The 57671-nt window shown below is 61.2% G+C and carries 53 protein-coding genes and 2 tRNA genes (1 of these 55 running past the window's edge); 30 read left to right on the top strand and 25 right to left on the bottom strand.

Annotation, left to right across the window (positions count from 1 at the left end; genetic code table 11):
* Nucleotides 1-92 precede the first annotated feature (92 nt).
* The 12 genes from rpsF (at nt 93) to AC1DON_RS13060 (ending at nt 13229) form a co-directional block, all read left to right on the top strand.
* On the top strand, nt 93-494 hold the full coding sequence (rpsF, locus tag AC1DON_RS13115; RefSeq protein WP_476935245.1) for a 30S ribosomal protein S6: 402 nt from the start codon (nt 93-95) through the stop codon (nt 492-494).
* Between the two features lie 11 nt (nt 495-505).
* Nucleotides 506-787, top strand: coding sequence for a 30S ribosomal protein S18 (rpsR, locus tag AC1DON_RS13110; protein ID WP_476935244.1), 282 nt, complete (start codon nt 506-508; stop codon nt 785-787).
* Between the two features lie 12 nt (nt 788-799).
* Nucleotides 800-1387: a 50S ribosomal protein L9 gene (gene rplI, locus AC1DON_RS13105; protein ID WP_476935243.1), complete on the top strand. Its 588-nt coding sequence runs from the start codon at nt 800-802 to the stop codon at nt 1385-1387.
* 221 nt (nt 1388-1608) lie between these two features.
* A complete protein-coding gene (locus tag AC1DON_RS13100; RefSeq protein WP_192619998.1) occupies nt 1609-1812 on the top strand; it encodes a cold-shock protein in 204 nt (67 codons plus the stop codon).
* 355 nt (nt 1813-2167) lie between these two features.
* Nucleotides 2168-4624 (top strand): TonB-dependent receptor plug domain-containing protein, encoded by a 2457-nt coding sequence (locus AC1DON_RS13095; protein WP_476935242.1) that lies wholly within the window; start codon nt 2168-2170, stop codon nt 4622-4624.
* A 266-nt stretch (nt 4625-4890) separates the two neighbouring features.
* Nucleotides 4891-6369 (top strand): replicative DNA helicase, encoded by a 1479-nt coding sequence (locus AC1DON_RS13090; RefSeq protein ID WP_476935241.1) that lies wholly within the window; start codon nt 4891-4893, stop codon nt 6367-6369.
* Between the two features lie 32 nt (nt 6370-6401).
* Nucleotides 6402-7463: an alanine racemase gene (alr, locus tag AC1DON_RS13085; protein ID WP_476935240.1), complete on the top strand. Its 1062-nt coding sequence runs from the start codon at nt 6402-6404 to the stop codon at nt 7461-7463.
* 53 nt (nt 7464-7516) lie between these two features.
* Nucleotides 7517-8887: a DNA repair protein RadA gene (radA, locus tag AC1DON_RS13080; RefSeq protein ID WP_476935239.1), complete on the top strand. Its 1371-nt coding sequence runs from the start codon at nt 7517-7519 to the stop codon at nt 8885-8887.
* A gap of 110 nt (nt 8888-8997) precedes the next feature.
* Nucleotides 8998-9498 (top strand): CvpA family protein, encoded by a 501-nt coding sequence (locus AC1DON_RS13075; RefSeq protein ID WP_476935238.1) that lies wholly within the window; start codon nt 8998-9000, stop codon nt 9496-9498.
* A 55-nt stretch (nt 9499-9553) separates the two neighbouring features.
* The gene (purF, locus tag AC1DON_RS13070; RefSeq protein WP_476935237.1) at nt 9554-11065 is read left to right on the top strand and encodes an amidophosphoribosyltransferase; all 1512 of its coding nucleotides are present in this window, start codon (nt 9554-9556) and stop codon (nt 11063-11065) included.
* 12 nt (nt 11066-11077) lie between these two features.
* Nucleotides 11078-11812 (top strand): SDR family NAD(P)-dependent oxidoreductase, encoded by a 735-nt coding sequence (locus AC1DON_RS13065; protein ID WP_476935236.1) that lies wholly within the window; start codon nt 11078-11080, stop codon nt 11810-11812.
* Between the two features lie 76 nt (nt 11813-11888).
* Entirely contained in the window at nt 11889-13229 is a 1341-nt protein-coding gene (locus AC1DON_RS13060) for an aminotransferase class III-fold pyridoxal phosphate-dependent enzyme (protein WP_476935235.1), read from the top strand.
* Here AC1DON_RS13060 and AC1DON_RS13055 read toward each other — a convergent pair.
* The 7 genes from AC1DON_RS13055 to AC1DON_RS13025 all read right to left on the bottom strand — a co-directional run bounded on the left by AC1DON_RS13055 (nt 13224) and on the right by AC1DON_RS13025 (nt 23038).
* Nucleotides 13224-13691, bottom strand: coding sequence for a GNAT family N-acetyltransferase (locus AC1DON_RS13055; RefSeq protein WP_476935234.1), 468 nt, complete (start codon nt 13689-13691; stop codon nt 13224-13226). The genes AC1DON_RS13060 and AC1DON_RS13055 overlap by 6 nt on opposite strands.
* Before the next feature lie 6 nt (nt 13692-13697).
* The gene (gene der, locus AC1DON_RS13050; RefSeq protein ID WP_476935233.1) at nt 13698-15305 is read right to left on the bottom strand and encodes a ribosome biogenesis GTPase Der; all 1608 of its coding nucleotides are present in this window, start codon (nt 15303-15305) and stop codon (nt 13698-13700) included.
* Between the two features lie 109 nt (nt 15306-15414).
* Complete coding sequence (locus AC1DON_RS13045; RefSeq protein ID WP_476935232.1) at nt 15415-16137, bottom strand: hypothetical protein; 723 nt, start codon at nt 16135-16137, stop codon at nt 15415-15417.
* A 114-nt stretch (nt 16138-16251) separates the two neighbouring features.
* On the bottom strand, nt 16252-17106 hold the full coding sequence (locus tag AC1DON_RS13040; protein WP_476935231.1) for an OmpA family protein: 855 nt from the start codon (nt 17104-17106) through the stop codon (nt 16252-16254).
* Nucleotides 17107-17279: 173 nt separating this feature from the next.
* Nucleotides 17280-19946, bottom strand: a complete 2667-nt coding sequence (ppdK, locus tag AC1DON_RS13035; RefSeq protein ID WP_476935230.1) for a pyruvate, phosphate dikinase — start codon at nt 19944-19946, stop codon at nt 17280-17282.
* A gap of 110 nt (nt 19947-20056) precedes the next feature.
* The gene (glyS, locus tag AC1DON_RS13030; protein ID WP_476935229.1) at nt 20057-22117 is read right to left on the bottom strand and encodes a glycine--tRNA ligase subunit beta; all 2061 of its coding nucleotides are present in this window, start codon (nt 22115-22117) and stop codon (nt 20057-20059) included.
* A gap of 3 nt (nt 22118-22120) precedes the next feature.
* Complete coding sequence (locus AC1DON_RS13025; protein WP_476935228.1) at nt 22121-23038, bottom strand: glycine--tRNA ligase subunit alpha; 918 nt, start codon at nt 23036-23038, stop codon at nt 22121-22123.
* Between the two features lie 310 nt (nt 23039-23348).
* Here AC1DON_RS13025 and AC1DON_RS13020 point away from each other — a divergent pair, with 310 nt between their 5' ends.
* Both AC1DON_RS13020 and AC1DON_RS13015 read left to right on the top strand, forming a co-directional pair.
* Nucleotides 23349-24662 (top strand): AmpG family muropeptide MFS transporter, encoded by a 1314-nt coding sequence (locus AC1DON_RS13020; protein WP_476935227.1) that lies wholly within the window; start codon nt 23349-23351, stop codon nt 24660-24662.
* Nucleotides 24663-24751: 89 nt separating this feature from the next.
* Nucleotides 24752-25165 (top strand): DUF6157 family protein, encoded by a 414-nt coding sequence (locus AC1DON_RS13015; protein WP_476935226.1) that lies wholly within the window; start codon nt 24752-24754, stop codon nt 25163-25165.
* Here AC1DON_RS13015 and AC1DON_RS13010 read toward each other — a convergent pair.
* The 3 genes from AC1DON_RS13010 to AC1DON_RS13000 all read right to left on the bottom strand — a co-directional run bounded on the left by AC1DON_RS13010 (nt 25162) and on the right by AC1DON_RS13000 (nt 29615).
* Nucleotides 25162-26082: a 4-(cytidine 5'-diphospho)-2-C-methyl-D-erythritol kinase gene (locus AC1DON_RS13010; RefSeq protein ID WP_476935225.1), complete on the bottom strand. Its 921-nt coding sequence runs from the start codon at nt 26080-26082 to the stop codon at nt 25162-25164. The genes AC1DON_RS13015 and AC1DON_RS13010 overlap by 4 nt on opposite strands.
* A complete protein-coding gene (locus tag AC1DON_RS13005; RefSeq protein WP_476935224.1) occupies nt 26079-27860 on the bottom strand; it encodes a tetratricopeptide repeat protein in 1782 nt (593 codons plus the stop codon). Before AC1DON_RS13005 ends, AC1DON_RS13010 begins: the two co-directional genes overlap by 4 nt.
* Before the next feature lie 63 nt (nt 27861-27923).
* Nucleotides 27924-29615 (bottom strand): electron transfer flavoprotein-ubiquinone oxidoreductase, encoded by a 1692-nt coding sequence (locus AC1DON_RS13000; protein WP_476935223.1) that lies wholly within the window; start codon nt 29613-29615, stop codon nt 27924-27926.
* A 109-nt stretch (nt 29616-29724) separates the two neighbouring features.
* On the opposite strand from AC1DON_RS13000, the gene AC1DON_RS12995 reads away from it, so the two are divergent.
* Together AC1DON_RS12995 and AC1DON_RS12990 are read left to right on the top strand one after the other, a co-directional pair.
* Nucleotides 29725-30555: a uracil-DNA glycosylase gene (locus tag AC1DON_RS12995; RefSeq protein WP_476935222.1), complete on the top strand. Its 831-nt coding sequence runs from the start codon at nt 29725-29727 to the stop codon at nt 30553-30555.
* Between the two features lie 182 nt (nt 30556-30737).
* Nucleotides 30738-33197, top strand: a complete 2460-nt coding sequence (locus tag AC1DON_RS12990) for a lytic transglycosylase domain-containing protein (RefSeq protein ID WP_476935221.1) — start codon at nt 30738-30740, stop codon at nt 33195-33197.
* A gap of 21 nt (nt 33198-33218) precedes the next feature.
* Here AC1DON_RS12990 and AC1DON_RS12985 read toward each other — a convergent pair whose 3' ends face one another.
* Both AC1DON_RS12985 and AC1DON_RS12980 read right to left on the bottom strand, forming a co-directional pair.
* On the bottom strand, nt 33219-33908 hold the full coding sequence (locus AC1DON_RS12985; protein ID WP_476935220.1) for a glycosyltransferase: 690 nt from the start codon (nt 33906-33908) through the stop codon (nt 33219-33221).
* 95 nt (nt 33909-34003) lie between these two features.
* A complete protein-coding gene (locus AC1DON_RS12980) occupies nt 34004-35236 on the bottom strand; it encodes a class I SAM-dependent RNA methyltransferase (protein ID WP_476935332.1) in 1233 nt (410 codons plus the stop codon).
* Between the two features lie 164 nt (nt 35237-35400).
* Here AC1DON_RS12980 and AC1DON_RS12975 point away from each other — a divergent pair, with 164 nt between their 5' ends.
* The 3 genes from AC1DON_RS12975 (at nt 35401) to AC1DON_RS12965 (ending at nt 37204) form a co-directional block, all read left to right on the top strand.
* On the top strand, nt 35401-35910 hold the full coding sequence (locus AC1DON_RS12975) for a hypothetical protein (RefSeq protein ID WP_476935219.1): 510 nt from the start codon (nt 35401-35403) through the stop codon (nt 35908-35910).
* Nucleotides 35911-36113: 203 nt separating this feature from the next.
* On the top strand, nt 36114-36560 hold the full coding sequence (locus AC1DON_RS12970) for a hypothetical protein (protein WP_476935218.1): 447 nt from the start codon (nt 36114-36116) through the stop codon (nt 36558-36560).
* 200 nt (nt 36561-36760) lie between these two features.
* Nucleotides 36761-37204: a glycine zipper domain-containing protein gene (locus AC1DON_RS12965; protein WP_476935217.1), complete on the top strand. Its 444-nt coding sequence runs from the start codon at nt 36761-36763 to the stop codon at nt 37202-37204.
* A 108-nt stretch (nt 37205-37312) separates the two neighbouring features.
* On the opposite strand, the gene AC1DON_RS12960 is transcribed toward AC1DON_RS12965, so the two are convergent.
* Nucleotides 37313-38497 (bottom strand): glycosyltransferase, encoded by a 1185-nt coding sequence (locus AC1DON_RS12960; RefSeq protein ID WP_476935216.1) that lies wholly within the window; start codon nt 38495-38497, stop codon nt 37313-37315.
* Nucleotides 38498-38721: 224 nt separating this feature from the next.
* Between AC1DON_RS12960 and AC1DON_RS12955 the strand changes: the two genes are divergently transcribed.
* Nucleotides 38722-39963, top strand: coding sequence for a hypothetical protein (locus tag AC1DON_RS12955; protein WP_476935215.1), 1242 nt, complete (start codon nt 38722-38724; stop codon nt 39961-39963).
* On the opposite strand, the gene AC1DON_RS12950 is transcribed toward AC1DON_RS12955, so the two are convergent.
* The 4 genes from AC1DON_RS12950 to AC1DON_RS12935 all read right to left on the bottom strand — a co-directional run bounded on the left by AC1DON_RS12950 (nt 39947) and on the right by AC1DON_RS12935 (nt 45941).
* Nucleotides 39947-42763, bottom strand: a complete 2817-nt coding sequence (locus AC1DON_RS12950; RefSeq protein ID WP_476935214.1) for a valine--tRNA ligase — start codon at nt 42761-42763, stop codon at nt 39947-39949. The genes AC1DON_RS12955 and AC1DON_RS12950 overlap by 17 nt on opposite strands.
* Nucleotides 42764-42856: 93 nt before the next feature.
* Complete coding sequence (locus AC1DON_RS12945) at nt 42857-43417, bottom strand: DUF2497 domain-containing protein (protein ID WP_476935213.1); 561 nt, start codon at nt 43415-43417, stop codon at nt 42857-42859.
* Nucleotides 43418-43611: 194 nt separating this feature from the next.
* Entirely contained in the window at nt 43612-45030 is a 1419-nt protein-coding gene (locus AC1DON_RS12940; RefSeq protein WP_476935212.1) for a TolC family outer membrane protein, read from the bottom strand.
* 281 nt (nt 45031-45311) lie between these two features.
* Nucleotides 45312-45941, bottom strand: coding sequence for a protein-L-isoaspartate O-methyltransferase family protein (locus tag AC1DON_RS12935; protein WP_476935211.1), 630 nt, complete (start codon nt 45939-45941; stop codon nt 45312-45314).
* Between the two features lie 236 nt (nt 45942-46177).
* On the opposite strand from AC1DON_RS12935, the gene AC1DON_RS12930 reads away from it, so the two are divergent.
* From AC1DON_RS12930 to AC1DON_RS12910, 5 genes are all read left to right on the top strand, one after another.
* Nucleotides 46178-46251: transfer RNA gene (locus AC1DON_RS12930), tRNA-Cys, on the top strand.
* 104 nt (nt 46252-46355) lie between these two features.
* Nucleotides 46356-47327, top strand: a complete 972-nt coding sequence (locus AC1DON_RS12925) for a glycerophosphodiester phosphodiesterase family protein (RefSeq protein ID WP_476935210.1) — start codon at nt 46356-46358, stop codon at nt 47325-47327.
* 275 nt (nt 47328-47602) lie between these two features.
* Nucleotides 47603-47678: transfer RNA gene (locus AC1DON_RS12920), tRNA-Asn, on the top strand.
* 118 nt (nt 47679-47796) lie between these two features.
* Nucleotides 47797-48099 (top strand): hypothetical protein, encoded by a 303-nt coding sequence (locus tag AC1DON_RS12915; RefSeq protein WP_476935209.1) that lies wholly within the window; start codon nt 47797-47799, stop codon nt 48097-48099.
* A 152-nt stretch (nt 48100-48251) separates the two neighbouring features.
* A complete protein-coding gene (locus AC1DON_RS12910; protein WP_476935208.1) occupies nt 48252-48470 on the top strand; it encodes a hypothetical protein in 219 nt (72 codons plus the stop codon).
* A 4-nt stretch (nt 48471-48474) separates the two neighbouring features.
* Here AC1DON_RS12910 and AC1DON_RS12905 read toward each other — a convergent pair whose 3' ends face one another.
* Complete coding sequence (locus AC1DON_RS12905) at nt 48475-48963, bottom strand: Lrp/AsnC family transcriptional regulator (RefSeq protein WP_476935207.1); 489 nt, start codon at nt 48961-48963, stop codon at nt 48475-48477.
* Between the two features lie 225 nt (nt 48964-49188).
* Between AC1DON_RS12905 and AC1DON_RS12900 the strand changes: the two genes are divergently transcribed.
* Nucleotides 49189-49827 (top strand): 2OG-Fe(II) oxygenase, encoded by a 639-nt coding sequence (locus AC1DON_RS12900; protein ID WP_476935206.1) that lies wholly within the window; start codon nt 49189-49191, stop codon nt 49825-49827.
* A gap of 103 nt (nt 49828-49930) precedes the next feature.
* Here AC1DON_RS12900 and AC1DON_RS12895 read toward each other — a convergent pair whose 3' ends face one another.
* A complete protein-coding gene (locus AC1DON_RS12895) occupies nt 49931-50710 on the bottom strand; it encodes a hypothetical protein (protein ID WP_476935205.1) in 780 nt (259 codons plus the stop codon).
* Between the two features lie 83 nt (nt 50711-50793).
* Here AC1DON_RS12895 and AC1DON_RS12890 point away from each other — a divergent pair, with 83 nt between their 5' ends.
* Nucleotides 50794-51390, top strand: a complete 597-nt coding sequence (locus AC1DON_RS12890; protein WP_476935204.1) for an LOG family protein — start codon at nt 50794-50796, stop codon at nt 51388-51390.
* 50 nt (nt 51391-51440) lie between these two features.
* Here the strand turns inward: AC1DON_RS12890 and AC1DON_RS12885 are convergent, their stop codons facing one another.
* The 6 genes from AC1DON_RS12885 to AC1DON_RS12860 form a co-directional block, all read right to left on the bottom strand.
* Complete coding sequence (locus AC1DON_RS12885) at nt 51441-51839, bottom strand: arsenate reductase family protein (RefSeq protein ID WP_476935203.1); 399 nt, start codon at nt 51837-51839, stop codon at nt 51441-51443.
* Entirely contained in the window at nt 51836-52579 is a 744-nt protein-coding gene (locus AC1DON_RS12880; RefSeq protein ID WP_476935202.1) for a 3-keto-disaccharide hydrolase, read from the bottom strand. Before AC1DON_RS12880 ends, AC1DON_RS12885 begins: the two co-directional genes overlap by 4 nt.
* Entirely contained in the window at nt 52576-53040 is a 465-nt protein-coding gene (locus AC1DON_RS12875) for a DUF6265 family protein (protein ID WP_476935201.1), read from the bottom strand. The genes AC1DON_RS12880 and AC1DON_RS12875 overlap by 4 nt, the downstream gene beginning before the upstream one ends.
* 16 nt (nt 53041-53056) lie before the next feature.
* Entirely contained in the window at nt 53057-54400 is a 1344-nt protein-coding gene (gene gltX, locus AC1DON_RS12870; RefSeq protein ID WP_476935200.1) for a glutamate--tRNA ligase, read from the bottom strand.
* Nucleotides 54401-54497: 97 nt separating this feature from the next.
* A complete protein-coding gene (gene dksA / locus AC1DON_RS12865; protein WP_476935199.1) occupies nt 54498-54923 on the bottom strand; it encodes an RNA polymerase-binding protein DksA in 426 nt (141 codons plus the stop codon).
* A gap of 224 nt (nt 54924-55147) precedes the next feature.
* Nucleotides 55148-55594 (bottom strand): flagellar assembly protein FliX, encoded by a 447-nt coding sequence (locus AC1DON_RS12860; protein ID WP_476935198.1) that lies wholly within the window; start codon nt 55592-55594, stop codon nt 55148-55150.
* Nucleotides 55595-55833: 239 nt separating this feature from the next.
* Here AC1DON_RS12860 and AC1DON_RS12855 point away from each other — a divergent pair, with 239 nt between their 5' ends.
* The 3 genes in view from AC1DON_RS12855 to AC1DON_RS12845 are tightly spaced (at most 4 nt apart) and all read left to right on the top strand, a layout consistent with a single transcriptional unit that may run on beyond the window.
* On the top strand, nt 55834-56970 hold the full coding sequence (locus AC1DON_RS12855; RefSeq protein ID WP_476935197.1) for a flagellar basal body P-ring protein FlgI: 1137 nt from the start codon (nt 55834-55836) through the stop codon (nt 56968-56970).
* On the top strand, nt 56970-57293 hold the full coding sequence (locus tag AC1DON_RS12850) for a rod-binding protein (protein WP_476935196.1): 324 nt from the start codon (nt 56970-56972) through the stop codon (nt 57291-57293). The genes AC1DON_RS12855 and AC1DON_RS12850 overlap by 1 nt, the downstream gene beginning before the upstream one ends.
* Nucleotides 57294-57297: 4 nt before the next feature.
* A protein-coding gene (locus AC1DON_RS12845; RefSeq protein WP_476935195.1) for a flagellar basal-body protein FlbY crosses the window boundary here: on the top strand, nt 57298-57671 show its 5' portion. The gene runs 64 nt beyond the window's last position; the window shows 374 of its 438 coding nt (coding positions 1-374); its start codon is at nt 57298-57300; its stop codon lies beyond the right edge, outside the window.

Genomic DNA, 57671 nt, shown 5'->3' with positions numbered 1-57671 from the left:
TGGTCAGCCGCATCCGCGGATCAACTGAACCATCGTGGCCGCCGGACTTCCGCCGTCGCTCACGCTGCTCTTCTCATCGGAAGAGGATAAAAATGCCCTATTACGAACACGTCGTAATGTCGCGGCAGGACATTTCGCCACAACAGGCGGAAGCCCTCAACGACACCCTGAAAGCCCTGATCGAAGAAAATGGCGGCCACATCGCCAAGATCGAATACTGGGGCCTGCGCAACCTGACCTATCGCGTCAAGAAGAACCGCAAGGCACACTACTCGCTGCTGGCGCTCGACGCTCCGGCCGCGGCTGTCAAGGAAATGGAACGTCAGTTGTCGATCAACGAAGACGTCATTCGCTTCCAGACCGTCCGCGTCGAAGAGCTCGACCTGGAACTGTCGCCCGTGCTTGCACGCCGCGACCGTCCGGATCGCCCCGAGCGCGGTGACCGCCCTGAGCGCGGTGATCGTCCCGAACGCCAAGAAACCTTTGCCGAGTAAGGGACAGACACATGGCTGAAGAAAACACCATCGCCGCCACGCCTGGCGCTCCCGTCGGTAACGGCCCCGCCCGTCGTCCGTTCTTCCGTCGCCGTAAGGTATGCCCGTTCTCGGGCGCCAACGCGCCGAAGATCGACTACAAGGACATCAAGCTCCTGCAGCGCTATATCTCTGAGCGCGGCAAGATCGTGCCGTCCCGCATTACGGCTGTGAGCCAGAAGAAGCAACGCGAACTGGCCAAGGCCATCAAGCGCGCCCGCTTCCTCGCCCTGCTCCCCTACGTTGTGAAGTAAGGAGTTAGGCACATGAAAGTTGTTTTGCTTGAACGCGTGGAAAACCTGGGCCAGATCGGCGATATCGCCACGGTCAAGGACGGCTACGCTCGTAACTACCTGCTGCCGCAGCACAAGGCGCTGCGCGCTACCGCCGCCAACCTGAAGGTCTTCGAGGCCCAGAAGGAACAGATCGTCGCCCGTAACGCCGCCAACAAGGCAGCCGCTGAAAAGACGGCTGGCGAACTGGACGGCTCGACCTACGTCATGATCCGCCAGGCGGGTGACTCGGGTCAACTGTACGGCTCGGTCAACGCCCGCGACGTCGCGGACGCTGTCACCGAGGCCGGCGGCAAGATCGAACGCAACCAGATCGTGCTCAACACGCCGATCAAGACCCTGGGCCTGCACAGCCTGAAGGTCCGCCTGCACGCCGAAGTCTCGCTCACCATCACGGTGAACGTGGCCCGCTCGGCCGACGAGGCTGATCGTCAGGCCGCCGGTGAGAATGTCATCGCCTCGCAATTCGAGGAAGACCGTCTCGCTGACGAAGAGGCTGCTGCCGACATGCTCGAAGGCGGCGCCGGCAAGGCTATGCAGGACGCGCCCTACGAGGCGTAAGTACAGGCTTTTGCTAGAGAAGATGCCCCGGAGGGTCCGCCCTCCGGGGTTTTTTCTTGCCAAAAGCGAGAAACTGCATAGAGTGCCCTCGTTCGAGATTTAGGATACCCCAGCTGATCCGCCACCTGGCGCTCTTCAGGACATCGCTAACTTCGGATTTCGGCAGGCGTAATCTCACGTTTGCCTCTCTGCACGAAGGTGCGATATCAAGGAGGCCAATCATGGCAACAGGTACGGTCAAGTGGTTCAATTCCACCAAGGGCTATGGTTTTATTCAGCCGGATCAAGGCGGCGGCGATGTGTTCGTTCACATCAGTGCTGTTGAAAAGGCCGGTCTGCGTGGTCTGAACGACAACCAAAAGATCAGCTACGAGCTGGTTACTGAGCGTGGCAAGACGTCGGCTGCCAACCTGCAGCTGCTCTAACAGCCCGACACTATTGTCGAGGAAACGCCCGGTAGCTTCGGCTGCCGGGCGTTTTTGCATTTGCCGCGCCCTCGAAAGTGACCCCAAATAAAATTACCATAAACATTACACGAAATTAATTTCAAACCCCTTGAATTGTGATCACGACTTACAGTGCTGCACTGCCTTAGAAAACAAGCGAAAAATGCCGCTTTTAAAACGGAACTGTAGTTTTTCTAATCTCGGAATTTAATAAATGTGCGGCGATGCCCTCTTTAAAATATGGCGCCCGGGGATCAAATAAGGCGCAATTAAAACCGACCATGTCGGAAATAAGACGACCCACACACTAACCGATAGCTGAGAGATCCTCCCCATGATCAAAGCACACGCACCCCGCACGACCGCACGCCTGTACCGCTCGACGGCGCTTGGCCTGTCCCTCGCCCTGTCTTTAGGCCTGTCGGCCCACGCCCAAGAAGCGGCCCCGGCCGCGCCGGCCGCCCCAGCGGCTGAAGACGGCACCGAAGTTGTCGTCACCGGTCAGCGCGCCTCCAACCGCTCGCGACTGAACACCCTCGTCCCCGTCGATGTCGTCACCACGCGCTCGCTCGAAGCCCTGGGCTCGACCGAGCTGGCGCAAGGCCTGTCGCGCGTCGCCCCGTCGCTGAACTTTCCGCGCCCATCGGGCACTGACGCCACCGACGCCGTCCGCCCGGCGTCCTTGCGCGGTCTGTCGCCCGACCAGACCCTGGTCCTGATCAATGGCAAGCGCCGCCACACCTCAGCCCTCGTCAATATCAACGGCTCCGCCGGCCGTGGCTCGGTCGCCGTCGACCTCAACGCCATTCCCGAAGCCGCGCTTAGCCGCGTCGAAGTCCTGCGCGACGGCGCCTCGGCGCAGTACGGTTCCGATGCCATTGCCGGCGTGCTGAACCTGCACCTGCGCGAAGCCCGTGAAGGCGGCAATATTACCCTGGGCTACGGCGAATACGACACCGACGTCGAGCCGGCCAACTCAACGCGTCACGCCAATGACGGGCGCACCACCGACCTGTCCGGATGGTTGGGCCTGCCGATCGGCGACGAAGGCTTCCTGACCGTGTCCGGTCATTACCGTGACCGCGGCTTCACCAACCGCGCCGACATCGACACCGATCCTACCGTCGCCAGCCAGAAGATCGTCACCGCCCGCTATGGCGATCCGGACCAGCAGACGACCTCGGTCTTCGTCAATGCCGGCGTGCCGTTGAACGACAGCTGGAAGGTCTACGGCAATGCCAGCTTCAACAAGATCAAGTCGGAAAGCGCCGCCTTCTTCCGCCACAGCAATGCGTCGGGCAATGTCGCCGCCCTGTATCCGAACGGCTTCCTGCCGCTGATCGCCATCACTTCGGAAGACCATTCGGCTACCATCGGCGTGCGCGGATCGTGGGGCGAATGGACCCAGGACTACAGCCTGACGACTGGCCAGAACACGATCGATTTCCGTACGCGCAACAGTGTCAACGCGTCCTATGGCCCCGCGTCGAACATTGCCTTCTATGATGGCCGCCTGATCTACGATCAACTGGTGTTCAACGCCGACCTTAGCCGTCCGTTCGATGTCGGCCTGGCCAGCCCTCTGACCCTGGCCGTCGGTCTCGAGGCCCGCGATGAAAACTACACCATTCGCGAGGGTGAGCCGCAGTCCTATGCGCCGGGTCCGGTCACCGGCAAGCCAGCGGGTGCGCAGGGCTTCCCTGGCTTCCAGCCCGGCAATGCGGTTGACGAAGACCGCAACAGCGTCGGCGTTTATGCCAACGTGGCCGGTGACTTTACCGATAAGCTGTCCTACGACGCCGCCGTCCGCTACGAAGACTATTCGGACTTCGGCAGCAACACTTCGGGCAAGCTGGCCCTGCGTTACGACTTTACAGACGCCTTTGCCCTCAGAGGTTCGGTCTCGACCGGCTTCCGCGCGCCGTCGCTGGGTCAACAGTTCTTCACCTCGACCACCAGCAACCTGAATACGGCGGTGACCCCGGCGGTCATTCTGGAAACCGGCACCTTCCCGGCAACGAGCCCAATCGCCCAGCTTCTGGGCGCCGAAGCGCTTGAGCCTGAAACCTCGACCAGCGCGACTCTGGGCTTTGTCTGGCGCAAGGGTCCGTTCGAAGTGACGGTCGACGGTTACAGCATCGATATCGATGACCGCATCGTCCTGTCGGAAAATCTGTCCGGCGGCCAGATCACCAGCCTGCTGGCCCCATATAACGTGACGGCGGCGCGCTTCTTCATCAATGGTGTCGACACAACGACCAAAGGCATTGATGTCGTTGCCAATTATCGCATCCCGACCGACAACTACGGCCGCTTCAACCTGTCGTTGGCGTGGAACAACAACACGACCGAGATCGATCGTCTGCCGACCCTCACCAACTCGCCGCTCAGCCCGCAGCCTGTTCTGTTTGCGCGCGTCCGCCAGCAGATCCTGACCAGCTCGGCGCCTGAGAACAAGGGCACCGTCGCGGTTGACTGGAGCAAGGGCGGCTGGGCCGCTAATGCCCGTGCCACCTATTACGGCAATGTCGCAGAACCGGCGGCGCTCGCCAGCAACGACATCCAGACCGGAGACCATACGCTGATCGACCTGTCGGCCAGCTACCGCTTCCGGACCAACACGCTCGTGACGATCGGCGCGGACAATGTCTTGGATGAATATCCGGACGCCACGCCCGCCAGCCTCAACGTCACCAGCGGTAATGGCGCAGGCGCCCTGGCCTTCACGCGCTTCTCGCCGTTCGGCTTTAATGGCCGTTACCTCTACGCCCGGGTCAGCCAGTCGTTCTGATCCGTACGTCATCTGAGGAAAAGCCTCCGCGGGCAACCGCGGGGGCTTTCTTTTTTCATGAACAGTGACAGCCAAACTGTTGATAAAAAGGCATTCCTTCAGGCGCATTTCGCAAACGACCGGCGTTATGGAATTTCAGGCCCGGCGCGCTCATATGCCGTATCTATCCCCGCTATCCACAGACTGTGAATCGAGAGATGTGGACGGCGTTAATTTGGCCCGTTACGACGCTTTGCTTTCCTGCTTTAAGTCTTTAGATGCCCACCATGCTCGACGCCCCCCTCCCCCTGTCCTCGATGGACGCCGCCCCCGCTTCGCTTCCTCATAACCTGGAGGCGGAACAGGCCCTGCTCGGCTGCCTGATGTTCGACAACGGCGCCTATGAACGGCTGTACGATGGCCTGGCAGCGCGCCACTTTTACGAACCCTTCCACCAGCGGCTGTTCACGACGATCGAAGAGCAGATCCGCATCGGCCATCTGGCCGAACCCATTGTTCTGCTCGACAAATTCAAGTCCGACCAGGCCTTCCAGGACCTGGGCGGTATCCGCTACTTCGCCGACCTGGTCGATCGCGCACCTCCGGCGGCCAATGCCAACGACTATGCCCGCGTTATCTACGAACTGGCCATCCGCCGCGAACTGATCCGGCTGGGCGGTGAAATCGCCAAGGCAGCCCATGGGGAAATGGGCGCGCGCGAACAGATCGAGGTCGCTGAAGCGCAGCTGTTTTCCATGGCCGAGACCGGTTCGAATTCCACCGGCTTCGTCCCCTTCTCCGAAGCCGTCTCGGGCGCCCTGCACCTGGCCGAAGAAGCCTTCCACCGCGACGGCGGCCTGTCGGGCATTTCGACGGGCCTGGCCGACCTCGACAAGCAGATGGGCGGCCTGCACAAGTCCGACCTGCTGATCCTGGCCGGCCGTCCGTCGATGGGTAAGACGGCCCTGGCGACCAATATCGCCATGAATATCGCCAAGGCCTATGCCTATGAGCCGCAGCCCGACGGCACACGCAAGACGGTCAGCGGTGGCGTCGTCGCCTTCTATTCGCTCGAAATGTCTGCGGACCAGTTGGCCGCGCGTCTTCTCGCCGATGCTTCAAGCGTCGCCTCGGACAAGATGCGTAAGGGCGAAATCGATGCCAGCGAATTCATGCGCCTGAAAGAGGCCGCCATGGAGATCGCCGCCTCGCCGCTCTATATCGACGACACCGGCGGCCTGTCCCTGGCCAAGCTGACCGCGCGGGCGCGACGCCTCAAGCGCACATCGGGCCTCGACTGTATCATCGTCGACTACCTTCAGCTCGTCACCATCGGCGACGGCTCGAACATGAACCGCGTCCAGGAAGTCTCGACTATCACCATGGGACTGAAATCGCTGGCCAAGGAACTGGCCGTACCGGTCATCGCCCTGTCACAGCTGTCGCGTCAGGTCGAAAGCCGCGACGACAAACGCCCCCAGTTGTCTGACCTGCGTGAATCGGGCTCGATCGAGCAGGACGCCGATATCGTGATGTTCGTGTATCGCGAAAGCTACTATCTCGGCCGGGCCGAACCGCGGGAAGGTACCGAGGAACACCTGAAGTGGCAGGAGGACATGGACCGCACGCGCGGCACCGCCGAAGTCATTATCGGCAAGCAGCGTCACGGTCCTATCGGCACGGTGCGCGTCTCGTTCGAAGAAAACTTCACCCGCTTCGGCAATTTGGCGAACCCGGAACGCTACAACGATTACGATCGCGAATAGGTTTTCGGCTCCCATTGTGTTAGCGGAATCCCATGCTTTCCGACTCTCCGACCGCGCGTCTCGATATCGACCTGAGTGCCCTGCTTGCCAATTATCGCACGCTGCAAAAGCGCGCGGGTAGCGCCGAGGTCGCGCCGGTCGTCAAGGCCGACGCCTACGGCCTGGGCTGCGCCGGCGTAGCGCCGCATCTGGTCAAGCATGGGGCGCAAACCTTTTTCGTCGCCCGCCTGGAAGAAGGCATTGCCCTGCGCGGCATTCTGGCCGGCGGCCCGGTCATCTATGTCCTCGACGGCCTCAGCGATCCGGTCGCCTTTGCCGTCCACGATCTGCGGCCCGTTTTGAACACCCCGGCTCAGTATCAACAGTGGATTTCCGGCCCGGTCGGTATCAAGGCCGCCCTGCACGTCGACACGGGCATGAACCGGTTGGGTATCCGCCCCGACGAGGTCGCGGCGCTACCCGATCGCGGCGGGCACAACCTGACCCTGGTCATGAGCCATCTGGCGTGCGGCGATGAAGCCGGCCACCCGATGAATGCGCAACAGTTGACAGCCTTCCGCGAAGTGACCGCACAGTTCCCCAGCGTACCCGCATCCCTGGCCAACAGCGCCGGCCACTTCCTGGGCGCCGACTTTTGCCTGGACGTGACGCGTCCCGGCATATGCCTTTATGGCGGCGGACCGTTCGGCCAGGCCACACCGCATCTGCGCGCCGTCGCCACCCTGTCAGCGCGCGTCCTCCAGGTCCGTGACGTCCGCGCCAGTGAGACCATCGGCTATGGCGCGACCTTCGCCGCCAAGTCGGACATGCGCGTCGCCACTCTAGGCATTGGTTACGCCGATGGCCTGATGCGCAGTTTTGCCCGCAAGGGATTTGCCCACGTCGCGCACCAGCGGCAACCATTGACAGGCCGCATTTCGATGGACCTGTGCAGCCTCGACGTCACCGGGCTCGACGTCATGACGGATGACTGGGTCGAGATCCTGGGGCCGAAGCAGAATATCGATGAAGTCGCCGACCTGTCCGGCACCATCGCCTACGAATTGCTGACGCGCATCGCAGGCCGCGTTCCGCGCCGCTACCTTTGGTCTTGACAGACTGGCCGAACCGGAACATATGCAGAACATAAATCTGCGAAAGACCATCCATGGCCCGTGACCACATCTCCTACGTCTGCCAATCGTGCGGCAGCGTCCACAGCAAGTGGAGCGGCCAGTGCACCGGGTGCAATGCCTGGAACACGCTGGTCCAGGAGACGTTTTCGACTCCGCCGGGCGGTCTGAAGCCTGAATCTGGCAAAATCTCCCGCCTGAACAAGCTGCAATTCGAAACGCTTGACAGCGTGGATGAAGCCCCTGCCCGCATGATCACCGGCATTTCTGAGTTCGATCGCGTCTGCGGCGGCGGTGTCGTGCCGGGCTCGGCCATACTGATCGCCGGTGACCCCGGCGTCGGCAAATCAACATTGCTGCTGCAGGTGACGGCCAGCGCCGCTAACCAGGGCCTGCGCATCGCCTATATTTCCGGTGAAGAAGCCGTCGAACAGATCCGGGGCCGCGCCGCCCGCATGGGACTGTCGAAGGCGCCGGTCGACCTGGCCGCCGAAACCGGCCTGCGCGCCATCCTCGAAGCCCTGAAGCGCGAACAGTTCGACCTGGTCGTCATCGATTCGATCCAGACCCTGTGGAGCGACGCCGTCGAAGCCGCGCAAGGGTCGGTATCGCAGGTGCGCGCCTGCGCCGGCGAACTGGTGCGTCTGGCCAAGAAGAAGGGCACTTCGGTCATTCTGGTTGGGCACGTCACCAAGGAAGGCCAGATCGCTGGACCGCGCGTCGTCGAGCACATGGTCGACGCCGTCCTGTCGTTCGAAGGCGAGCGCGGCTATCCGTTTCGCATCCTGCGCGGCACCAAGAATCGCTTTGGCGCTACCGACGAGATCGGTGTCTTCGAAATGGGCGATTCGGGTCTGCGCGAAGTGCCGAACCCATCCGCCCTGTTCCTCGGCGACCGCAGTGAGCGCGCCTCGGGCTCGGCAGTGTTCGCCGGTATCGAAGGCTCGCGTCCGGTGCTGGTCGAAGTCCAGGCGCTTGTGGCGCCTTCGGCCTATGGCACGCCGCGCCGCGCTGTCGTCGGCTGGGATTCGGGCCGCCTGGCCATGATCCTGGCGGTACTTGAAGCACGCTGCGGCGTCGCCTTCGGCCAGAAGGACGTCTATCTCAATGTCGCGGGCGGCATGCGCATCTCTGAGCCCGCCGCCGACCTATGCGCCGCCATGGCGCTCATTTCGGCCCTGACGGATACGCCCCTGCCGCGCGACTGCGTTGTTTTCGGCGAAATCAGCCTGTCGGGTGATGTCCGTACCGTCAGCCGTACCGAGGGCCGTCTAAAGGAGGCGCTCAAGCTCGGCTTCTCAAGCGCGGTAACCGCTCAGAATGCAATGGAGAACCCGCCATTGAAGATCCACGGATTCAATAGTTTGTCGGAAGCAATTTCGGGATTGCTCCCGGTCGACGCCTGATCACCCGGCAACCGAAAAGGTTAACGCGTGTTGTTAATTCGAGGGATCGATGATATCTACAAAGCCTATGAAGCGGCGGGCGGACCGCCGGTGATCAGGGGGCGTTCACAGTGGAATTCTACGATTTCATCTTTCTGGCTTTGCTAGCCGTTTTCGGCCTTTATGGCTTCTCGACCGGCGCCCTGCGCCAGATTGTCAACCTGGCTGCCTTCTTTATCGCCATTCCTCTGGCGGTGATGTCCAAGAGCTTCCTGCAGAAGGCCTTCCATCTCGACGACCTGACCGGCTATATCGCTGCCTTTATCGTCTTTATCATCCTGTTCATGGGCCTGCGCTACCTTGGTCAGGCCCTGTCGGACAAGCTGCATAAGCAAAAGGGACTCGGCAATGTCGACCGTGGCCTGGGCGTCCTGATCGGACTCCTCTGGACACTGATGATTATTGGCTTTTTCCATTTGATTTTTTCCGCCGTCACACCTATTCAGCGCCAGCCGAAGTGGTTCGTCAACGCCAAGGTCTATCCCTTGAGCGTTCGGTCGGCCCAGATGATCAAGGCCGTACTTCCGAAAGGCACCGACGCCGTCGATGACGTGCCGGGAGTGGAAAAGTAAGACTCTGTCCCTATATGTGTAGGACAGTTCTTTCGCGTTTTTGAAAAGAGAAGCCATGCTGCCTGCACAGCTTGACCTGTCCGACCTCATCGATACTCAACAGGTGTCCCGCGACATCGAAGACGACAGGCCCCGCCTTGAATGCGGGGTCTTCGGTATTTACGGCATGGCAGACGCCAGCGCCGTAACGGTCCTAGGTATGCACGCACTCCAGCACCGCGGCCAGGAAGCCTGCGGTCTGGCCAGCTGCGATGGCCGCCGCTTCTATATCGAGCGCGAACACGGCCTTGTCGGCGACGTCTTTACAGGCGCCGACTTGACCAAACGCCTGCAAGGCAACGCCGCCATAGGCCATACGCGCTACTCGACAGCCGGCGGGTCGTTTATCCGCAATGTCCAGCCGATGTTCGCCGATCTCGACCAGGGCGGCATCGCCATTGCCCACAACGGCAATCTCACCAATTTCATGCACCTGCGGACGAAGCTCGTCGCCGAAGGGTCCATCTTCCAGTCGACCTCCGATTCGGAGGTCATTTTGCATCTGATCGCCCGTTCGCGCGGCCTGAAGATCATCGATCGCTTCATGGAAGCCATGCAGAACCTCGAAGGCGGTTTCGCCCTCGTCGCCCTGACGCGCAAGATGCTGATCGGCGCCCGTGACCCGCTGGGTATCCGTCCGCTGGTGATCGGCAAGCTGGGCACCTCCTACGTCCTCGCCTCGGAAACCTGCGCGCTCGACATGATCGGTGCGACCTTTGTCCGCGACGTCGAACACGGCGAAGTCGTCCAGATCGACGAGAACGGCCTGAAGTCGTTCAAGCCGTTCGACAGCCGCCCGGCGCGCCCCTGCCTGTTCGAATATGTCTATTTCGCCCGCCCCGACAGCGTCGTGAACGGCAAGTCGATCTACGAAGTCCGCAAGGCCATGGGCCGCCAACTGGCGCTCGAGCATCCGGCCGACGCCGACATCATCGTACCGGTGCCGGATTCGGGCGTTCCCGCCTCGCTCGGCTTCTCGGAACAATCGGGTCTGCCGTTTGAACTGGGCATCATCCGCAACCACTATGTCGGCCGGACCTTCATCCAGCCGACCCAGAACATCCGCGACTTAGGCGTGCGCAAGAAGCACTCACCCAACCGCGTCGTTCTGGAAGGCAAGCGCGTCATTCTGATCGATGACTCGATCGTGCGCGGCACGACCTCGGTCAAGATCGTCCGCATGGTCCGCGAAGCCGGCGCCAAGGAAGTCCACCTGCGTTCGGCCAGCCCGCCGATCATGTGGCCGGACTTCTACGGCATCGACATGCCGGACCGCGACAAGCTGATGGCCGCCAACCACAGCCTGGACGAAATGCGCCAGATGCTGGAATGCGACAGCCTTGGCTTCCTGTCGGTCGATGGCCTGTACAAGGCGATGGGTCACAACCGCCGCGATCCGGACTGCCCGCAATTCACCGACCACTATTTCACCGGCGACTATCCGACGCGCCTTACCGACCGTGAAAACGCGCTCGATGACGCGGAATCGCCCGGACATCAATTGTCGCTGCTGGCCAGCGCGAACTAAGAGATTGCCTGAATGACATCGCAAACCGGCCGCATCGCCCTCGTAACCGGCGCATCGCGTGGTATTGGCCGCGCCTGCGCTCTGGGTCTCGCCAAGGCCGGCGCCCAGGTCATTGCTTGCGCCCGCTCCAAGGCCAGCCTTGAGGACCTGGACGACGAGATCTTCGCCGCGACCGGTCAGCACGCCACGCTGATCCCGTTCGACCTTACCGATGGCGATGCCTGCGACCGTCTGGCGGCGGCGCTTTATGAGCGCTTCGGCCGCATCGACACCCTGGTCCACGCCGCCGGTCTGCTGGGCACGCTGTCGCCCGTCACGCATCACGAGCCCAAGGACTTCGACAAGATCCTCGCCATCAATCTGACCGCGTCGTGGCGTTTGATGCGCGCGCTGGAGCTGCTGCTGCGTCAATCCGAGGCCGGCCGCGCCGTGTTCTTTACCACCGGACAGGGTGTCACCCACGGCCGCGCCTTCTGGGGCCCTTACGGCGCTGCCAAGGCGGCGCTGGAAACGCTGGTTCGCGCCTGGAATGACGAGCTGGAAATCACCAATGTCCGCGCGGCGCTCCTGAGCCCCGGCCCGGTGCGCACGCGTATGCGTGCATCCGCCTTCCCTGGCGAAGACCCGATGTCGATCCCGCATCCGGACGAAATCGTGCCCCTGATGCTCGAGTTGGCCGATCCGGCGCAGAAGCCTCCCGGCGACGTGGTCGATTTCCGCGACTGGACCAAGGCGCGGGCCTCTTAAATCAATTTGCACAATACCGCAGCCAAATTGAGCAAATTTTCTTTCAATTTGTAATTTTTGATACTAACCTCGGGACATGACTGCTCATGCCCCTCGCCCCGTCTTCCCCGGTCCACTCAGCGCCGCCATGCTCGACGAACTGTCGACCTATGTCATCGCTGAACCCTATCCGTTTGTCGTCGATCTTGAACAGTCGAAGGGTTTAGAACTGGCGACCGTTGACGGTGAGCGGCTGTGCGACTGGACCGGCCTCTACGGCTCGCGGCTGCTGGGCTACAACCACTCGCGCCTTTATGAAGCCGACTATATGCGCCGGTTGGTCACGGCCGCCAACACCAAGATGGCCAATCCGGATTTCCTGACGCCGCAGTGCCTGGCCTATTACCGCCTGCTGCATCGCCTGGCGCCGAAATGCATGACCAAGAGCGGCCGCGTCGAGGTCTACGCCGTCAATTCCGGCGCCGAAGCGGTTGAGAACATGATGAAATATCTCATCAATCTCCACCACCACAAACAAAAGGCGCGCGGAAATGCGGTATTAAACCACCGCTTCATCTATTTTGACCAGGCCTTTCATGGCCGCACGGTCTACACGCTCAACATAACCAAGCTTGCCAACGATCCCGTCGCTACGCGCGATTTCCAGGGCCTGATACAGGGCAATCTGCAGGTCCCGTTCCCGGGTGTCGATACGCGCCGCAGCCACGCCGAAAACCTGGCGGCGGTCGATCAGGCCTTGTCGAACCTCGACTTCCTGATGCGCCAGCACAGCGATGAAATCGCCGGTGTGATCCTGGAACCACTGCAAGGCGCCGGTGGCCATCGTCTGGCCATGCCGGAATTCTACCGTGGACTATCGGAGCTATGCCACAGATACGATATCGGCTGGGGCCTGGACGAGGTTCAGACCTCGGGTGGCCAGACCGGCGAGGTCTTCGCCATCGACCTGTTCGACGTCCCCTACCCGCCGCATGCGGTGGCGACCGCGAAAAAGTTCGGCAATGGCGTCGTCTACATGCTCAATTCGATGCAGGATATCGGCGTGCTCGACTCGACCTGGGGAGGCGCGCTGGCCGACATGGTCCGCTTCGTCGAGGAATGGCAGATCGTCGAGGATGAGGCCCTGCTTGGGGCCGTTCCGGTCAAGACCGCCTATCTGATCGACGGCATGACGGCGTTGACGGGTCAGTTCCCGGACAAGATCGGCAATGTCCGGGGCTTAGGCCTCTATCAGGGCTTCACCGTCTTTGGTGCCGGCAACAAGGCGCGCCTGGTCGATCTGGCGCTGGAGACGGAAAACCTGATCCTGCTTGGCGCAGGCACCGACAGCATTCGCTTCCGCCCGCCGCTCGACGTCACAACGACCGATATCGATGAGATGCTGGCCCGCCTCGGCCGGGTGCTGGAACGGCTATAGCACGCGTTCGAAGTAGCCGACCGTCTTGCCATTCGCCAGCCGCTGCTCGCCGGCGGGCGCAAACCCCAGCGCCGTGTGAAAGGCGACCGAGCGGGGATTGGGTGGGTCGATATTGATCTCACAGACAATGCGATCAAAGCCTAAAGAACGCGCCTCATCCATGGCATGCGCATAAAGCTGGCTGCCCAGTCCACGGCCTTGCGCGGTTGCAGCCACCACGACACGATCGACGTACAAAAACCGTTTGCGGCGCGCCTTCCACCACAGGAAGTTCGGGCTGTCGTAATCGGCGTCCTGATCCAGCACCAGCACGAAGGCGTCCTCAGGCGTGGCGAACACCGCCACGCGCGCCTGAGCAACCAGACGCGACCAGTCGCCAGCCTCAAGATGCGAGGTCTCGGCCGCAAACGCGTTGTTGAGCGCCCGGACCGCTTCGTTATCCGGCAACAGCGGGCTCAGCATGCGGTATTAGCGCTTCCTGCCGCCGGGCTTGCCCGAACGACCACCGGGACCGGCAGCCCCCGGCTTGGTGCTCGGACCAGCGGGACGCGCACGGAAGCTCTTGGCCTTGGCGGCTTCGGCCCGCGGCTTGGCCTTGACCTTGGCGGCGGCAGGTTCGGCGCCCTTCGGCTTTTGACGGACGCGGTTCGGGTGCGCCGGCTTGGCGCCCGGCTTGGATTTCGGCTTGGCGCGGATGCGCGGCGGACCAGCGCCTGGCTCGCCCTCGACGAAGGGATTGGCGTTGGCCTTGACCGTTACGCGGATCGGCACGCCCGGAAGATCAAACGATTCCCGTATCGAGTTGATAAGATAGCGGCGATAGTGGTCCGGCATGGCGTAGGCGCGCGACGCGAACAGCACGAACGTTGGCGGCCTTGCCTTGATTTGCGCCATATATTTCGGCTTGATGCGCTTGCCGTCAACGGCAGGGGGCGGATGCCTCTGCACCGCCAAGGCCAGCCAGTCGTTGAGATCGCGAGTCTTCACCTTGGCCGACCAGTTGCGGTGGACCTTCAGGACAGCCGGCATCAAGCGATCAACGCCCCGGCCGGTCGCGCCCGACAGGGTAATCAGTTGCGTGCCCTTCAACTGCGGCAGCATGCGTTCGGACGTCTCGAGAATTTCCGCCAGACGGGCGTGCGGCGCCTCGACCAGGTCCCACTTGGAAATGGCGTAAATCAGGGCGCGGCCTTCGCGTTCGACCAGGTCGGCGATCTGCAGGTCCTGGGTCTCGAACGCATTGGCTTCGTCCATCACCAGTACGACGACCTCGGCGAAAGTGATGGCGCGGATGGTATCGGCGGTCGAAAGCTTCTCCAGCTTTTCCTGCACGCGCGCCTTGCGGCGCAGGCCGGCGGTATCGACCAGGCGGATCTGACGGCCGTCATATTCCCATTCAACGGCAATGGAGTCGCGCGTAATGCCGGCTTCGGGACCGGTCAGAAGCCGGTCTTCGCCCAACATCTTGTTGATCAGGGTCGACTTGCCGGCATTGGGGCGACCGATAATGGCGATGCGGATCGGCTTGGTGTCGTCGTCTTCGTCGCCCTCTTCGTCATCGGCGATAAAGTCGCCTTCGACCAGTTGGCGATACCGTTCTGCGGCCTCGTAAAGCTCCGACATGCCCTCGCCGTGTTCCGCTGACAGGTGCAGCGGCTCGCCAAAGCCCAGGACACGCGCTTCTTCTGCGGTCGCGGCGGCCTGATAACCCTCCGCCTTGTTGGCGATCAGGATGACAGGCGTATCGCTGCGGCGCAGGATATCGGCGAAGATGCGGTCAAGCGCGGTAACGCCTTCGCGGGCATCGACGACGAAGAAGGCAACATCGCATTCCACGATGGCCTTTTCGGTCTGGCGGCGCATCCGCGACTCGAGGCTTTCGTCATCGAGGTCTTCGAAACCAGCAGTGTCGATGAGCTCGAGGTCAATGTCCCCCAAACGGCCGGTCGCATAGCGGCGGTCACGCGTGACCCCGGGCCGGTCATCAACGATGGCCAGTTTCTTGCCCGCGAGGCGATTGAACAGGGTCGATTTGCCGACATTGGGCCGGCCGACTATGGCTACTTTTAAAGGCATCCGCGCCTTATACCGAAAATGGCGCGGATATCCAGCCTTTAGGCTTTTATCGCAACGTTAAGCCAAAAACCGCTGCACACTTTGGGCACATTGCTTCTGCGTGAAACGCCTAGATGCGCTTTGACAGCTTGGCGGCCTGCGACATCCAGTTTTCGCGCACGATGCGCTTGGGGAAGCGGATGCGGTTGGACACCCAGGCGACATTTTCCGGCGTCCACGAAGCGATCTGCCAGTAGTGGTAGATGCCGAGTTCGTTCAGTTCCTGCTGGTTGCCCGGCCCGACGCCCGAAATGACGGTCAGGTCATCGATGCCGCCACGCGGTCCGTCGAGACGCATGGGCTCAAGGCCGGAACCCGCTTGCTGGACGGCAGCTTCGACGCTGTCCGGCGTCATCGAGGCCAGGCTGGAAACGCGGCCTTGCAGATTGGTGTCAAGAAAGTCGGCGTGCGGATGGATGCGCAGGGTCGATGTATCGACACGCGGCGTGAATTCCGGCGGCGCATAGGCGGGCTTGGTGACGTCGGCATGCCGTGTTTCTGCAAGGCGGGGCTCGATGCGGAGGACATCCGCCGAATGCGCCTCACGGGGCGCCGATACAACACCCGAGGTGAACTGTTCGGCGGCCTTGGCGACGTCATAATGCACAACATCGGCAGGCGTTGCGCGCGCCGGAGCCGCTACAGCACCGCCTTCGATGACCTCAAAATTGTCGAATGCGCTTACGCGCCTGGCGGCAGGTTTGCGCTTGCCGGCGACCAGCCAGCCGATGATCGCGAAGACCCCGAAGGCTGCGACCAGTAGCATGATCGATTGCAACGTCATGTTCAGCATGGAGGCGTCCCTTAACCCAGTTTACGCGCGAAGAAGCCGGTCAGAAGACCAAGGCCGGCGGCGCCCAGCAACAGCCAGCGCAGTTCGAAGATCAGATGCAGCATGGCCCTCTCCTTATCCCGCCGTTACATGGAAGGTGACGCGGCGGTTGGCCGCGCGGCCCTCCGGCGTCGCATTGTCGGCCACAGGCTGCCCGCCACCATAGCCGGCAGCCGAAACCCGGTCTTCGGGCAGGCCGCGCGAGATCAGCGCCGAAGCGGCCGCCTGGGCGCGCGACTTGGAAATCAGCTGGTTGGCGACCGCGTCGCCGGCGTTGTCGGTATAGGCTGCGACCTCAAGCTTCAGTTCGGCCGGGCACGACGCCATCGTCTTGTAGACGTCATCAAGGACGACCTGGCTTTCAGGGGTCAGCTCGTAACTACCGAAGACGTAGCTCAGCTTGCGGGTGCCCATGGCCGCCAGGATGCGTTCTTCGCAACCTTGCGCCACGTTGGAACTGATTGGCACGGCGCCGCTGCCGGCGACCGCTGGACGGCTGGCGGAAACCGTGTCGATCGTCGTCGCGCTTTCGCCGCTGACGGTGAACGGCGCGGCTCCTGCGGCCATCATGGGCGCGGCATCGGCCGCGGCCACGGCGCGCGGCGTGCCTTCCAGCACCTTGCCGACATGAATGTCGGTGACCAGGCGGGCATATTGGCCGGCGGGGATATTCGAGCTGTCGATGGCGGCTATGGCCTTTTCGGCGTCTTTCAGCTTGCGGGCGGAGTCGGGATCATTGTCCATGGCCGTCAGGGTAACGGTTTGACCGTCAACCGTGGCACGAACGTCGTCGAGGCCTTTATCGGCAAGGGTGCGCGAAACCTTTTCGCGGACGCCCGTCTCGACGCCCGGCAGGGTCTGGTAAAGTCCAACCGCGCCCAGGGCCACCAGCCCCGTAACGCCCACCATCCAAATGGCTCCGGCCTTCATAAGACACCCCTCGTTTTTTGTCTTAACGATTTGTATCGCGTTTAACTGCGTCAGACAACCAGTGCGAACACCTCACAGGCGAGATTTCTTAACCATTCGGAAATGCAAAGGCCGGGGTGTGGCATGACGCCCTCACCCCGGCCCTGACAGTTTGGCCAGATTGTACCTAAAGCCTACTTCGCCGCGGCAATCGCCGCTTGCGCCGCCGCCAGACGCGCCACCGGGACGCGATAGGGCGAGCACGACACGTAGGCCAGGCCGATCTTGTGGCAGAAGGCGATCGACGCCGGGTCGCCGCCATGTTCGCCGCAAATACCAAGCTTGATATCGGGGCGCGTGGACTTGCCCTTGGCGGTGGCGATCTCGATCAGGGCGCCGACGCCTTCCTGGTCCAGGCTGACGAACGGGTCTTTCTCGAAGATGCCCTTTTCGATGTACGGGTTCAGGAACCTCCCCGAGTCGTCACGGCTGATGCCGTAGGTCGTCTGGGTCAGGTCGTTGGTGCCGAACGAGAAGAACTCGGCCGATTGCGCCAGTTTGTCGGCCAGCAGGGCTGCGCGCGGCAGTTCGATCATGGTGCCGGTCTTGTAGGCGACCTCACGGCCGGCCTTGGCAAAGACCGCCTTGGCAATCGCGTGGGTCATCTCCGACAGCTTGGCCATTTCCTGTGACGTGGCCACCAGCGGGTGCATGATTTCCGGGATCGGGTTACCGCCGGCGGCAGCGACTTCAACGACGGCCTCGAAGATCGCCGTCAGTTGCGACTCGTAGATTTCCGGGAAGGTGATGCCAAGGCGGCAGCCGCGCCAGCCCAGCATCGGGTTGGCTTCGCTGAGTTCCTTGGTGCGCTTGTACAGCTTGTCGGCGCCGACACCTGTGCTTTCGGCCACATGCTTCACGTCTTCTTCCGAATGGGGAAGGAATTCGTGTAACGGCGGGTCGAGCAGGCGTACCGTCACCGGCAGGCCGTCCATGATCTTGAACAGTTCGACGAAATCCGCCTTTTGCATCGGCTGGATCTTGGCCAGCGCCTTGCGGCGGCCGGCTTCGTCGTCAGCCAGGATCATTTCGCGGACGGCGGTGATACGCTCATCATCGAAGAACATGTGCTCGGTGCGGCACAGGCCGATACCCTTGGCGCCAAAGCCAAGCGCGGTGCGGGCATCCGAAGGCGTTTCGGCATTGGTGCGGACTTCCAGGCGCTTGAACTCATCCGCCCAGGCCATGACCTGGTGGAAGTCTTCCGAGAAATCGGGCTCGATCATCCGGACCGCGCCCTTGATGATTTCGCCGGTCGAGCCATCGAGCGTGATGACCTCGCCGTGGCGGAAGGTCTGGCCGCGTGCGACGAATTCACCGCGATCGGAATAGATCTGCATCTCGCCGGCGCCGGAAACGCACGGACGGCCCATGCCGCGAGCGACGACCGCCGCGTGGCTGGTCATGCCGCCGCGCGCCGTGACGATGGCCTTGGCGGCGTGCATGCCGTGGATGTCCTCGGGCGAGGTTTCATCGCGGACCAGGATGACGTCTTCGCCGGCGGCTGCGAGACGGACGGCATCGTCAGCCGTGAAGACGATCTTGCCGCAAGCCGCGCCCGGCGATGCCGGCAGGCCCTTGGCGACGACGATCTTCTCGGCCTTGGGGTCGAGCATCGGGTGCAGAAGCTGGTCAAGGCTGCCCGGGTCGAGGCGCATCAGCGCTTCTTGGGGCGTAATCAGGCCTTCCTTGGCCATATCGACAGCGATCTTCAACGCGGCCTTGGAGGTGCGCTTGGCGTTGCGAGTCTGGAGCATGTAGAGCTTACCCTGCTCTACGGTGAACTCCACGTCCTGCACATCGCGGTAATGGTTCTCCAGCTTATCGACGGTCGTCTTGAACTGCGCGAATACGTCCGGCAGCGACTCTTCCATCGACGGCGAACGCTCGCCCATTTCTTCACGGGCCTTGCGCGTCAGGGCCTGCGGCGTGCGGATACCCGCCACCACGTCTTCGCCCTGGGCGTTCAGCAGGAATTCGCCATAGAGGTCGCCATCACCGGTCGACGGGTTGCGCGTAAACGCCACGCCAGTTGCCGAGGTCAGGCCCATATTGCCGAATACCATCGATTGGATATTCACGGCTGTGCCCCAGTCTTCGGGGATGTCGTGCATCTTGCGATAGAACTTGGCGCGGTCGTTCATCCACGATCCGAAGACGGCCTTTACGGCGCCCCAGAGCTGGTCTTTCGGATCCTGCGGGAAGTCGCGGCCCAGTTCATTGCGAACCATCGCCTTGTAGTCGGCGATGATGCGTTCCCAGTCCTTGGCCTGGATGTCGGTGTCGACGCTGATGCCCAGACGATCCTTATGGTCGTCCAGAATGTCTTCGAAAGTATGGTGCGAGACGTTCAGCACCACATTCGAATACATGGTGATAAAACGGCGGTAGCAGTCGAGCGCAAAGCGCCGGTCGCCGGTCAGCTCGGCCAGGCCATCGACCGTGGCGTCGTTGAGACCGAGGTTCAGGACCGTGTCCATCATGCCCGGCATCGAGGCGCGCGCTCCAGAGCGCACAGAGACCAACAACGGATTTTTCACGTCGCCAAAGCCCTTGCCAGTGACCTTTTCAAGGCTGGCCAGGTTGGTCTCGACCTCGTCGATCAGGCCCTCGGGCAACTGAGCGTCGTTGCGAAAATAGTGGACGCAGGCTTCGGTCGTTATGGTGAACCCCGCAGGAACCGGCAGGTTCAGCGACGACATCTCAGCGAGATTCGCGCCTTTACCGCCCAGCAGTTCCTTCATGGTGGCATCGCCATCCGCCTTCCCCGCCTGAAAGGCATAGACCCAGTGCTTTGTCATGAAACTTTCCCTCTTCACTGACAGCGTTTTGGTTAGGTACGCTTGGTCGAAAACTAGCTGTTTTGTTTATAAGTTTTCGATTACTTCACGCCCGGGCACTTGGGACGTGATTACGCTATACGACTCAAATCCGCGATATCTTCGGACAGAGCACAGACTTGACCGAGGACTTTCAAACGATTGGCCCTCACAGCCGCATCGTCCGCATTGACCAGGACTCCATCTAGGAATGCATCGACATTTTGCCGCAATGCAGCAACGCTTAGCAAGGCCTCATATATATTTTCTGCATTAAGCAGTTTTTCGACCACGCCTTGTTGTGTTTTCAACTGTTGAATCAAGGCGATTTCGACGTCCGGGGCACCTGCAAGAACCTCGGCTTCACCTTGCGGCAAGACGCCCTTCCTGGCTTCGGCGGCCAGGATATTGGCCGCACGCTTGTGCGCCGCCAAAGCGTCCTGGCCCTGTGGCATCTGCAGAACGCGATCGAGCGCGTCGATACGGCCGACAACCCTGACCATATCGTCGTCCTTGTTAGCCAGGACAGCGTCGATGACTTCGTGATTACGGCCGTCTTCGCGCAGTTGCACCTTCAGGCGATCGGTAAAGAAGTCGAGGATTTCCGCAGTTACATCAGCGGCCTGACGGACGCCTTGCGGGCCCGCGCCGACATTGGCGAACCAGGCTTCGACCAGCGCCTTCATCGACAGTCGGACATCGTGTTCGCGCAGGATACGCAGAATACCGAGCGCCGAACGGCGCAGGGCATAGGGGTCTTTCGATCCCGTCGGCTTTTCGTCGATGGCAAAGAAACCGACCAGCGTGTCGATCTTGTCGGCCAGGGCGACAGTCGCGCTAACGGCACCTTCGGGCATAGTATCACCCGGTCCCTGCGGCTTGTAATGCTCGCGGATCGCGTTGGCGATATCGGCCGGAAGCTTTGCAGCGTCAGCGTAATATCCGCCCATAACCCCTTGAAGTTCCGGGAATTCCCCGACCATCTTTGACGCCAGATCGGCCTTGGCCAGACGCGCGGCCTCACCCGCTACGGCTGGATCGGCCTTGAGCAGCGGCGCGATGTATTTCGCCAAAGCGGTGATGCGTTCGACACGCTGCGCCATGGTGCCCAGCTTGACGTGGAAGGTGGTGCCCTTCAGGCGTTCCAGCCAGCCATCGAAATTGCCGGCCTTGTTGTCCTCGGTCCAGAAGAAGACGCCGTCCGACAGACGCGCCGACAGCACCTTGGCGTTGCCGCGCTTGATCTCTTCGCCGCCGTCGACCGCCTTGGTATTGGCGACGATAACGAAGTGCGCCGCCATCTTGCCGGTCGCCTTGTCACGCACCGCAAAGTACTTCTGGTGCGTGCGCATCGAGGTCTTGATGACTTCCGGCGGCAGAGTCAGGAAACGCGGATCCATATCGCCCAGGATCGGCACCGGCCATTCGTTCAGGCCAGCCACTTCTTCCAGCAAGCCCTGATCGTCCATCAGTTCACAGCCGGCGGCTTCGCAAACGGCGCGCGCCTTGTCGAGAATGACGGCCTGGCGCTCGGCATGATCGAGAATGACAGAATTGTCCGCCAAGCCCTTCTGATAGCTGGCGAAATCGCTGACAGCGAAAGGCTCGCCCGAGCTGAGATAGCGATGTCCGACCGTCTGATTGCCGGCGACAAGGCCTTCGAGTTCAAACGAAATGACACTCCCATCGAACAGGAACAGAATGCGCTTCAACGGGCGCACCCAGCGGAAGCTGGACGTGCCCGAACGCATCGACTTCGGCCACGGGAAGGCCAGGATGACTTCCATCAGCATTCCGGCCAGGCTATCGGCGGTCTTGCGGCCCGGCTTTTCGATCCGCGCCAGCCATACGCCGTTTTCCAGCGTCAACTGGTCCTGCGTCAGGCCGACCTTGCGCAGGAAACCGGCCATGGCCTGTTCCGGCGCGCCGTCTTTGGGTCCCTTGACCTCTTCGGTGACGGCAGCGGTCTCGACCGGCAGGCCATCGACGACCAGCGCCAGACGGCGCGGACCGACATAGGCCTTGATGGCGTCATAGGTCAGGCCGGATGCGGTCAGCTTGGCGCCGAACAGGCGCTCGAAATCGCGCGCCGCGCCCAGTTGCATACGGGCGGGGATTTCTTCGGATTGCAGTTCGATCAATAATTGCGGCATATTTTATTGCCCTACCACTTCGTTGTTTGAGGGCATGCGCGCTTCTTCCTGACGCGCCCATTCCTGGGCACAGGCCTTACAGAGGTCGCGGATACGGCCGATATAGGATTGCCGTTCGGCGACGGCGATGGCGCCGCGGGCGTCCATCAGGTTGAACAGGTGCGAGGCCTTCAAGACGTGGTCATAGGCCGGCAGGACCAGGGCTTGGCCCTGCGGTCCCGTCATGCCCAGCAGGCGCGACACTTCGCGCTCCATGTCCTCAAAACGGCGCTTCAGGCCGTCTACGTCATAGCCGCTAAAGTTGGCAGCCGAGTGCTGGCGCTCGTTTTCCAGGAAGACCTCACCATAGGTGACGCCGGCCTTGTTGAACTTCAGGTCGTAGACGTTGTCGACGTTCTGCAGGTACATGCACAGGCGCTCCAGACCATAGGTCAACTCGCCCGACACGACGTCGACCTCGATACCGCCAACGCCCTGGAAGTAGGTGTACTGGGTGACTTCCATGCCGTCGCACCACACTTCCCAGCCGAGGCCCCAGGCGCCGACCGTCGGGTTTTCCCAGTCGTCCTCGACAAAGCGGATGTCGTGCAAGGAGGTATCAAGCCCGATGGCCTTCAGCGAGCCGAGGTAGAGTTCCTGAAGGTTTTCCGGATTGGGCTTCAGGATGACCTGGTACTGATAATAGTGCTGGAGGCGGTTCGGGTTTTCACCGTAGCGGCCGTCAACCGGGCGGCGCGACGGCTGGACATAGGCGCACTTCCACGGCTTGCGACCCAGCGCCCGCAGGACGGTCGCCGGATGCAGCGTACCCGCGCCGACCTCGATATCATAGGGCTGGAGGATGACGCAGCCCTGTTCGGACCAGTAGTGGTGAAGCGTCAGGATCAGGTCCTGAAACGATAGGGGTTCTTGAGAAGCCATAGCCGAAAATATGCCCGAAAATTTGGCCCGGACCATACTGACGCCCGCCTGCCCCCGCAAGCCCAAACCCTAGAAAAAATTAGCGCTTTGGCTGTTTAAGAGGCCCCACCACCACATCTCACTCACTACGTTCGTTCGTGCGGTCCCCCTCCCCAAATCTATGGATTTGGGGAGGCAGAAGCATAGGGCAAGCATTCATCGTTTATACCTGCCTCCCCAAATCCAATAGATTTGGGGAGGGGGACCATGAGCGAAGCGAGTGGTGGTGGGGTCTCTTTGCGGCACCACAAGAATCGGCTGACATACCAAAATGGTCGACGCCGATGTCAAACCTTCGCTGGAAACCCGCCTGCGCCACGTCGCTGACGCGCTGCGCAAACCGCAGTCGTGGATATTGCTGGGGCTCGGCTTTTCGTGCGCCCTGCCCTTCCTGCTGGTCGGCGGCACCCTGGCCTTCTGGTTAAGAGCCGAGCACATCACCCTGACGGTTATCGGTTTTTCGACATGGGTTAGCCTGCTCTACGGCTTCAAGTTCGTTTGGGCGCCGTGGATGGACAAGGTCCGCCTGCCCCTGCTCTATAGGTGCCTCGGCCAGCGCCGGTCGTGGATGCTGCTGAGCCAGTTCGGTATCGCCATCGGCTTGATCGCAATGGCAATGATTAGTCCAAAGCAACTGACGGCCTTTCTGACCGCCGCCGTTTTTGTCGCCTTCGCCGCTGCGTCGCAGGAAATCGCCGTCGATGCCTGGCGGGTTGAACAGACCACCGACGAAGCGACGCAAGCCGTCAACCCAAGCCTTTATGCCTTCGGCTTCCGCGCCGGCATCCTCGTCACCGACTCGCTTATTCTCGTGATCTCAAAGCGCGCCGGGTGGCCCTTTGCCTACACGGGTATCGCTGCCCTCCTGGTCATCGGGGTCGCAGCGACGCTGTTCGCGCACCGGACAGAAATCGAAACGCATTTGAAGGCGCAAGCACGGTCGTTCAAGGCGATTATCGTCGATCCCTTCGTCAGCTTCTTCCAGGAACACAAGGGCACGGCAGGCCTTATCCTGGCTACCCTGGCGCTTTACCGCCTGCCCGACTACCTCACCAGCCTGGCGCCGGCCATGTATCAGGACACGGGTCTCGACTCCGACGCCATCGCCGCCATGCGCGCCAGCGTCGGGCTATGGGCCTCGCTGGCCGGCATAGCCGCCGGCGGCTCCTGTCTGCTGTTTCTGGGCCTGCAACGCACCTTTATCCTCGGCGCCCTGATCGGTCCGGTGTCGAACCTGTGCTTTGCCTGGATGTCGGTGTCGCACGGCTCCCTGGGCGTCTTCGCCTTTACCCTGGTCGCCGACAACTTTTCCAACGGCATCGCCGAAACCGCTTTGGTCGCTTTTATGACGCGCATGACCGGCCGCGACCATACCCTGACGCACTACGCACTGATGTACAGCGTCGCCGCCCTCACGGGTAAATTCCTCAAGGGCTTCAACGGCCAGATCGTCGATTCCCTCACACCCTCCCTTGGTCTGTTCGACGCCTACTCGACCTTCTTTATGGGCACTGCCGTTATCGCCATACCGTGTCTAATCCTGTGCTGGACGATTCGCCAAAAAGGCGTATTCTCGTCACGTTAAGCCTACGCATTCGTATCGTATTTTTATTCTGCCCAGCATTAGCCTTCGCTTATGTTTCAGGGACTTAAAATACATTCGGGGGTCACCGCATGACGATCGCGAATACCTTCATCACCATCGCCGACGACAGTCCGGCCACCATGAGCACGGTGCCGCCGCAAAAGAGCGATGTGCGGACCATTGCCCGCCTGCACTACGATCTGCTGAGCGAGCATCCGTACGAGTTCGATCTCGACAGCTTCAATTTCGAAGTCTACTGCCTGAAAAACCACATTGACCCGGAGCACCGCGACGCCCATCGCGCCGAGTTCTTCTCCAAGGGCCATCCGTGCATGCGCGCCTCGCCCCTGACCAAGAGCCACGGTTTCGGGGCGCACTACAACGGCAACGGAAAGATCGCTATTTACCCTGTTGATTCCGTCGCTTATCGAAAATTTCTCAACGATCCCGACATCAAGGTCGAAAAGGCAATGCGTACCAAGCGCGCCTCAATGGCGGCCTAGCTTAAGGTACAGGCCTGGACCCAGGCCTTTGGCCACGTTTTGCGCAAATGCCCAGCCAGCAGTGACGCGTCGTCGGCAGTGTCGCACAGGGCGAAACAAGTTGCCCCGGAACCAGACATTCTGGCAAAACGCGTTTGCGGTTCGGCGCGAAGCGATGCAAGCACATCCCCAATAACCGGCTTGAGCGCGACAGCAGGCGTCTCCAGGTCGTTGCGTGTCATCGCTAAATATTCGATCACATCCTTGGCCGGCCATTTGCCGCCGACGGTCATGAACATGTTGTGTCGCTCGCCCAACATCTCGGCAGGAATAATGCCCTCCCCATGCCATCGGGTATGCATAGGCAGGTGGATTCCTGCAGAGTCGTAGGCACGGAAGACTTCCGGTGTCGGACACTCAACACCCGGATTGATCAGAACACATGGCAGAGACGGCAGGACTATTGGACTGAGTTTTTCACCGTAGCCTTCGGCTATGCAGGCCTTGGACCACAGGCACATGACACCGTCAGCACCTGTCCGTGCGGCGATAGCCGCGAGAGATTTGTCCGTTATCTTGGATTCCGCCCCCCGCAGCAGGCGTAGAATGGCGCCAGCATCTGCACTGCCGCCCCCTATTCCCGACGCCAGGGGCAAATTCTTGGTCAAGCGGTAACCGAAAGCTTTGCCCGGTTTGCCCGTTTCCGCCTCGAAGAGACGGACAGCCTTCATGACCAGATTGTCTTCTCCGGTGCTCAAGCCTTCAGCAAAAGGGCCATCGATTTCGAAACGCCCCTTACCACCCGGAATAAGTTGCAGTTCATCGCCAATGTCCGCGAACGCCACCAGACTGCGCAGGGGATGGTAGCCGCGCGCATCAGGCGCGGCCACGTGCAGATACAGATTGACCTTGGCAGGCGCCAGTCGTCTCAAAGTCACTGGGCTTTAGTCTTGTCGGCCTTGTCATTGAAGGCGGTCTCGGACTTAGCGCCGGCGGCTGGCTGGGAAATGCCGACGCTGGTCGGCGCCTTGTCCTTGCTGGCGTCAAGCTTGGCGCGCACCGATATCGTGCTCTTTTGCGTTGCATCGAGCGTCAGTACACGCTGCCACTCATAACGTGCTTCGGTCTTACGGCCCAAAGCCAGATAGACATCGCCCAGGTGCTCATTGATCTCGGGATCGGATGGATCCATCTGGACGGCCTGTTCGACATAGTTGAGCGCCTGCTCATAGTCGCCGAGCTTATAGTAACCCCAGCCGAGCGAATCGACGATAGCGCCGGAACGCGGGCTCAGTGCCATGGCTTGGCGAACCAGTTCCATGCCTTCTTTGACCTTCAGGTCGCGGCTGATCCAGCCATAGCCGATGAAATTCAGGATTTCCGGCCGGTCACCCGCCAAGGCGCGCGCCTTGGTGATGGCGGCTTCGGCAGCGTTCCAGTTGTCGAGCGAGTCGCTCACCACGGCCTGGATGAACCAGGCCTGCCAAGTGAAGTCGTCATTGCCGGCGCGCGTCGTGCGGTCATTCAGGACCTTAAGCGCTTCTGTGTCCTTGCCCTGAGCGTGCAGGATATCGGCCTTTTCGGCGACAAAGGCGATGTCGTCGGGCGATCCCGCCAGAACCTGGTCGACCAGGGCCAGGGCTTCGTCGTTTTCGTTGCGGGCGCGCAAGGACCAGGCCCGGCGCAGGGTGGCTTCGCCGGCATAAGGGGATCCGGCTGTGACACCTGCCCAGGCGGTTTCAGCAGCCGCCGAATCCTTCAGGTCCTGATTGATCTGGCCCAGGAAGATGCGGGCGCGGTCCGACGTCGCATCGAGATAGAGCGACAAGCGCAGTGACGCCAGGGCCATTTCGCTGTCGCGATCGCTGGAATAGAGCGTCGCCGACAACAGCAGGGCCTGGGCCATGCTGGTCTTGAGGTCGGGCAAGGGCGTCGGCTTGGCGCCTGGCGTATCGAGACGCACCAGCGACTGACGCGACACCGGGTCGCCCGAGGACTCGGCCATCGCCTTCCAGACGATACGGGCCTCGTCCTTGCGGCCCTGGCGCTCCAGGAAGCCGGCATAGTCGGGGCCGAAGACGAAACTGGCCGCGCCCGGTTGATAGAGCGAGGCATAGAGGGCGTCGGCATCCTTGATGCGGCCCTTCATCTCATAGAGGCGCGCACGCTCGGCCTTGATCAGATAGACCAGCAACCGGCCACGATCGCTGGCGTTCAGCGCCGCATCGCCGGATTCGTCGAAAGCCGCCTTCCAGTCGCCATTCATCGCCTGGACGTAGGGACGCAGCAGCGAAGCCGTCTTCTCGTCGCTCTCGGCTTTCAGTACAGCGTCCAGGGCCTTAATGGCCACTGCCGGCTTATTGACCTTTACGGCTGTGGTTGCGGTCACCAGACCGCCCATCAGGCGACTGACACCCGTGGTGCCTTGCGGCGTGATGGTCTGGGCCTTGTCGATATCGCCGTTGAGGATCGCGACCAGGAAAGCTTTTTCGCGCAGGTCGGCTTCGGCCGGATCGCCGGCGGATGCCGAGGTCAGCGAGCGCGAGGCCGTGCCGACGTCGCCCATGGCCATGGCGTAGCGCCCAACCAGGAAGTTTCCATAGGAGTCCTGTGCTGCCTGCTGTGGAGCCGCCGTTGCGGACGTCGCCAGCACGACAGACACCAAAGCCATCCCGATAACAGCCGGGGCCGTCGAACCTACCAAACGCTTTTTCACTACGTAGTCCTGCCTAAGATAATGACGCCCACATCACCCAACAGCAAAACCTTTAACGCATCTTTACATGTTTGGATAGTTCGGACCGCCGCCGCCTTCGGGCGTCACCCAGACGATGTTGTTTGTCGGGTCCTTGATGTCGCAGGTTTTGCAGTGCACGCAGTTCTGGGCGTTGATCTGCAAGCGTGGCTCACGGTTTTCCAGGCCAACGATCTCATAGACACCGGCCGGGCAATAGCGCTGGGCAGGCTCCGCGTACTTGGCGAAGTTGATGTCGATGGGGATATGCGGGTCCTTCAATTTCAGGTGAACGGGCTGGTCTTCCTCGTGATTGGTGGCCGAGATGAACACCGAGGACAGCCGGTCGAAAGTCAGGACGCCGTCATATTTGGGATAGGTGATCGGCTTGCACTCTGCCGCCGGCCGGATCGACTGGGCGTCGTTCTTGCCATGCTTGAGTGCGCCGGTGCCGGTAAACAGGCTGAAACCGCCGAGGATATTGGTCACCGTCATCTCAATGCCGCCGATCAGCGTGCCCAGCGTCGTGCCAAAGCGCGTCAGGATCGGCTTGACGTTGCGGACGAGGCGCAGTTCCTTTTTGATGTCGGAATGGTCGTAGGCCGTCTGATAAGCTTCGAGCACACGCGGCGGTTCACCTGAATGAATGGCCTTGAACGCCGCATCGGCGGCCAGGATGCCGCTCTTGATGGCGTTGTGGCTGCCCTTGATGCGCGGCACATTGACGAAGCCGGCCGAGCAACCGATCAGCGCGCCGCCCGGGAAGACCAGGCGCGGCACGGACTGATAGCCGCCTTCGTTGATGGCGCGGGCGCCGTAGGCGACGCGTGTCGCGCCTTCCAGGGTTTCGCGCACGACCGGGTGGGTCTTGAAGCGCTGGAACTCATCGAACGGGGACAGGTACGGGTTCTTGTAGTTCAGATGGACCACATAGCCGACCGACACATAGTGGTCGCCAAAGTGGTACATGAAGGATCCGCCGCCAGTCTTGTCATCGAGCGGCCAGCCAAGCGTGTGCTGGACCAGGCCCGGCTTGAAGTTCTTGGCAGGAACCTTCCATAACTCCTTGATACCAATGCCATATTTCTGCACGTCGCAATGGGCGTCAAGCTCGAACTTGCGGATGACCTCGCCCGACAGCGAGCCGCGCACGCCCTCGGCAAAGAAGGTGTACTTGGCGCGCAGTTCCAGGCCCGGCTGATAATCCGGCTTGTGATGGCCATCGCGTGCCACGCCGAAGACGCCTGCGACGACGCCCGCCACGCCGCCATCGGCGTCGTAGAGGACTTCCGAACAGGCCATGCCGGGATAGATTTCGACGCCCAGGCCTTCGGCCTGCTCGGCCAGCCAACGGCAGAGATTGCCAAGGCTGCCGACATAGCAGCCGTGATTATCCATATAGGCCGGCTTGGGCAGCCAGGAGACATCGAGCGCACCCTGGGGGCCCAGATAGATAAACTTGTCTTCGGTGACGGGCGTGTCCAAAGGGGCCCCCATCTCCTTCCAGTTCGGGAAAAGCTTGCTGAGGCCCGACGGGTCAAAGACAGCGCCCGAAAGGATATGCGCGCCGATTTCCGAGCCTTTTTCCAGCACGGCGACAGTGATCTCGGCGCCGGTCTTTGCAGCCTGCTGCTTGAGCCGGATAGCCGCCGACAACCCTGCCGGGCCGCCGCCGACGATGACCACATCGTATTCCATCGCGTCGCGCTCGATATCCTGCCCGGACGTGTCCGCCATGACCTGCTTCTCTCTCGTCTCGAGGCGATACGCGCCTCTTTGCATTGAACTGGGCGCAAGAAGTGCCTATGAGTGACCCTCGCCCGTACCCTGTCAGGTTCCCCGCTTCATGATCTTCCCCGACGATCTCCGCAAAGAGATGGAAAGCTATCTCGGCTTTCTGGCGGACCATGAGCTGGACGACCTGTATGAAGCCGAACCTCTTAATCGGACTCTCCAGGAAAGCAAAACGCAAATTCAGCGTGCCGCAGGGGCAGTTGTGCAATTCCCCGTGACACCGCAGCAGGGCGGTCACACCAGCAACAATCTACGCCCGCAAAGCCTTGCCAATCTTGATATTGGCGCTGTCCTGCACGACGCCAGGCAGCGCGCCGCGGCCGTCCGGTCCCTGGACAGCCTGTACGCCGAGCTGGAAGGCTTTCAGCAGATGCCGATGCGCCACGAAGGCGGGCGCCAAATCGTGCGCTTTCGCGGCGCGGAACAAGCTGAGCTTCTGATCGTCGGAGAAATTCCGGACGCGGAAGAAGATTCGTCGGGGCAGGCCTTCGCCGGCAAGCCCGGTGCGCTGATCGATGCGGCGCTCAAGGCGGCCGGCCTGACGGACAAGACCATGCTGGCGCCGTGCGTCTTCTGGCGGACAGCCGGTGGGCGGCCTTTGACCGATGAGGATCAGGCCCTCAATGCGCCGTTTATCCACGCCTTGGTCCGCGTTGCGGCGCCAAAGGCCATCCTGCTACTCGGCGCATCGGCGGTGACCAGCGTTCTGAATCTGGACCAGCCCCTGTCGAAATTGCGCGGCCGCGTCGTCAGCTATACGGAAAACGGCAGCAATATTCCTCTGGTGGCCAGTTACTCACCGGCCTTTGTCCTGCGCCAGCCCGCCTGCAAGGCTTTTTTGTGGCGCGACATACTGCAAGTTGTTGGAAAAGCACAACTTTAGAACCGCTCAAGCGGTTGTGATACTGCAAGGCAATAAAGTGTGTTGTTTGTGATGACCTGTCACGAATAAGTTTTCAATGCGCTTGAGGCACCGAACACGGTTGCCATGGCGTTAATCTTTGCTAAAGTCTTGACGATCAAAGACGTAGTTTCAGTTGTGTAAGGCCTCCAGGAGGAGACGTTTTGACTGCAAGCCATCGCCTCCTAAAGCGCGCCGACCGACAGGGACTTAAAGTTCTGAACCTTCTGGGCGCAAGCCTGCTGGCCCTGGCGCTGACCGCCGCAAGCCCTGCCCTGGCCGAGGCGGCCGCCAAGGCGAAGACAACGGCAAAAGCCGAAACCTCTGCAAAATCCAAGACCGAGACCAAGGCTTCCGGCGAAAAGACGGCAGCCAAAAAAATTTCAGGCAAGACGGAAGTCGCCAGCGCCAAGGACGGCGACGGCAAAAAGAAAACCTCCGACAGCGACAAGAAGACGACCAAGACAGCCGAAGCGTCGAAGTCGAAGACCGGCAGCAAGGCCAGCGCCAAGGACAAGACCGACACCAAGCTGGCCGACGCCGACGAAAAGCCAACCAAGGGCACAAGTAAGAGCTCTGGCAAGGACAGCAAGACCAAGTCGACGACCGCAAAGAGCAGGCTTGCCAGCGCCGACGATGCTGAGGACGACGACGCAAAGCCGACCAGGTCAGGCAGCAAGTCGAAGACGGATAGCTCGAAGTCAGATACCTCTAAGACCAGCAAGTCCAAAAGCAGCACGACCAAATTTGCCGACGCTGACGACAGCAAGGGCAAGAAGCGCTCCGGCAAGGGTGGCAAGGACATCGATAAAAAGGCCAAGGCCGACGGCAAGACGTCCAAGCTGGCCGATGGCAGCGTCAAGAAGCCCAAGAAGGGCAAGAAGGAAGCGCCTGAACCCAAGGCAGTTCCGGACAAGGCCATGCTGACCCTGGCCGCCGCCCTGGCAAACGACGCCCGCTCTGACGTACCGGTCAATCTTAGCGCGGGCCCCATGCCCTATATGCGCGCCACGCCGACCGTGCTGTCTGCGCAGGACGCCGAGTTGTACCGCACCGCCTATAGCCAGATCGACGCTCGCGATTACGACGAAGCCGAAGCGACCCTGGCACAGGTCACCGACAAGAGCCTGGTCGGCCACGCCGAGTACCGCAAGCTGTTCAGCGGCGGCTATAGCGCGACATACGACGAACTCGTCGCCTGGGTGAATCAGTACGGCGACCAACCGATGGCCATGAAGGTGTGGAACCTGGCCAAGCGCAAGAAGCCTGACGGCGCGCCCGATCCCGCCTTCCCGTCCTTGATGGGTAAGCCCGGTGTGACCGCGACGGCCATGGACAATGATGGCGCTGGCGTACAACTGGCCTCGACCGGAACGCTGGCGCCGACCATCCGTGCCGACCTCAATCCCGGCGCGCCCATGACGGACGCCGTCGAATCCGACCTGACGGTGAAATCGGCGCGTTCGGCCTACAATAACGGCCAGTTGGAACAGGCCGTCAATCTTGGCAAGACGATCGGCGACCACTGGGTTGCAGGCCTCGCCAGCTATCGCCTCAAGCGCTACGACCAGGCGCTGGTCCACTTCAAGTTCGTATCGACCGACCCAAGCCGCAATGCCTGGAGCCAGTCGAGCGGCGCCTATTGGGCGGCACGCTGCGCGCTCAAGATGAATGACTCCGCGACTGCCGACACCTATTTCAAGATCGCAGCCTCCTATCCCTTCACCTTCTATGGCCTGCTAGCCGAGGCGCGTCTCGGTGTCACGCCGGCCATTACGCTGGCCAAGAAGGGCCTGCCGCCTACCTTCCAGCCCGACACCAACAAGGCGCTTGTCGCCAGCCTGAACAGCAATTCCAACGACTGGGCCAAGACCAATCCACAGGCCCAGCGCATGAGCGCCCTCGTCCAGCTCGGCCGCATGACCGACGCCCGCGACGAAGTCCGTTCGGCCATGCAGACCGCCAGCGACGACACCATGCGGCAAAAGTGGATGGCCCTGGCCGTGTCGCACAATATCCCGGTCGGCCAGATGAAGACGACCGACCGCCTGTTCAATGCCGACCTCTATCCGATTCCGGATTATGCGCTCAGCAATGCCAAGGTCGATCGTGCGCTGGTATTTGCCTTTGCGCGTAAGGAAAGCAAGTTCAACGCCGCCGCCAAGTCCTATGCCGGCGCCTATGGCCTGATGCAGATCATGCCGGGAACCGCTGCCCTGGTGGAAGGCGACAACAGCTTCACCCGGAAGCCGAACCAACTCCTGAAAGCCGAAACGAACCTCCGCGTCGGCCAGAAGTACATCCAGCGCCTGATGGACACCAAGGCGACTGAAGGCGACCTGCTGCGCACCATCGCCGCCTACAATGCCGGCCCGGGCCCTGTTAAGGATGCCATGGATTCGCTTGGCAACGACTACGATTCGCTGCTGGTCATGGAATCGATCCCGGTCGCCCAGACGCGGCAATATATCGAAGAAGTCGCCGCCAACTACTGGATCTATCGCCAGATCATGGGCAAGGACACGCCCAGCCTGCAACAGGCGGCCAATGACGCGCGCATCATCGATGCCTCGGCCGATGCTACGAATGCAGAGGCCGAAGTCGCCTTGGTCGGGACGGAATAATTCTCGAATAAATTAAAGGCTTTAGGCCGCTTTGCTGACGGGCGGCTTCGGCGGAAAACCGAGCATGTACAGGCCGATTTGCAAGCCCCTGCCGACGATGCCGAGCGCCCAGCCGCGCCGCTTGAAGCGCGAAGCGCTTGTGCTTAGTGGCACGGCCATGGGACGCAGCCGCGCACGGCCAAGCGCCAGGGTCAGCGCCACGTCTTCGAACGCCACCTGGTCCTTATAGCCGCCGATGCAATCGTAAAGGGCGCGCGACAACAGCATGCCGTGGTCACCGCTTGGCAAGGCCAGCCAGCGCGCGCGCAGGGCGACGACCTCGCCCCACAGCTTGGCCAGAAGCGACGGCTCATCAAAGCGCAGATGGAAATACGCAGCCTGGGCCGGATGCGTGCGAACATGCGCTGCGACCTCGTCCATCCAGCCTTCACCCAACTGCGAATCCGAATGCAGGATCAGCAGCCATTCACCCCGGGCCGCCCGGCAGCCTTGCCACAGCTGAAGCCCGCGCGCGATATCGCCCTGGACGATACGGCAACCGGTCGATTCGGCGATTTCAAGTGTCGAGTCGGTCGAACCACCATCGACGATGACGACCTCCTTGATGAGCCCTTCGACCACACCCGGAACCAGCGAGGACAGGGTCCGCGCCAGATGATCTTCAGCATTGAGGGTGGGGATGACGACGGAAATCAAGGACGCAACTTTCAAGTCAACTTTGGAGTACTCTGAGCCCGTTTTGGGCTCGGCAAGGGCGACTGCCCGCCCGAGCGGATGCGAGTAGTCTCGCGGCGCTTGAGCGGAAATTACCTGGAAAAGACAGCCACCAACTCGACGTGACTGGACCATAAGAACTGATCTATCGGGGTCACGCTGTCCAGTGAAAAACCGTTAACAACAAGGATTTTCGCGTCCCTCACGAAGGTTTGAGGGTTGCAGCTGACCGCCACGACCCGGCCGACTTTCGAACGCGCGATCTCGGCAGCCTGCACTTCGGCGCCGGCGCGCGGCGGGTCGAAAACAACGGCATCAAGCGTCTTCATCTCTTCTGCCAGCAGCGGTCGGCGGAACAGGTCACGGACTTCAGCGTTGATGGTTTTCAGGCCCGGCGCCGACCCAATGGCCGATTTCAGCGCCGCGACCGCCTCACCTGCCCCGTCTATGGCGTGGACAACGGCGGTTTCAGCCAGGGGAAAGGTGAAGGTGCCGGCGCCGCAGAACAGGTCGGCCACGCGCGAAGCGCCTTCGACGCCTGCCTTGACCAGGCGGACCATGTCGGCTTCGGAGGCTTCGCTCGCCTGCAGGAAAGAGCCTGGCGGCAGGCTGACCACCGCCTTGCCGAAGGCGACACGCGGCTTTCGCACTTCGTAGAGGATTTCGCCGCCCATGGTGACACGCGCGAAGTCGGCCTCGCCCGCCGTCATGGCAATCTGCATGCGTGCGTCGGCTGACAGGCCTCCGCTGCGCGTGCGTTCGACGCCGGAAATATCGATATCGAGACCGGTCCGCGACGACGTAATGTGCAATATGGGCGCTGACTTCGGATGCTCGAACAAGGGCGCCGCCATTTGACGAAAATGCGGCAGGGCGCGCACGATGGCGGCTTCGGCGATCGGGCATTCGCTGATCGGCACCAACGACCACGACCGCCGCATCTTGTAACCGATCTCGACGGACTTCCCCACTTTACGCGCATGCAAGCCGACTCGGCGGCGGCTGGCGGGCGGTGTCGTCAGAATGGGGGCAACTTCGGTTTCCAGCCCGGCGTGGCGAAGCTGGACCTCGACGACCTCGCGTTTCCAGGCACTATAGGCCGCCATATCCCAGTGCTGCATCGCGCACCCCCCACAGGCGGTAAAATGCCGGCACGGCGGCGTGACGCGGTCCGGGCTGGCCGCAAGCACCTCGGCCAGTTCGGGACGTTCCTTACCTGGCCTCACAGTGACGCGCTCGCCTGGCAAGGTCAGGGGTACGACCACGCCTTCGCGGCTCAGGCCGTCACCCTGAAAGCCGACCTTGTCTATCAATACCTCTTGCACGCCGTTCACGCCTCCGCCTGCGGAGACGCTCGCTTAAACCTTGGGCGACGAAATGCAACCGCTTTTAAGCGTCACGCGCGTGCGGCCTTGACGCGGACGGTCATCGGGCAAATGGTTAACGCCTGGATTTTTTCTCATCCGGCGCAAGTGCCACGGAAACCATCATGACCCTTTTCGCATTGAAATCATCCTGTGTCCTTGCCGCCGCCCTGCTGGCCCTTGGGTCGCTGTCCGTGCCACAGATGGCGCTGGCAAGCGCAAAAGCCGACAACTGCAAGCCCGTCAAGGTGGCTCACAAGACCAAGGTTCACAAAGCCAAGGCAAAGATAGCCAAGACCGTGGCGGTCGTTCACAAGGCCAAATCGAAGACCAAGGTGATCAAGGTCGCCGCCGGCCCATGCGACTGCGAAAAGGCGGTCAAGGTCGTGAAGGTGGTGAAGGTCGTCCAGCCCGCCGTCGAACGCGAAGTGACCGTCTACCGCGCCGATCCGCGCAAGTGGCACGCGCCCTATGTCGACGAAGTTCGCTCCGGTTCTTATGCCGCCTATGACGAGACGTCCCGTACGACAACACGCGTCGTCCAACGCATCTATATCCGCAACGACCACTATCTGACCGCTGACACCCGCCCCGGCCGCCATCGCCACACGCGTTGGCCACGCTGGATGGATTAAATTTTTGTTTGGTCGCGATATCTAGCCGAAAACCGCTGACACTTTTCGGCATGTGGCTCAGTGCCATTTACCATTTTTTTTGAAAAGCCGTCCTGCTTCTGCATTTCGTAAATTGCCGACAGCTCTGACAGTCCGAACATCTCAATACGTGCGCGTTCATTCTCACCTGCTTTGAGACATGCAGGTTTGCAAGGAGACGGCTGATGTTCCTGTCGAAGCTCACCCTGGCGGCTGTGGCCGCGCTCGCGATTGCCGTTCCGGCCATGGCTCAGGACTATTACGACGATGGCCCCGACCGCTATTATGAAGACGGTGACCAGGTTTTCGATGAAGGCTATCGCTATCCCGGCGAACGTCCACCGGCCGGCCACCAGGTCTCTCGCGATTATCTGAAAGGCAACTATTATGCCTATCAGGGCACGCCGCCGCGCGATCCGCGCGTCGGCGAACAGGAAGGCTGGCGCGAAGGCGTCGTCCGGACGCCGCCGCACTGGTACTGGAATCGCTGCGGCTGCAGCAGCGCCTATTATTACGGCCGCTGGCACAAGCGCCCGCAGCTCTATGATTACAGCGCCTATGATTACAGTGACCGGCAAAGGCTGGATCGTCGCACGGCCTATGAGTATCGCTGGCCGCGCCGCAACTGGTAGCCCGCCTTTCTTTGTCGCGATATTCAGTCGAAAACCGCTGCACACTTTTGGCTGCGCCGAACTTCGTTTCGACATATCGCTCAACCTGAACGAAGATGAACGAACTTATCAAGCGCCGTTCATCTTCGGTTATCTACAGTCACATCAGACGCCGAGCACACGGTTGCCACGGCCGGGACCTAAACTTGAGGAGACGTGCCATGCGTACACTGACATCCAAGACGAAGATCGCCGCGGCCGCTATATTATCGGTCACTATGCTGGCTGCCCTGATCCCCGCCGCCGCCTCGGCCGAAAGCTGTCGTGAACGCCGCGGCGACAACGCCACAACCGGCGCCGTTGTTGGCGCGGTCGCCGGCGCCGCCGTCGGCAACAGCGCATCTAACCGCCGCAACAAGGGCACAGGCACCGTCATCGGCGCCATTGCCGGTGCGGCAATCGGTGCAGAAATCGGCAAGAACAACACCAAGTGCCGTTACGACTACGCCTATGACGATCGTCGCTATGACCGCTATGATGATCGTTACGACCGCCGGGATGACAGATACGACCGCCGTCACGACCGCCGCGATGACCGTTATGATCGCCGCCGCGACCGCTATGACGATCGTTACGATCGCCGCGATCGTCGCGACAACTGGTAAGTTTTGGGCATTTACGCCTGGAGCGATATGACGAAGTCATCTTCGGCACATCGCTTGAATTCCTGAAGCCCTTAACGCCTGAGGCATACCCCTGCCTCAGGCGCTTTTTTATGCCTTTTGTGGCGTCTTTTTCTGGCGCCACGACAGGGCGGTCGACGCCCAGTAATTCCAGACCGAGCTGAGCAGGGTCGCAATGCCACCGGCGACCATGTAGTGGATGCCCAGCATTTCCTTCATGAACAAGGACATGCCGAGGCTGATGACGGCGCCAATCGAGCAAGCCAGGTAGAAGCTCAGCAGGGCGGGCAGGATTTTCCAGCCCCTGGCGCGCCGGTCGCGGAAGGTGATCGCATTGTTGATAAAGAAGTTCGACGTCATCGACACCCAGATCGCCAGGCCATAGCTGACAATGTCATCGAGACGGAACTGATAACGGTAGAGTGGGATAAGTTCGCCGTTGCGGAACAGGTGATGGCCCGCGTAAAGCGTTGCCAGGTACACGAACACACCGGTAACCCCGACGCCGCCGAACAGCACAAAGCGCGCCGGCAGAAAGCCCTTGGTTGCCTTTTCCACCAGCATCGCGCCGAGATCGAGCACAACGCGGATATCGAGCTTGGAGGTGCCCCCCTGGCGCTGGCGCAGCGCCGCCTTGATCTCACCGAATCGCGGCTTGATATTGGATGACGCCGCGACGTCGACGAGGATCTTGAAGCCGACACCGGTCAGCTTGGGGCGCGCCGACATGTAATATTCGCGCGTCATCATGAAGCAGCCGCTCATCGGATCGGTCAACGGAACCTTCAGCACCAGGCCCGTGACGGCCGTGGCCACCTTGGAACCCAGGTCGCGGAACCAGCTCAGGCCTGTCTCCGTCTCACCGATATAGCGTGACACGCACACCAGGTCCTTGTCGCCCCTCAGAATCATTTCCGCCAGGGCGCGTATGGCCACCGGATCGTGCTGGCCGTCGCCGTCCATGACCCCCAGATAGCGGCCATGAGCAATGTCCCAGCCCTTGATGGCAGCTGAGGACAGGCCGCGCTCATCGTAACGGACGTGCAGGCGGACATTGGGACGTGACTTGGCGACGTCGAGAACTTCGGAGTGGGTCTGATCCTGCGAATTGTCGTCGACCACGATGATTTCGTGGCTGATGCCTGCCAGAGCCGTACAGATTTCGTCGATGACCGACCGGATGGCCGCGCCTTCGTTCAGAGTACAGATAACCAGGCTGAGATCGGGCGCAGGCCGGGCGCCATCCGTCGCAAGGCGTTGTCCAACGTCGCTCAAAAACCACTCCCAAATTCGACCGGCCAGGGCCAGGGCAATCCCAGCCCGGACAGTTCACTCCGGGCAAACCGTTCCCTTAATGAGTCAGGCTCGCTTTTACAAGGTCAAAGGAATGCGGCAAAAAAACGCCGCCGTACCCGTAAAGCAATCTTTGTGCACTGCAAGGTATTGACCACTACGCAAAGCCCGTTTCAATGGCGGTACGCTGGAGGCCCGAGTAGAATATGGACGCCATTACCTGGCTTCGCCCCCATGCACGCAAGAGCTGGCTTCTGGGTGTGTTGCTGCTTTTCGCGATTGAACCGACCCTGAGCGCGCTGACCAGCCGTTTCGGCAAGGGCGGGTGGTGGCTCGGTGATTTCGACGCCGTGGTCTGCGGCGCCTGGCGCATGACACAGGGCCAGACACTCTATATTGAACCTGCCCATTGCCAGGGTCTTGAAGCCGCTGCCTTCGTCTATGCCCCCCAGATAGCGCAGGTTTTTGCACCACTGGTCGAAGCGCTCGGAGCCTGGGGATTGCACTGGACGTATCTGCCCGTCCTCGCCGCCTCGGTCGCAGCGCTCATCTGGTACACCCTCTTGCGTCCAATGCCCGGTGTTCCGTTTGAATTCCGCCTGATGAGCCTGATGGCCATTCGCGGCAGCCCGATCACCACCGGCAATATTGGTGCGGTCCTGCAGGCCGCCATTATCGGCGCCTCGCTGCTGATCCGGCGGGCGCGCTGGCTGTTTGTCGCCGTCGTCGTGGCTGCCGCCATGGTCAAGCCCTTCTTCCTGACGGCGTTGATCGTTCTGCTGTTCGAAGACCGGCCATGGCGCCGGCGCTTGATAACCTTTTGTGCCGCCTTCGTGGCCGGCATTGGCGCCTTGCTTGTACTGCTGGCGACCGCGCAACCATTGCTGGACGAATGGCGTGCCTTCCTGTCACTGATTGTCCTGGACACGCAACCCGGTCGTGGCCTGTTCCTCGCCTTTTCAACCGCGGGCCTGAGCGAAAACTCACCTGTCGCCTACGTGCTCTATGGGGTGTTTGCGGCCCTGGCCATAACCGCCGGTCTCATCGTCGCCGAGGGCAATCGTATGAGCAGCGAAGACCGCGTCACCCTGGGCCTGGGCGTCGCGCAGATCATCAATCCACGCCTGTTCGAATACAATTTCGACTTCTACCTGCTGTTTCCGGCAATCGCGCTGGTCGTCATGGTGGCGCAACGCCTCAGCCGCAAGGGTTTCTTCGCCCTCAGCTGGCTGTTTGCACTTGGCATGCTGGCCGAATTCCTGCTGAGCATTATCGGCATACGCGCCCTCAGCGCCATCCCGCACGCCCTGCTGCTCTGTGTCACCATCCTGTGCATCACCGCCGTCCTGACCCTGCGCCACCAGCGCCAGCGGGTCTGGTTCTGGGTGACGCAGCCAGGCCTGGCGGTCCGTCAGGTGGTCACCGCCGTGGTTACTGGACGGATTTAAGCCGCTCCAGCGCCACGGCCAACTTGGCCTTGCCGTTTTCGGCGTCAGCCAGACGCTCGCGGTTTTCCTCGATGACCTCTTCGGGCGCCTTGCGGACGAATTCCGGATTGTCGAGCTTGCGCCTGACACCGTCGATTGTCTTGTCGAAATCGGCAATGCCCTTGGTCAGGCGGGCTTCTTCGGCCTTGATATCGATAAACTCGGCAATCGCCAGGTGCGCCGTCGCTTCGCCGGCCACGAACGGCACCGAACCTGCCGGCGCGCTGTCGGACACCTTGACGTCGGAGACGCGCCCCAGGAACAGGATCAGGTCCTCGTGGGTGTTTATCCGCCCACGCGTAATGTCGGATGCGCCAAGCAGGCTCAGCGGCACGCGCGCCGAACCCGGCACATTCATTTCCGAACGTATCGACCTGATTTCACTAATCATATCGATCAACCAGTTGATCTCGTCATCGGCCGCTGCGTCAATGGCTGCCGCACCGAATACCGGCCAGTTAGCCGTCATCAGCATGACGTTTCCAGTCTCTGGGCCGCCTGTCTGTTGCCATAGTTCCTCGGTCAGGAAAGGCATAGCCGGATGGAGCATGATCATGGCCTGATCGAGCACCCAGGCCGTCACGGCGCGGATTTCGTCGGTCGCGGCCTGGTCGTCGCCATTCAGGATCGGCTTGGCGAGTTCGAGGTACCAGTCGCAGAAGACGTTCCAGATAAACTTGTAGAGTGCATTGGCCGCGTCGTCGAAGGCGCAGGCTTCCAGCGCCGAGGTCACGGCGGTATTGGCCTTGGCGACCTCGCCGCGAATCCAGCGGCTGAGCGTCAGCTTGACGGCCGACGGATCGAAACCGTCGATGCGCTGGCACTCATTCATCTGGCAGAAGCGCGTGGCGTTCCACAGCTTCGTGCCGAAATTGCGATACCCTTCAATGCGCTGCCTGGCCAACTTGATGTCGCGTCCCTGCCCCGACATGGCGGTCATAGTGAAACGCAGGGCGTCGGCGCCGAACTCATCGACCAACACAAGCGGGTCTAAGACATTGCCCTTGGACTTCGACATCTTCTGGCCCTTGTCATCGCGGACCAGGGCATTGATGAAGACGCGCTTGAACGGCGCTTCACCCGTGAAGTGCAGACCCATCATCATCATGCGTGCGACCCAGAAGAAGATGATGTCGAAGCCGGTGATCAGGGTATGCGTCGGATAGAAGCGCTTTAGGTCTTCGGTGTTCTCCGGCCAGCCCATGGTCGAGAACGGCCACAGCGCCGACGAGAACCAGGTGTCGAGGACGTCGGGATCGCGTTCCAATCTGACCTTACCCAGCTTATGGCTGCCAGGTCCGACGTTAGCCACAGTCCCAATTCCTTCGAGAGGATTGATATCTACTTCTGTGCTGGCTCCGTAATACTCACGGGCTTGAGCAAGCGCTTCCTCTTCAGTCTCGGCGACAAAAACCTTTTTAACACCTTGAACGACATTTCGATTTTCATCGATCGTCGGGCCATACCAGGCCGGGATGCGGTGGCCCCACCACAGCTGGCGCGAGACGCACCATGGCTCGATATTGCGCATCCACTCGAAATAGGTCTTTTCCCAGTTCTTCGGCTCGAACACCGTGCGGCCGTCTTCGACCGCCTTAATGGCTTCCTTGGCCAGCTCACCGGCGTTCACATACCACTGGTCGGTCAGGTAGGGCTCGATGACCACGCCCGAGCGGTCGCCGTGCGGAACCACATGGCGCGTCTTCTCGATCTGCTTCAGCAGGCCGAGATCTTCCATCTCCTGGATGACGCCTTTCCGCGCGATAAAGCGGTCAAGGCCGCGATAGGCTTCCGGCACCGTGTCGTTCAGACGCGCATAGACGTCCAGAATATTGATGGCCTCAAGGCCGGCGCGCTTGCCGACCATGAAATCGTTGAAGTCATGCGCCGGCGTGATCTTGACCGCGCCCGAGCCCTTTTCCGGATCGGCATATTCGTCGGCGACGATCCGGATGCGGCGGCCGACGATCGGCAGGGTAACGAACTTTCCGACCAGGCCCTTGTAGCGCTCATCGTCCGGGTGGACGGCCACGCCTGTGTCGCCCAGCATGGTTTCCGGCCGCGTTGTCGCCACGACGATATAGTCGCGCGTCTCAAAGGTCTCGTTGCCCTCATCGTCCTTGACTGGGTGCTGATAAGTCACGCCGTCAGCCAAAGGATAGGCGAAGTGGTAGTAGGCGCCCTCGACCTCCTTCTGCTCGACCTCAAGGTCGGAGATGGCCGTTTGGAAGTGCGGATCCCAGTTGACCAGCCGCTTGTCGCGGTACATCAGGCCGTCCTTGTGGAGCTGGACGAAGACCTTGCGCACGGCGGCCGACAGACCGTCGTCCAGCGTAAAGCGTTCGCGCGACCAGTCGCACGAGGCGCCCAGGCGGCGCAGTTGACGCACGATCGTGCCACCCGATTCGGCCTTCCACTCCCAGACCTTGGCCACAAATGCCTCGCGGCCCATGTCGCGGCGGCCGACATTGCCATTGGCTGCCAGCTGACGTTCCACAACCATCTGGGTCGCGATGCCGGCGTGGTCCGTGCCTGGCAGCCACAGCGCCGCCTTGCCACGCATACGCTCAAAGCGCGTCAGGACGTCTTGCAGCGTGTTGTTAAGCGCGTGGCCAATGTGCAGGCTGCCCGTCACATTGGGGGGCGGTATGACGATCGAAAAGGGCTCGCCCTCACCTTTCGGCGCAAAGGCGCCTGACTCTTCCCACATCTTATACAGGCGGGGTTCAACGGCGGACGGGTCGAAAGTCTTTTCAAGCATGATGATCGATCAATAAGAAAAAGCGGCGCACTGGTGTGAGCCGCTCTCTTAACCTCTGAAGGTTGGGAAATCTAGGTTTAACGGCGCGCCATTTTACCTGCGAGATTGGCGGGCAATCCGCTCGACTTCGATACGGACCTGCTCTTCGACGATACCCGGCAGGTTTTCGTCGAGCCACGCCTGAAGCAGCGGGCGCAACAGATCGCGCGTCACGTCTTCGAGGGTGCGGTCGCTTGACGGGACCAGCAAGGCGCCGGTCAACGATCCGAAGGCCGAAGCGGCGACCGACTCGGTACGCTCGCTCACCAAACCACCGGCTGCGGCAGGCGCCTTCGGCTTGGGGGCGGGCGCCGGTGCTGGCGCAGGGGCCGGGGCGGGTTCAAACGCGACCTCTTCCTCGGGTTCGTAGGCTTCGATGTCACCGATGGAGACCGAGCCCTTGGGGGCTTCATAGGTTTCGGTCAGTTCCAGAACGTCTTCTTCCGGCTCATCCTCGACTTCGGGCTCGGGTTCAGGCTGAGGCTCCGGCGCCGCAGCTTCCGGCTCGGGAGCCTTGGCTTCGGCATCTTCCGGCGCGTCATCTTCCGAGATGATGCGGCGAATCGATGCGAGGATTTCCTCCATAGTCGGTTCGTGTGCGGATTGTTCTGCCATTGTCTTCTGTCTACTGCGAATCGGGTTCGGAAAATGAAGCCACGTGCAGGGGACACTTATTCGCGTTTTTTTTCAACTCTTATCAGACCCGGCCGGCTCTGAAATTCGTGTAAGCCGCTAATTTTCTGTGGCCAAATAAAAAAGGGCGCGAAGCTTTCCGCCCCGCGCCCTTACTGTCAAAATCAAATCGCAGCTTACTTGCCGTCCGGCAGGAAGCGCGCAGCGGCGCCATCGACGGCCTGGACGACCGGCTCGATCGGCGTCCAGCCCTTGTTCCGGACCTTCTTGAAGTTGGCAGCCGGATCATAAAGCTCGACACTGGCGCCAAACAGGGTCGGTGTCAGGTTGCCAGTGACCGACACCAACTGGGCGGCTGCGACATAGGCGTTGCGTTGCGCATTGACCAGGTCGAGCTGCGCGGCGCGATACTCCTGCTCGGCGTTCAGCACTTCGATATTGGTGCGCAGACCAACCTGTTGCTCCGTCTTGACGCCTTCGGCGGCAACCGCTGCAGCGCGCACCTGCTCCTGATTTGACACAACGGCCGAGCGGGCGGCGATCATGTTCGACCAGGCCTGTGACACGGTCGAGATGACGGTGCGGCGGGTGTCTTCGACCGTCAGCTTGGCGGCTGTTTCGTTTTCCATGGCTTCGCGGACACGCGAGCCGTTCAGGCCGGCACTGAACAGCGGAACGCTGACGCGCAGGCCGGCAGTCGTGCTCTGCTCGTCTTCGAAGCTGCCGAGCCTGCCAGACGGCCCACTCTGGCCGGAACTGACAGACAGGCCAACCCTAGGCCCAAAAGCAGAACGCGCAGCCTTGACGCGGCTAGCGGCAGCATCGGCTGCGAAACCGGCGGCCTGCAGGTCCGGGTTATTGGTCTGTGCGGTATCCAGCGCCGCGTTGAAGGTAGCCGGCAGGCCCGGGATTTCCGGCACCGGCTCAAGGGCGGTCGGAGTCTGACCGACAATAGCAACGTACGAGGCGCGGTCACTATCAAGACGCGCCTGCGCCTGGGCGAGGCCAGCGGCCGAAGCCGACAAACGGGCTTGCGACTGCGCGACGTCTGTGCGGGTCAACTGACCGGCTTCGAACTGGGCAGTGGTCTGGTCCAACTGCTGCTTGAGGATATTATAATTGTCCTGGCTGATCTGCAGCGCTTCCTGGTCGCGGCGGACCGAGGTGTAGATGTCGATGACGCTCAGCAGCACCGACTGCTCGATCGAGCGCAAATCTTGCTGCCCCGCCAGGACACCGGACTTGGCTGCATTGACCTGCGACGACAGGCCGCCGGTTGCAAACAATGTCTGTGACGCAGAAAAACCCAGCGACTGGCTTGACCGGTACTCACCACCAGGGGTCAGTATATTGCCCTGATCATGGTCATGATAGGTCTTGTCGAAGCTGAAACCGACGTTAGGCCCCAGTTGCGAACGTGCCTGGACGTAGCTTTCGTCCTGGCCGCGTTGCTGAGCCCGCGCGCGCGCCAGCTTCGGGTTATTGCCGTAGGCCATCGCAATGGCGTCAGACAGGGTCTCCGCGTAGGACGTCCCTGCCATGCCGAAAGCCATCAGCGACATCGCCACAGCTGAAATCAAAACCCGTTTGCTCATGAAGCACCCCAAAGAAAGAGACGGCCGCGCCCTCGGGTGCGGCTCGTCGTATCCGAGCCAGTCAGTAGCGTCAGGTGAGTTTTCAACCCCTGCCCGTCGCCCCGTCGCAAAATGCGTTACAAATGCAACCTGCCAGAAACGCCACGCACCGGCCAGTTAAGCTTTTTTCATATTCCAGCGCTTTTGGCTGTCAGAAAAAGGCAACAATCGAAACCTTTAATCTTTTACCTACGCAACCCATAACAAATTCCAAACGCCACCGCCTGGAAATGGCAGCATGGTTAAAATTCGAAGCTCGGCGTCCGGGCAAAGCCGGGCAGCGTTGATGGCGACGAATCGAAGACTTCGCGTTCCGAGAAGCCGGTTTCCAGACGGATATAAAGACGGGCACGGCCAACGGGGCCATCCTTGAGCACTACCCCCAGGCGGCCGCCCGGCTTCAGCGCCTTCAGCCACGCCGCCGGCATCTCGGCGACAGCGCCTTCGACGACGATGACGTCATAGGCGGCGCCGACCGGCGCCTTGAGATCGGCCACGGCGGTGGCAACCTTAAGTTCCTTGAGGTAGGGCTCGATCACCGCCATGGTGCGGGGGTCGCCTTCCTGGACCGTAACGGTCAGGCCGACACTGGCCAGAACCGCACCGGCATAAGGCGCAGCGATGCAAAGGGCCTTTTCGCCGCTCCTGGGCTCAACCGTCTGCAACAACTTGGAGATGTCGCGCGGCGCCATAAGCACCCGCCCCGGCGCGATCTGCGGCTCGACCTCGCCATAGGCGCAGAAGGCCTGGGACGGCGCGCACAGCCGTTCGCGGGCAACGTGGCGCATCGCCAGTTGCAACGGCGTGTCTGTGACGTCGTTCACGCGGACCTGTGATTCGACCATGTTTTGCCGTGCGGCGTGGAAATCCATGAGGACTGCCCCTAAACTCATAAGAACCATAATACTGAACGGAAGGGGATTACAGGCTTTTTCGAGACTCGCCAAGTCGTTTGCAGCGCATAATAAAAGCCTTATGCGCGGGCGCAAGCTTTCCAACATGTTCTTGCGGCCCTATTTCGCCGCGCCGCGGGCTTTTCACAAAAAAACAGCGCCAGGGGAATTGCGGTGGCTGCATTCATCTGATAGCTGACGCCCTTCGCTCTTGAGGCCTGATGGCGGAGCGGTTACGCAGCGGATTGCAAATCCGTGAAGCCGGGTTCGACTCCCGGTCAGGCCTCCACTTCCCGACATATTGACCGGCAGCTCCGCCTGCGGCACTGTGCCCGCATCGGGGCGCACGGTATCAGCGGCGGCTTTGCGAAGCCGGCGCGAGGGGATTTTGTTATGCGAAAGCGTTTCTGGTTTGCCGGCGGCCTGGCCGTGGCGGCCCTTGGCCTGTTTGTCATCAATTCATCGGCACTTGCGCCGAAACCGTCCGGGCAGCGGACGATCCTGGCGCATCGCGGCGTTTATCAGCGGTACGACCGCACCCATCTCGAGCGGGACACCTGCACGGCCAGCCGCATGCTGCCGCCAACGCATGCCTTCCTGGAAAACACCCTGCCATCGATGAAGGCTGGCTTCGACGCGGGCGCGGATATTATAGAGATAGATGTCCATCCGACCTCGGACGGGCAGTTCGTGGTGTTTCACGACTGGACCGTCGATTGCCGCACCGAAGGGCACGGTGTTACGCGCGAACACAGCCTGGCGGATCTGCAGGTACTGGATATCGGCTACGGCTATACCGCCGACGGCGGAAAGACCTATCCGTTCCGCGGCAAGTTCAAGGGCCAGATGCCGTCCTTGAAACAAACGCTGGAGACCTTTCCGGAAAGGCGCTTCCTGATCAACATCAAGAGCAATGATCCTAAAGAGGCTGATGAACTCGTGGCCTATCTCAAGGCCAACATCCTTATGAGCCCCCGCCTCCAGGCCTATGGTGGCGACCGGCCTGTCGCGCGCCTGCGCGAGATCGCCCCTGGCATGCGTGCCTTCAGCAAACAGACCTTGAAAGCCTGCGCCCTGGGTTACCTGGCTCTGGGCTGGAGCGGCCATATGCCGAAGACCTGCCGCAACACAACCGTCTTCCTGCCGGGCAAGTTCGCCTGGGCTGCTTGGGGCTATCCGAATCGTTTGCAGCAGCGCTTTGGCGACGCCGGCAGCGACATCTACCTTCTGGGCAACAATAAAAGCCTGAATGGCGTCGAAGGCATTGATACTGTCGAGGCTTTCAAGGCGGTTCCGGACAGTTGGCGAATGGGCATCCTGACCGATGAAATCGAAACCATCGGCCCCGCCTCGAAACAAAAGTGACGACGTTATCCGAAACCTCGAAATGTTTACCCCTCATTAACGCAAATCATTCATGAACGGGGTGTCTTTGCTTTTTTGAAGACACCACCATCACCAAACTTCCAGAGGCCCGAAGCTCCTTCGGGCCTTTCTTTCGTTCAACGTCTGGCCAGGTCTGGCTTCGGGTTAAGGCGCCATTTTGCGAAAATTTTGAAAGCTGTGAATAAATTTCAGCTTTCGGCTTGCAAAAGGTGCAGGAGCCTTGCTATACGCCGCTCCTCAACACGGCTAAGTATTCCCTGATAGCTCAGTTGGTAGAGCATTCGACTGTTAATCGAATGGTCGCTGGTTCGAGTCCAGCTCAGGGAGCCACCGTTTTCTTTCCGACATTGTCGACATGAACAACCGCCCCTGGGCGGCGTTCATCTTTTGTAAACCCGCGACGTGGTTCCGTACGAAGAACACCGTTCTTAACGTACTGGAGTGCGTCATGAAAACAGCGACTCTCAACAAAGGCTTTGCCGCCTTTCTCGGACTGGTTCTGATCGGAGTCGCTTCGGCGATCGCCTTCACCACCCCTGCCCCCAGCAGCCATGCTGCCGCCGGACACCCAATGCCCGGTGCTGCCATGGATGGCGGCTATGCTTCGGTTGAACCCGCCAGCGCACCGCCGGTCGTCGAGGCCCGCTTGCTGTCGGACAGCGAAATTGCCGCCAGCGAACCCGTAGCCGTGGACGCGGCCGCCTCGGTCAGCACCGAAACGGCGCCGGCGCCTGCAAAGGCCAGCCTGTAATTTGCAAGAAAGAGATTAGCGGCTTCCACAGCGCGCTTTTTACGGGGCGGTGCTAGCGGCGCTATTTCGCCCTTAGGGCAGCGCGACCCAGAATGACAGCCAGTCGAGGCGGATGGCCGCCTCCCACAATCTGGATGCCTGAGGTCGCCACCATGAAAAACCCCGCCCTGTCCGGCAGCTTTTTCGCCTTCCTCGCCATGGTGCTGATCGCCGTCTGCGCCGCCCTGCTCCTTATTACCCCGCCTGAAACCAGCCACGCCGCTGGTACCCATGACCTTGAGGCCATGGACGGCGGCTATGACTATGTCGAACCCGCCGATGCACCGCCCGTCGTCGAGGCCCACCTCGAACCCGATACCGACAATATCTGATATATCAGGCGTAGGCCGTTGGCAGCGCCGGATCGTCCTTCAATGTTTCCATGGAAATGCAGGACGACACATCAAGGAGCTCGATCCTGCTGATGATGCGCTTATAGACCGTGTCGTAATGCGCCATATCACCGACAACGACCTTGAGGAGGTAATCGAGATTGCCCGCCAGCCGGTGTGCCTCGACGATCTCCGGAATGTCGCTTAAGGCTTCGCGCAGGCGGTCCGGCCAATCGACCTTGTGGTGATTCGTCTTGATCATGACGAAGACCGTCGTCGGCACCTGCATCTTTTCGCGATCGAGCACGGCCACGCTGCGGCGGATATATCCCTCCTCCTTCAACCGCGCGACGCGGCGCGAGCATGCCGATGGCGACAGATGAACGCGTTCGGCCAGATCGCTCAAGGGCATGTCGGCATCACGTTGCAGCCAGGCCAAAAGTCGGCGATCACGGTCATCCAGCATCATTATCTCCCAATGTAATGCTGCCATTTTGCAAGCCGCACGGATGCATGCGCAATATTTTGGCAAGCCAAATGGATAAATGATCCATAAAACTGCGCACCTACAGCAAACGACGCCAATTCGCTTGCGAAGCGCAATGCGCGCGACCCGTCGCTTGCGGAACAGCCAAAATCGTCATTTGCACGTGCCATCTGGCGATCACGACGGCGCATGCTATATTCAACAGAATTACTTCGTTAAGAGTGCCTGCCCATGCTGCGTTTTGACGCCATCGCCGCCACCCCGGCTTCCGACTATCCCTTCCGCAACCTGATCGGCGAAGGCATATTGCCGCCCGACGCACAGGACGAGATTGAGCGCGATTTTCCGCAGATCAACAAGACCGGCTTCATGCGCCCCGAAGACTTCGAGATGGGCCCGGCGTTCAAGGCGCTACTGGCCGAAGTCCGCGGACCTGAATTCGCCAAGGCCGTCGGCGAGAAGCTTGGCGTTGACCTGAACGGCAAGCCTACCTGGGTGACGGTGCGCAAGTGGTCGGCCCTGAAGGACGGCCGGCCGCATACCGATGGCGCTGACAAGCTGGCCTCCGCCCTCATCTATCTCAACCGTGAAGGTGCCAGCGGCGGCAACCTGCGCTTTCTGGAAGGTCCGGACCAGGACGGCCCCGGCACCCAGGAAGTCAATCCAGGCTATGGTCATTTCATCGCCTTCCCGCGCCTCGACAATTCCTGGCACGGCCACAAGCCGTTCGAAGGCGAGCGCCGCGTCGTTCAGATCGCCTGGCTGGTCAGCGAGGACGCAGTGTCGCGCAAGGCCAAGCGTCATGGCGTGACCGAATTCCTGAAGAAGCTGTTCTCATCGACCAAGCAGAAGCAAGACGAGATGATGTAGGTTTCTGGCATTTGGCCGGATACCTCCACGAACCTCCGAGGCTGAAAGCCGAGGCAAGGCCGACTGGCCGCTGCGCGGCACTTGAGCGCATAAAAATGCGCTTCTAGAAAACCAGGGTTGTCTGGGTCCCGCCCCCCGGCAGGGTCCAGTCTATGCGCCAGCCCTCGGGTATGGGGGTTACCCGGTCGCCCGCGACCGGTTTCGTGACCGCGATCTGGCGTTTCCACGACGTACTGGCTGCGTCGGCCGACAGGCTGACCGTTTGTGACGCGTCACCTGGCGGCGCTATCTGAGTCATCGCCGTAAACACGCCGTCAGCCCGGGCATTGGGTTGTGCACGAATTTCACCGTCGACCAGAAGATCGAGCGCCGCCTTGGGTCCTGCCCGACCCGTAATCCCCAAGGCGCCGGCCGCATCGTAATCGACAACCGCGATGCCAAGCCCTTGCGGCGTAACCGGCAGGCTGGCGGTGCCCGGCCGCAGCAGCACGGCCTTGGCCGGCTGCCCCGGTGGCACGAACAGCCGCCCTTCGGCGTGGATAAGCCGACCATTGTCTTCGGTCGACAGATCGTAGACGCTGCCTTCCAGGCCGGCGGGCAATTCCGCGCTGAACCTGCCGTTGGCATCAGCCGTGACGCCGATTGCGCGCTGCTGGCCGTACAGGAAACGCACGCGCCCCTCGGGTTGCGCCTTGCCGGTAATGATCAGTGTCCCCGGCCCGCCCTGCGCCACCGCCGTAATGATGGGCGCCGAGGCATAGCCCTGCGCTCTGAGATCTTCGGCGTAGTCTTTGCGCGCCTCTTCGGTCCCGCGCTGGCAGGCCGCGGTCGCGCTTAGCGCGAGGATCAGCAGCAGCCTGGGCAATAGAGACATCTTTTTCATGGTTGCGCGGTATATTACTTTCGAAATAGCCCGGACGGGCTTACACTTAATTCCCAAAAACGGTGTTTCAGGTCAAAGTAAAAATGCCTCTTTCCAAGTCCGACATTAAGTCCGTTTGTGTGTATTGCGGCTCCTCCTTCGGCAATGACGAAATCTACAAACAGTCCGCAGGCGACCTGGGCCAGATCCTGGCCGGCGCCGGCATGCGCTTGATCTACGGCGGCGGAGGAGTCGGCCTGATGGGCGAAACCGCGCGCGCAGCGCACGATGCCGGCGGCAAGGTGCTGGGCATCATGCCACAGTTCCTGCGGTCACGGGAAATCCTTTATGATACGGTCGAAACCCGCGTCGTGACGTCGATGCACGAACGCAAGATGATGATGTTCGAGGAATCGGACGCCTTCGTCGTCCTGCCGGGCGGGGTCGGTACGCTGGAGGAGGTCATCGAGCTTCTGTCGTGGCGGCGCCTGGATCTGCACAAGAAGCCTATCGTCTTCCTGAATACCAACGGCTTCTGGCAGCCCTTCTTCGACCTGATCGAACATACATTGACGGCACAATTTACGCCGCCCAATTTCCGTCAGACCTATACCTCGGTCGATCGCGCCGACGAGGTCCTGCCGGCCATTGCCCGCATGAACAGCCAGGACCTGCAGATCGACACGCGCAAGGTTGGCTGAGAACGCCTTCCCAAAAATCGCGCAGCGTTTCGGGATAGGGGCTCGACAGGTCAGACCATTGGACTGCCGTCTTCCTTCGTCAGGGTGACACCTGGCCGCAGGTCGATCAGGTCCAGCACCTTTTCCGACGGACGGCACAGCCGTACGCCCTTGGGCGTACAGACGAACGGCCGGTTGACCAGGATCGGATGCGCCACCATGGCCGACAGCAGGGTCTCGTCGCTGACACCGACGTCCAGCAGGCCCAGGTCCTCGGCCGGCGACTTGGTTTCGCGCAGCGCCTGCCGCGGCGTCACATTGGCGGCGGCGAACAGGCCAAACAATTGCCCGCGCGTCCAGCCTTCAGTCAGGTAATTGACCACGACGGGCGTGTATCCAGCGGTTTGTAACGCACTGAGAACATTACGCGACGTGCCGCATTCGCCGTTGTGGTAAATGACCACGCTCACAGGCCGCGCACCCAGATGTTACGGAACTTCACTGGATTGCCGTGGTCCTGAAGCCGGATCGGGGCGCAGCCGTGGGCCTCGTACGGCGGCTTGCCGATCCAGGCAGTCGGGCCCTTGATCTCGAAATTGTTCTGGACCAGCACGCCATTATGCAGGACGGTGACGCGGCCCGGCGATTTCAACGTCTTGCCGTCGAATTTCGGCGCCGTATAGATGATGTCGTAGGTTTGCCATTCGCCCGGCGCCTTCGATGCGTTTACGAGCGGCACGGACTGCTTGTAGATCGATCCCGCCTGGCCATTGGTATAGGTCGCCGCCTGGTAGGAATCGAGCACCTGAACCTCATAACGCTCCTGCAGGAAGACGCCGCTATTGTTGCGCGCCTGCCCCTCAAGCGTCTTGCCATCCTTGCCGGTTACGGTCGTCGGGGTCTGCCATTCGACGTGCAGCTGGACGTCGCAGAAAGAGTCTTTCGTCCGGATATCACCGGTGCCGGCTGTGGCTTCGACCGCTCCCTCTGCAACCTTCCACGCGGCAGCGCCGCCCTTGACCGCTTCCCATTTGTCGAGATTGGCGCCGTCGAACAAGACCACCGCGTCGGACGGCACGCCGTTATTGATGCTTACCGCAGCAGGGACCGGTGCGTACACTTCGGTCGCGCGCGATTTTTCATAGTCGCTTTGGGCACAGGCCCCCGATGCAGCCAGGCACAGGGCGAGAAAGGATATGCGCTTGATCATTTGGCCTCACAGCGGTTGTAGGTGAATTCGATGGTGCGCAGGTTGCCGTTGATCGGCCCCTGGATGGCGGCATAAAGCGTGCCCGGTCCGGACGACCGGTAGGTTATCTTTTGCGGAAAGTCATGCGCCTTGTTTTCAAAGACGATTTCGTCGGCCGTCTGGCTTACTGCCGGAAAACTGGCCTGAGCCTGACCCGATGGAATGGCCGTAAAGGTGACCACGCCATTCTGTACGTCTATGCGCATGAATTCGAACTGGCGCAATGCTCCGTCGCGCAGGGTACGGCCGACTCCCGCAGTCATTCCGCCTGCGGGCCTGAGCCAGGCTTCCTCGGTCACCCGGCCATCCTTGATCATGGTCCAGCAGCCAGACAGCCAGTCCAGCGACTCAACCCCATCGGCGCGCGCACCCGGGGCCACCATCACAAGAAATACGCAAAACCCACTGAAGACCTTACGCATTTCGACAGTCCTCTATTCAGGCGCCTTGCAGCCTTTTCGCGATCTTGTCACGTCCGATCAGGAAGCTCAAGGCGCCCATGTCGGGGCCGTGATCCATACCGGTCAGGGCCTGGCGCAGCGGCATGAACAGGGCCTTGCCCTTGGCGCCCGTCGCTTCCTTGATGGCGCCCGACCACTGCTGCCAGCTGTCGCGGCCGTAATCCGCCGGCAGAAGCTCCAGGGCCTTGGCGGCAAAGCCGGCATCCTCGATCTTCGGCACGATGTCGCCCGAGACGATATTGGCCCAGTCCTTGACCTCGGCGAACTTGTGCAGGTTCATCCGGATGGTATCCCAGAACAGTTCACCCAGATTCGCGCCGAGTGCCGCAAGGCGCGGCTTCGCTTCGGCATAAGGGATGGCTTGGATGACGGCGGCGTTCAGGCGCATCAGGTCGTCAAAATCGTAGCGCGCCGGCGCGCGGCCCATCTTGTCGAAATCCTGAAGCTCAGCCAGCGATTCGAGCGACGGCGCGGCTTCCAGCGGATCGGACGTGCCGATCTTGGCCAGGTGCGACACGATCGCCAACGGTTCCAGGCCGTCCTCGCGCATCTGCGACACCGACAAAGACCCCAGGCGCTTCGACAGCCCCTCGCCGTCCGATCCGACCAGCAGGGTCATGTGCGCGAAGGTCGGCAGTTGCTGACCGCCAAAGAAATCCGCCAGGGCTTCGAAAATCTCGATCTGCGTGCCGGTATTGGCGACGTGGTCCTCGCCGCGAATGACGTGACTGATCTTCATGTCGAGATCGTCTACCACGGACGGCAGTGTGTACAGGAACAGGCCGTCCTCGCGAATCAGCACAGGGTCCGACATCGAGGTTGTGTCGACTTCGCAGTGGCCACGCACCAGGTCTTCCCAGGCGACGCGCTTGCCGTCGAGCTTGAAACGCCAGTGCGGCTTGCGGCCCTCGGCTTCCAACGCGGCCCGCTCTGTGTCTGTCAGGTTAAGCGCTGCGCGATCATATACCGGCGGCAGGCCGCGCGACAGCTGCACCTTGCGGCGGCGGTCGAGTTCCTCGGCGGTTTCATAGGCCGGATAGAGACGCCCGCTGGCCTTCAGATGGTCGGCGGCTTTTTGATAGATGTCGAAGCGCTTCGATTGGTTGTAGCGCTCCTGCCATTCCAGCCCCAGCCACTTCAGGTCGGTCTCGATCAGGTCCTCGTTTTCCTTCGTCGAGCGCTCGAGATCGGTGTCGTCGATGCGCAGGACGAAGACGCCGCCGTGCTTGCGGGCGAACAGCCAGTTGATGAGCGCGGCGCGAACATTACCTGCGTGGATGCGGCCGGTGGGCGACGGGGCGAAACGAACCTTAACGGTCATGGAAGCTAGGTCTCTGATGGCAACAAATGTTGACACCCCATACGCCGCAGCGCGGGTTTTTCCAAAGACTTTTAGTCAGTCAGTATCGACTAACTCATCAATCGTCGCGGTGAACGCGTTCCGAACGTTCGTGGCGTTCCTGGGCTTCGATGCTCAGGGTCGCGGTCGGACGGGCTTCCAGGCGGCCGAGGCCGATCGGTTCGCCGGTCTCCTCGCAATAGCCGTAGGAGCCGTCGTCGATGCGCGAAATGGCTTCGTCGATCTTGCTGATCAGCTTGCGCTGGCGATCGCGGGTCCGCAGTTCCAGGGCACGGTCCGATTCGGAAGAGGCGCGATCCACCAGGTCGGGGTGGTTCTCCGTCTCTTTCTGCATGATGTTGACGGTTTCCTTGGCGCCACGGAGGATCTCATCCTTCCAGGCGTTCAGCTTGGCGCGGAAATAGGCCAGCTGATTGGGATTCATGTACTCTTCGCCCTCGGTGGGACGATATCCTGTGCTTACAACCGGTGCAGTTTCGGACATATGCTCTTTGGACCCCCGACGATCGACGCCAACTTCTTGGCAGGGTGACGGCCCGTCCCATACCTGTACGGGATTGGGAACCTGACAGGCCCCGCAGCAAAAACAGTACCATAGCCCGGTCGCGTAGCTGTGCGTGCGACGCCGGATTGCGGCGGCTTATAGTGCGCTCCGGTTAACCTGTGAAGCGATTTGTTCGCGATAAGCGGTAATTCCGGCCTCCAGGCCTACATCAGCTTCCGCTTGGCCAGTTCGACGAAGGCGCGGGTCTCGATTTCGTTCAGGACACCCTGCAGTTTCTGGTCCTCGATATCCTCGCGGTGCTGGGCGATCAGGCCTTGCAGGCGGAGCAGTGCTTCATCATCGATCGTGCCCGACAGGACGCTGACCTTGACGTCATCCAGGGCATCGAGAATGTCGGTGGAGCGCTTGACCTGGCGACGGCGGCGGCCGGTCAATACATCGTCTTCGGCCTGAAGCGCCAGCAGGGCATCGACACCAAAGGCGCCGAAGGCAGCGGAGGCCTGCGCCGGTCCGGCGGTCTTCTGCGCGTCGCCGCTTTTGCCCAAGGAAAATCCGTCACCCGTGCGGCGCACGTTACCCGAAACGGGGCCCATAGCGGTGCCGGTGGCCGAATTGATCTTCATCGTCATGGTCTGACCTACGGTAAGCATCGTTCAGATCAGCGCGCCTATTCTTTACTCACGGGCATTCTCGCCCACGCAATCACAGTGGGACAATATTGCCGGTTGCGGGTAAGCGAAGCCTTAACGGCCCGGCAATAATTTCCCCACCCTAACCATTTCCATCAAGGTTAACTTTAAGAAGCTGATTCAATTAAATAATTTTCGCCTCCCCGCTTGGCATGAAACTGGCTTATCCGAACGGGTATGGTTAACCAACGGATGTGCTTATGCGTACTCGCTACCTGACGCTCCTGACGCCCCTGCTGGGCACCGCCGCCATTGCGGCCGCGGCGCTTGGCGGCGTGCTGATGGCCGCGCCTGCCCAGTCGGCGTCGCGCATCAAGGACATTGTCGATGTCGAAGGCGTCCGCAGCAACCATCTCGTCGGCTATGGCATCGTTGTCGGCCTGAATGGCACGGGCGATACGGTCCGCAACTGCCCCATGCTGATGCAGAGCCTGGAAAGCATGATGGAGCGCCTTCAGGTCAATATCCGCGACGGCAATCTCAATACCAAGAACGCCGCCGCTGTTATGGTCACTGCCGAGCTTCAGCCCTTCGCCGCCCCTGGGGCGCCGGTGGACATCTCGGTCTCGGCGATGTGCGACGCCAAGAGCCTGCTTGGCGGCACGCTGATGGTCACGCCGCTGCTGGGCGCGGATGGCGAGGCCTATGCGGTCGCACAGGGCACCGTCCAGACCGGGTCGGTATCGGCCGGCGGCGCGTCGGGATCATCGGTCACCAAGGGCGTGCCGACGTCCGGCCGCATCGCTTCGGGCGGTATCGTCGAGCGTGAAACCAATTTCGATTTCAACTCCATGCCGTGGCTGCGCCTGACCCTGCGCAATCCTGACTTCACGACTTCCAAGCGCATCGCAACGGCGATCAATGGTGGATATCCCGGATCGGCGGTGGCGCAGAACCCGACGACCGTCGCCATCAAGCCGCCCACCGGCACCAAGATGATGGACTTTGTCACCCAGATCGAAGCGATGAGTGTCGACGTCGATGAAGTCGCGAAGGTGGTGATTGATGAGGTCAACGGCGTCATCGTCATGGGCGAGAATGTCCGCCTGTCGCGCGTCGCCATCGCCCAGGGCAATCTGACCATTCGCGTCGATGAAACGCCGGACATCAGCCAGCCGGCACCCTTCAGCCAGGGCCAGACCGCCGCCATTCCCGCGACCAATATCAATGTTGAAGAAGAGAAGGGCAAGCGCCTGATCCAGCTCGGCGGCGGCTCGTCGCTGTCGGACCTGGTCGCCGGTCTGAACGCCCTGGGCGTCACGCCGCGCGATATGATCTCCATTCTGCAGGCCATCAAGGCCGCCGGCGCCCTCCAGGCCGAAATTCAGGTGATGTAATGGATACGACCGCCCTCCTCACCCTGCAAAACGCCGAAACCTCCCGCGCCGATGCGGCCATGACGCGCGCCGCCAATCTCAAGGGTTCCGGCAAAAGCAGCGCCCAGCTCGGCGAAGAGTTCGAATCCATGGTGCTGTCGCAGCTTCTGGCGCCCATGTTCGAGGGTCTGGAAACCGATGGCCCATTTGGCGGCGGCCATGGCGAAGAAGCGATGCGCTCATTCTATGTCGGCGCCATGGCAGACCAGATGGCCAAGCGCGGCGGTGTCGGCATTTCCAGCATGATGCAGAAAGAACTCCTTAAGCTTCAAGGCGCAGCATAGTCCCATGTTATCCGCACAGACCCCTTCCGATCGCGCCAGCCAGCTTACGGCCCTGACCAGGCGCCTGACCGACCGCCTGACCGGCGATACCCAGGTGTTGGAGGCCCATCGCCCCCAGGACCTGGTCGGTGGTATCGAAGAGACGCGCGCACTGTCCAACCTCTACCGGCTGGAAACCGCCCGCATCAAGGCTGACCCCAGCCTGCTCGGCGGCATTTCCGACAATGAAAAGAGTGCTTTGCGCGAAGCAACGGAAGTGTTCAATGAGACGCTGGCCCGCTACGAAAACGCCGTCGTCGCCGCCAAGACGGTCACCGAAGGCATTGTCGCCGCGGTCGCCGAGGACCTGAACACCCGCACGGCGCGCACCGCCACCTA

It is taken from the genome of Asticcacaulis sp. P4_H10 (genome assembly GCF_056400965.1).
This window is presented reverse-complemented; position numbering and strand designations above follow the sequence as displayed.

Bases quoted from the DNA above. Each gene is read 5' to 3' on its own strand.
- rpsF (WP_476935245.1), top strand. From the start codon at position 93: ATGCCCTATTACGAACACGTCGTAATGTCGCGGCAGGACATTTCGCCA.
- rpsR (WP_476935244.1), top strand. From the start codon at position 506: ATGGCTGAAGAAAACACCATCGCCGCCACGCCTGGCGCTCCCGTCGGT.
- rplI (WP_476935243.1), top strand. From the start codon at position 800: ATGAAAGTTGTTTTGCTTGAACGCGTGGAAAACCTGGGCCAGATCGGC.
- AC1DON_RS13100 (WP_192619998.1), top strand. From the start codon at position 1,609: ATGGCAACAGGTACGGTCAAGTGGTTCAATTCCACCAAGGGCTATGGT.
- AC1DON_RS13095 (WP_476935242.1), top strand. From the start codon at position 2,168: ATGATCAAAGCACACGCACCCCGCACGACCGCACGCCTGTACCGCTCG.
- AC1DON_RS13090 (WP_476935241.1), top strand. From the start codon at position 4,891: ATGCTCGACGCCCCCCTCCCCCTGTCCTCGATGGACGCCGCCCCCGCT.
- alr (WP_476935240.1), top strand. From the start codon at position 6,402: ATGCTTTCCGACTCTCCGACCGCGCGTCTCGATATCGACCTGAGTGCC.
- radA (WP_476935239.1), top strand. From the start codon at position 7,517: ATGGCCCGTGACCACATCTCCTACGTCTGCCAATCGTGCGGCAGCGTC.
- purF (WP_476935237.1), top strand. From the start codon at position 9,554: ATGCTGCCTGCACAGCTTGACCTGTCCGACCTCATCGATACTCAACAG.
- AC1DON_RS13065 (WP_476935236.1), top strand. From the start codon at position 11,078: ATGACATCGCAAACCGGCCGCATCGCCCTCGTAACCGGCGCATCGCGT.
- AC1DON_RS13060 (WP_476935235.1), top strand. From the start codon at position 11,889: ATGACTGCTCATGCCCCTCGCCCCGTCTTCCCCGGTCCACTCAGCGCC.
- AC1DON_RS13055 (WP_476935234.1), bottom strand. From the start codon at position 13,691: ATGCTGAGCCCGCTGTTGCCGGATAACGAAGCGGTCCGGGCGCTCAAC.
- der (WP_476935233.1), bottom strand. From the start codon at position 15,305: ATGCCTTTAAAAGTAGCCATAGTCGGCCGGCCCAATGTCGGCAAATCG.
- AC1DON_RS13045 (WP_476935232.1), bottom strand. From the start codon at position 16,137: ATGCTGAACATGACGTTGCAATCGATCATGCTACTGGTCGCAGCCTTC.
- AC1DON_RS13040 (WP_476935231.1), bottom strand. From the start codon at position 17,106: ATGAAGGCCGGAGCCATTTGGATGGTGGGCGTTACGGGGCTGGTGGCC.
- ppdK (WP_476935230.1), bottom strand. From the start codon at position 19,946: ATGACAAAGCACTGGGTCTATGCCTTTCAGGCGGGGAAGGCGGATGGC.
- glyS (WP_476935229.1), bottom strand. From the start codon at position 22,117: ATGCCGCAATTATTGATCGAACTGCAATCCGAAGAAATCCCCGCCCGT.
- AC1DON_RS13025 (WP_476935228.1), bottom strand. From the start codon at position 23,038: ATGGCTTCTCAAGAACCCCTATCGTTTCAGGACCTGATCCTGACGCTT.
- AC1DON_RS13020 (WP_476935227.1), top strand. From the start codon at position 23,349: ATGGTCGACGCCGATGTCAAACCTTCGCTGGAAACCCGCCTGCGCCAC.
- AC1DON_RS13015 (WP_476935226.1), top strand. From the start codon at position 24,752: ATGACGATCGCGAATACCTTCATCACCATCGCCGACGACAGTCCGGCC.
- AC1DON_RS13000 (WP_476935223.1), bottom strand. From the start codon at position 29,615: ATGGCGGACACGTCCGGGCAGGATATCGAGCGCGACGCGATGGAATAC.
- AC1DON_RS12995 (WP_476935222.1), top strand. From the start codon at position 29,725: ATGATCTTCCCCGACGATCTCCGCAAAGAGATGGAAAGCTATCTCGGC.
- AC1DON_RS12975 (WP_476935219.1), top strand. From the start codon at position 35,401: ATGACCCTTTTCGCATTGAAATCATCCTGTGTCCTTGCCGCCGCCCTG.
- AC1DON_RS12970 (WP_476935218.1), top strand. From the start codon at position 36,114: ATGTTCCTGTCGAAGCTCACCCTGGCGGCTGTGGCCGCGCTCGCGATT.
- AC1DON_RS12965 (WP_476935217.1), top strand. From the start codon at position 36,761: ATGCGTACACTGACATCCAAGACGAAGATCGCCGCGGCCGCTATATTA.
- AC1DON_RS12955 (WP_476935215.1), top strand. From the start codon at position 38,722: ATGGACGCCATTACCTGGCTTCGCCCCCATGCACGCAAGAGCTGGCTT.
- AC1DON_RS12950 (WP_476935214.1), bottom strand. From the start codon at position 42,763: ATGCTTGAAAAGACTTTCGACCCGTCCGCCGTTGAACCCCGCCTGTAT.
- AC1DON_RS12945 (WP_476935213.1), bottom strand. From the start codon at position 43,417: ATGGCAGAACAATCCGCACACGAACCGACTATGGAGGAAATCCTCGCA.
- AC1DON_RS12940 (WP_476935212.1), bottom strand. From the start codon at position 45,030: ATGAGCAAACGGGTTTTGATTTCAGCTGTGGCGATGTCGCTGATGGCT.
- AC1DON_RS12935 (WP_476935211.1), bottom strand. From the start codon at position 45,941: ATGGATTTCCACGCCGCACGGCAAAACATGGTCGAATCACAGGTCCGC.
- AC1DON_RS12925 (WP_476935210.1), top strand. From the start codon at position 46,356: ATGCGAAAGCGTTTCTGGTTTGCCGGCGGCCTGGCCGTGGCGGCCCTT.
- AC1DON_RS12915 (WP_476935209.1), top strand. From the start codon at position 47,797: ATGAAAACAGCGACTCTCAACAAAGGCTTTGCCGCCTTTCTCGGACTG.
- AC1DON_RS12910 (WP_476935208.1), top strand. From the start codon at position 48,252: ATGAAAAACCCCGCCCTGTCCGGCAGCTTTTTCGCCTTCCTCGCCATG.
- AC1DON_RS12905 (WP_476935207.1), bottom strand. From the start codon at position 48,963: ATGGCAGCATTACATTGGGAGATAATGATGCTGGATGACCGTGATCGC.
- AC1DON_RS12900 (WP_476935206.1), top strand. From the start codon at position 49,189: ATGCTGCGTTTTGACGCCATCGCCGCCACCCCGGCTTCCGACTATCCC.
- AC1DON_RS12895 (WP_476935205.1), bottom strand. From the start codon at position 50,710: ATGAAAAAGATGTCTCTATTGCCCAGGCTGCTGCTGATCCTCGCGCTA.
- AC1DON_RS12890 (WP_476935204.1), top strand. From the start codon at position 50,794: ATGCCTCTTTCCAAGTCCGACATTAAGTCCGTTTGTGTGTATTGCGGC.
- AC1DON_RS12880 (WP_476935202.1), bottom strand. From the start codon at position 52,579: ATGATCAAGCGCATATCCTTTCTCGCCCTGTGCCTGGCTGCATCGGGG.
- AC1DON_RS12875 (WP_476935201.1), bottom strand. From the start codon at position 53,040: ATGCGTAAGGTCTTCAGTGGGTTTTGCGTATTTCTTGTGATGGTGGCC.
- gltX (WP_476935200.1), bottom strand. From the start codon at position 54,400: ATGACCGTTAAGGTTCGTTTCGCCCCGTCGCCCACCGGCCGCATCCAC.
- dksA (WP_476935199.1), bottom strand. From the start codon at position 54,923: ATGTCCGAAACTGCACCGGTTGTAAGCACAGGATATCGTCCCACCGAG.
- AC1DON_RS12860 (WP_476935198.1), bottom strand. From the start codon at position 55,594: ATGCTTACCGTAGGTCAGACCATGACGATGAAGATCAATTCGGCCACC.
- AC1DON_RS12855 (WP_476935197.1), top strand. From the start codon at position 55,834: ATGCGTACTCGCTACCTGACGCTCCTGACGCCCCTGCTGGGCACCGCC.
- AC1DON_RS12850 (WP_476935196.1), top strand. From the start codon at position 56,970: ATGGATACGACCGCCCTCCTCACCCTGCAAAACGCCGAAACCTCCCGC.